The sequence below is a fragment of the Yoonia sp. D2-7 genome, assembly GCF_055809435.1.
The window spans coordinates 3,275,001-3,331,382 of record NZ_CM147912.1; the positions used below are offsets into that span (position 1 = coordinate 3,275,001).

The window sequence follows — 56,382 nt, forward strand, 5'->3', positions numbered from 1 at the left end:
GCGCTTATCCTTGACGTTCGAACCTCTGCACATCACATCAAATGACCCGGCTAAGGTATCATCTGACGTTTTCTCTGTTTGATATGCTTTGGTAACCAAAGTTACCGAAAGCCGTACAAACAGTGAAGCTGACACTCAATCATCGAAACCAATCATAAGATTGATAACTATGAGCGCGATATACAGACGTTTGATCCATCGAACGAGGCCAAACCGCCCACATATCTCTTCAGTTCTATTCTATTGTCAAAAAGCGTTGAAGACAAAAATAACAGTGTGCGCCCAATCTCTTCGGCGCGCCCCGCCATCAGTACCTTCGGAATTTTCCCAACTTCAGTAGCTCCGCGTCTCCGCCTCGCTCCGTCCGCCGCCCCGTGTCTGCATCTCTGCGTCTCCGGTAAGGGGGCTTTTAGTGTTACCTCCCGAGAGCCGCAAGCAGTTTTTTGACCTTTTGCAAAGTTTTTGTGAATTTCTGAATTTTACCGTGTTTTTAGACCTTTAGCGCAATTTCCGTTCGCGGACCTTGGGTCGCAATGCAATTTCATTAGCCTGCACCAGACCATTAACCCTGATATGTTGATCGGCTGGCCTTATGCCCATGCCCCAACAAACAAAAAGGCCGTGAATCGCATTGATCCACGGCCTCTTTTGTACGCATGAAATCTGAATTCAGGCTGGAACCGTGCGTTTGGCCCATTGGATTCGCGCCGCGAGCAGTCCGAGGATCACCATAAGGTAGATGATCGGTTCGATTTGAAAGCCTTTCACAAGCCATAGATAGTGGACCGCACCCAATAGGGCGATTGGATAGGTCAGCTTGTGCAACTTACGCCATGCCGCCCCACCCATTTTGCGTAGCGACATGTTGTTTGATGTCACGGCCAGCGGGATCATCATCACGAAGGACAACATGCCAACTGTCACATAGGGCCGCTTCACGATCTCTTCCCACACACGGGCGAAAGACTGCACGTCCAAGAAAGCCCAAACGCTGAAGTGTGCGACGATATAGAAGAAGGTGGTTACACCCAGCGCACGGCGGAACTTCAGCAGATTAAGCCCTGCGTATTTGCGCAGTGGCGTCACGGCCAGTCCCGCAATCAACAACTTCAGGCCAACTTCACCGTATTCACGTTCCAACGCATTGATCGGTTCCGGCCCTAGCCCACCCGTCAAACCCAGATAGAACAGCCACGCAGCCCACGCAGCACCGACTATGTATATAGTCCATGCAGGAATGCGGCGGAGTGTGGTGTTCAAAGTATCGATCATCTGGGTCGCTTTCGGGTCTTTAGAAATTCTCGGACAGGTCCATGCCTTCGTAAAGGCTGGCGACTTCTTCTTCGTAGCCGTTGAACATTAAGGTGTCCTGACGCGCTGCGAATAAGCCGCCGCCGATCTTACGTTCGGATGCCTGTGACCAGCGCGGGTGGCTGACCTCTGGGTTCACGTTGGAATAGAAACCATATTCGCGCGCATTGGCCTTGTTCCAGCTGGTTGGCGGTTCCTGATCGGTCAGGGTCATGCGGACGATGGATTTGATTGATTTAAAGCCATACTTCCACGGCACGACCAAACGGATCGGCGCGCCGTTCTGGTTTGCAATTGGTTCACCGTAGATGCCAGTCGCCATCAAGGTCAGCGGATGCATCGCCTCGTCCAGACGCAAACCTTCGACATAAGGGAAGTCGAGCACACCGCGCTGCACGCCGATCATATTCTCGGGCTGCACCACCGTCTCAAAGGCCACGTATTTCGCAGACGACTGCACGCCCGCCTTGTTCAAGATGTCCGCAAGTTCGACACCATTCCAAGGCACGACCATGGACCATGCTTCAACGCAGCGGAAACGGTAGATGCGTTCTTCAACATCCAAACCATCCATCAGATCGGCCAACGCATATTCGCCCGGGTTATCGACCATACCGTCGATGGTGATCTTCCAGTCTGCTGTATCAAGTTGATGGGCGTTCTGCGCTGGGTCTTCTTTGCCAGTGCCGAATTCATAGTAGTTGTTGTAGCTCGTGATTTCTTCGAGCGTGTTTGGCGTCAGGTCTTCACCAGCGGCTTGGGCAGATGTGCCGACCAAACCAATCGCGCCCAGCCCGACTGTGCCTGCCAGAATTTGACGGCGGTTAAGGAATGCCGCCTTTGGCGTCACATCCGTGTGGGTCAGGTCGTTGGTCCAGCGATAAGCCATGCGTGTCTCCGATGATCATGCGTGTTGCATCTTAATTGGGGGTATATACGACGATTGTTAGGCAACATGTCTCACATTGCCGCCAATTCCTGAAACATATGGATATTTCAGCCGGATCTATCGCGCCCAGATCACGAAAATTCACACAAGTGTGACTGGAAAACGCAGACGGCACTGGCTTAGCCGCGCCGCATCCGAAGTCAAACCCATCGGCAGTATTCCCCGCATGATCCAACCGGACTTTGCCCCGTAAAAGTTTGTATTGCCAACAACGGCAGCAACCTGAATGGGAGAAATCAAATGCTTCGTAGAACATTTATTGCAACAGCAACCGCAGCCACATTGTCCACAGCAGCCTTCGCTGATGGTCATTCCATGGATATCGTTGATACAGCCGTCGCCAACGGTTCCTTCACAACACTCGTCGCAGCTGTTGAGGCCGCAGGTCTGGTTGATACGCTGAAAGGCGAAGGTCCATTCACCGTATTCGCCCCAACAGATGAAGCCTTCGCCGCACTGCCAGAAGGCACAGTCGAAGCACTGCTCGCCGATCCAGAAGCACTGGCAGGCATTCTGACGTACCACGTCGTTGCAGGTAAAGTGATGTCGACTGATCTGTCCGACGGCATGACGGCCGCAACCGTGAACGGCGCAGAGATCACAATCGGCACCGAAGGCGGCGTGACAGTCAACGATGCCAACGTTGTGGCGGCAGACGTCGAAGCATCCAACGGCGTGATCCACGTGTTGGACGCGGTGATCCTGCCACCAAGCTAAATCCAGCGGCACCTATATATGCATCGGACCTCGCGGACACGCGGGGTCCACTCCTACAGGACCGCCTGCCGCATTAGGGTCGCTTATCGTCGGACCGGAGTCGACTGAACGTGACAGGCGTCATCCCTAGAAAGGATGCGATCAGCGTGTGCGTGAAAGTATTCTCGAATCCCGGATATGTTTCGCGAAACCAATGCAATCTGTCTGCACCACCAAGTGCCGCAAGGCACCATTCCCGATCTGCTTTCTGACTAAGCGCCGCGCGCAACACACCATTGGCCCAGTTGCGTATCGGTTCTGATGAAATCATCAACTCCGTCAGCCGATCACTGTTGATCTGTGCAATGACCGCCTCCGACGTCGCTGAGATCGAAACCAGCGACATTCCGTTTCTTGTCCGTGCGATGTTCGGCGTGACGACCGTTGGCCCAACGTAAAACCCGACACAGACCTCTTTCCCGTCAGGATCGCAAATCCGGCTGACAAGACAGCCGTCCAGCAAGATGTATTCGTCGGTTGCCGGATCTTCTTGGCGGGTGATGTGCCCGCCGATGCCTAGACGTGTGGTCGTCCAACTTGCAGCAAAGCGATCCGCGATGGCCACATCGCCCAAAGCATCGGACTGCAGCAGAAACGTCCGTAAATCCATCTTTGCAAACCTTATCAAATGATAATGCGACCTGTCGTGTCCGCAGCCATATCTGGCACAAATAAAGGAGTTTACCAAATGACGACACGCAATAGCACAACACATATCGGCACCGCAGCAATAGGTTTCGGCCTGATCGGCGCGTTCATTTATCTTGTGATGATAAATGTGACGCTGGCCCACATCGAAGCGGTTTCGGGGTACATCCCGTTCGACATGCGCCCTTTTGGCTACGACCACACTGACGCCGCGCATCTATTAGACGGGCTTGGTCCCGATGGGCGGCACTATTATCTCACGCGGCAAATCCCGCTCGACACAGTTTACCCAGCCGTGCTCGCCGCGACATTGATAGCCACGATCATCTGGCTGGGACGCCGTATCGCCAATGATGGGCTGATCCGTTTCGGTATCATTCTGTCCGTCGCATGCGCCCTGTTCGATTATGCTGAAAACCTTGGCATCGTCGCGATGATTTGGGGATGGCCCAACGTTCCCACCTCGTTGGTTTTTGCGACAAGCACCGCCACGGTGCTGAAATCCATCGCCACGACAATGGCGGTGTGCGTGGTCCTAACTATCGGCGGAATTGCGGGCCTCAGCAGAAAACCGAAATTTCTTTAACCCGCAAAATGAAAACGGCCCCACGTGGGGGCCGTTTTTTATCTTAGTGAACGACAGCGTCATCCGGTTTGGGTCGTCCTGTCGGCGACACACGGTCCCCCACAATCAACCCATCCGCACCGGCACTGACCGATACATCCGATCCATCCAGCACATCACCAGCCAAGATCATCTCGGCCAGTTGGTCCTGTAAGGCGCGTTGGATCACACGCTTCAAAGGACGCGCACCGAACACCGGATCGTAACCTTCGTCGGCAAGCCACTTCAGCGCACCTTCATCCATCGAAAGCGTGATGTTCCGCGATGCAAGACGCTTGTGCAAACGACGCATCTGGATCTCGACGATGCCCGCCATGTCTTCACGTGCAAGCCGATCAAAGATGATCGTCTCGTCCAGACGGTTCAAGAACTCAGGCCGGAAGTGCGCACGCACCGCGTCCATCACGTTCCGTTTCGCATCCGCCGCGTCTGCCCCATCCGGCAACTGCGACAACGCCTGCGCCCCAAGGTTCGACGTCAGAATGATCAGCGTCTGCTTAAAGTCCACGGTCCGGCCCTGACCATCGGTCAGCATCCCGTCATCAAGCACCTGCAACAACACGTTGAACACATCCGGATGCGCCTTTTCGACCTCGTCGAACAGGACAACCTGATACGGGCGACGCCGCACAGCTTCGGTCAGAACACCGCCTTCGTCATAACCAACATATCCCGGAGGCGCACCAATCAGGCGGGCCACCGCATGCTTTTCCATGAACTCGGACATATCGATCCGCACCATAGCGCTGTCGTCGTCGAACAGATATTCGGCAACAGCTTTGGTCAGTTCGGTTTTACCGACACCCGTTGGCCCAAGGAATAGGAACGACCCAAGCGGGCGATCCTCGTCGTTCAGCCCAGCACGCGACCGACGCACGGCATTGGCAACAGCCGTCACAGCCTGACGTTGACCAATCACGCGACGGCCAAGTTCGTCTTCCATGCGCAACAGCTTGTCACGTTCACCTTCCAGCATCTTCGACGTTGGAATGCCGGTCCAGCGTTCGACAACCTGCGCGATTTGCTCAGGGCGCACGGCCTCTTCGACCATCATGTCTTCAGCCGCTTCGGTTTCCGACAACTTGCGTTCCAGATCAGGGATCACGCCATATGAAAGCTCTCCGGCCTTGGCCAAATTACCTTCACGTTTCGCGATATCCAGTTCGGCCCGTGCACGATCAAGCTGTTCCTTGACCTCACGGGTGCCTTCCAGCTTGTCCCGTTCAGCCTGCCATTTCGCCGTCATCTCTGACGCGCGATCCTGCAGATCAGCCAGTTCTTTTTGCAGCTTTTCAAGACGGTCCACAGACGCGGCGTCGTCTTCTTTTTCCAACGCCATCGCTTCGATCTGTAGCTGCATGATCTGACGATCAAGCGCGTCCAGCTCTTCCGGCTTGGAATCGACTTCCATCCGCAACCGCGACGCGGCTTCATCGACCAAATCAATGGCCTTGTCCGGCAAGAACCGATCCGTGATATACCGATGCGACAGCGTTGCGGCAGCAACCAAAGAGCTGTCGGAAATCCGTACACCGTGGTGCAGTTCGTACTTCTCTTTAATACCGCGCAAGATCGATACCGTATCTTCGACAGTTGGTTCTTCCACGATCAAGGGCTGGAACCGACGCGCAAGGGCCGCGTCTTTTTCCACGTACTTGCGATATTCATCGAGGGTCGTCGCACCGATACAGTGCAGTTCGCCACGTGCCAGCGCAGGTTTGATCAGATTGGCAGCATCCATCGCGCCGTCCGCCTTACCAGCGCCGACAAGCGTGTGCATTTCGTCGATGAACAGAATGATCTCGCCGGCGGCTGTTTCGATCTCTTTCAAAACCGCCTTAAGACGTTCTTCAAATTCACCACGATACTTTGCACCAGCAATCAACGCACCCATGTCCAAAGACATCAGGCGTTTATTCCGCAGACTTTCGGGCACGTCGCCATTGACGATGCGCAGCGCAAGCCCCTCGGCAATCGCTGTTTTACCAACGCCGGGTTCACCGATCAGAACAGGGTTATTCTTGGTCCGGCGCGACAGAACCTGCATCGACCGACGGATTTCTTCGTCGCGACCGATGATCGGGTCAATCTTACCTTCGCTCGCAGCCTCAGTCAGATCGCGGGCATATTTATTGAGCGCATCAAACCCATCTTCGGCAGACGCACTATCGGCGGTACGGCCCTTACGGATGTCATTGATCGTCGCGTTCAACGCTTTCGCATCAACGCCGCCCGCATCAAGCGCATCCTTTGCCTTCGATTTGATCATCACCAGCGCCATCAACAGCCGTTCGACAGTCACAAAACTATCGCCCGCCTTTTCGGCCAGCTTTTCAGCCTCTGCCAGAATTTTGCCGGTAGTAGTGTCTATATATACTTGTCCGGTGTCGCCACTGACGGCGGCAATCTTGGACACAGCCGTATCAACAGACTGACGCACCACAGCCGCATCCGCACCCGATTTGTTGATCAGGTTCGCAGCAAGACCTTCGCCGTCGTCCATCAAGGCTTTGAGTAGGTGTTCAGGTGTCAGCCGCTGATGGCTTTCACGCATTGCAATAGTCTGTGCAGCCTGAACAAAGCCGCGCGACCGCTCTGTGAACTTGTCAAGGTTCATGGGGTAATCTCCTCTAATAAGCGCCCTGACATTTGAAGTGCCCGACATCGCGGCACACCCCTGTTTGGGCCTCACAACTAAGATGGGGAGGACACGCGCCGCTTACAAGATTTCACGGCGAAAAATGGGGCTGTTTTGAAACAAGGGGGAATGCGTCGTGACCTTTCCCATGACATCCGCCGGTCGTTTTACCCATATTGGATGCAGGAGAACGAGATCATGTCTAACACCTGCCAACATAAAGACGCGTCGACCCCGCGACGCATTTTCCCTCTCACGCCAGAAATGGTGCGGCAGTTGTTTGCAGATCAAGCCTCTGAGCTGCGAAAGGCCGATCAAAACGGTCAAAGCAGAGCGGCGTAGATTAATAGTTTGGCCTGTTCCCATGTTGGGTGGCCATTAGTAACGATTACGGCGGTTAATGTACGAAAGGTGCGGTCCTTCCCAAGGGACTGCACCTTTTTCGTTTGGAACCCACTAATTCAGGCCAAAACGTTGACCATTCGGGCCTTTTGCTTCAATCGCTGGAAAACCAGATGAAGGATAGCCCGATGACCCTGCCCGCTGATGACCGCCTGATTGTTGCAATGGATGTGCCAAACGTGGTTGCGGGCCTGCAGTTGGCGGATCAACTGGGCGACAGCGTCAGCTTCTACAAAATTGGTCTGGGCATGTTGACCGGCGGCGGTCTGGCCCTTGCAAACGAACTGAAACAGGAACGCGGCAAACGCATCTTTCTGGACATGAAATTCTTCGACATCGGCGCAACAGTCGAAGCGGCTGTGCGGGGAATCGCGCAATATGATCTCGATTTTCTGACCGTGCATGGCGATCCTTACGTGGTCAAAGCAGCCAAAGAAGGCGCTGCCGGCACCGATCTTAAGATCCTCGCTGTAACAATTCTGACCTCTTTGGACCGTGATGACCTGAATGGCGCCATGGTCAAAGACGGGTTGATCCCTGATTTGGTGCAAGAACGTGCCGGTCGCGCGATGGAAGCTGGCGCTGATGGCGTTATTTCATCGCCACAAGAGGCAGGGCTGATCCGCGCCCTTCCGCAAGCTGATGGCAAACTGATCGTGACACCCGGTGTACGCCCTGTTGGCGCGGACCTTGGCGATCAAAAACGGGTCACAACCCCAGCACAGGCTATCGCAAACGGCGCAGACCACGTGGTTGTTGGTCGCCCGGTATGGCGCGCCGAAAACCCGTTGGAAGCGACACAATCGATTCTATCCGAGATGGCGTCACCGCAGGCTGAATCGCCAAACCACTAAGATACAGCGCGTCACACGCCAACTTGGCGCACAATAAAATCCATATATTTCAATGCGATTTCGAAAAATCACGCCGATTCACGTCGGCGTGACGCCCCTTTCGGAACCTTTTTGCGATTCCTAAGTTGTTAGCACAAGCAATGACAAGGAAGAGTCAAATGCAGATCAGAGACCTACGGTATAATGAGCGGCTTCGTGCCTTTGAAGCATCAGTTGATGTTGTTCAGAACGATCGCCGCCTTCGGTTTCCACTGACCGTCTTCGGGCCAACCTCCCTAAGCCCCAAGATCATCAATGCGAACCTATATCGCCAAGCAGCCCACAAAGCCGCGACACACTGATCCACAGTTCTTCCCACCACTCACGATCGCCGCACCTTGCGGCCCCCACGAAGGAAAAAGACTATGAACATCAGCCTCGGAGACGTACGTTACAACGCAACAGCAGGTGCCTTTGAGGCCCGCGTAGATATCGCGCGCGGCACATCGACATTCCGCTACCCGTGTTCTGTTGCTGGCCCGGTGACGATGGACATGGACCAAGTGCGTGACGGCCTGAAACGCCGTGCGATGCGGATGTCTGACACAAGCCCCGACCTGATGTCCCACATCTAAAAGTTTACCCTGCCGGTCGACCGATAGCTTTTGCCCTGTCCCCCTCGCAAAGCTGCCTCCCACGGTACGACCATCCCCTGCCCGGCGCTTTACGCGTCGGGCTTTTTTTGGGGGAAACGGCGTCGGGATTAGTTGTCGTTGATATCCGTGTCGAAAAACGTGGCCTGTCCAGTTTTCAAACCAAACACCCAGCGCAAGCCAAGATAGGCGGCCAGCGACAACACAGCAAAAACGACCAGCGTAATAGGCAAGCTAAGCCCAGCCAACCCGACCAACAGCAGCCCACCGACGACAAATGCGCCCATCGCGAAGCCCAAGAAGATGTAACCGGGAATGATCACTTCGGCAGTTGCCAACAACAGCGCTGCCGACATCCAAACCCACCATTGTTCATGCAACATGTTACTTCCCTTTCAACATACTAAACGCGTTACCGAATGCTTCTAGCGCGTTGGCTGGCAGTACGATTGTCTGCTTGCCCTCACCAGCACCCAACGCGTTCAACGCTTCGACCTGTTTCAGTGCGACTTGATACTGGGCCGCTTCCAAACCATTTTCGGCAATCGCCACAGCAACGACTTGGGTTGCATATGCTTCGGCATCCGCGCTCAAGCGGCGTGCTTTTGCGGCCTGATCAGCGGCATAAAGATCCGCATCCGCCTGCAATTCGACTGCACGTTTCAGGCCTTCAGCTTCGGTCACCTGCGCACGACGTGCACGTTCAGCGTTCAACTGCTGCAACATCGCCGCACGGGTCGCCGCATCAAGGTTCACGTCCAAAATTTCGGCACGCGTCACTTCGATACCCCAATCATCAACCTGCTGCGCGACCTGCGCACGCACCGCATCGATCAATGTCGCACGGTTTGCCTGCACCTGATCCAGCTCCATCCGGCCAATTTCTGACCGCACGATGCCTGCAACAGTCGTGGAAATCGCGGCATCGACGTCGCGAATACGGTAAACTGTCTTTTCTGGCTCGATGATCCGGTAAAACACGGATGTTTCGACCTGCACCAACACGTTGTCAGACGTGATCGCGTCTTGTGTCATCGCGGGCAACTGGCGTTCTAGAACGCTGACTTTGTGACGCACACGGTCCAGAAAAGGCACGATAAAGTTGATGCCTGGCCCAAGCACGGACCGCAGACGTCCCAGCCGCTCTACAACAAACTTTTCAGACTGCGGCACGATCCGCACGCCAGCAAGAATGCAGACGACGATAAAGATCGCCAGCAAGACAAAAACAATATTTTCGCCCAATAAACCAAGAACAACGTCTTCAAATGACATGTGGATACCCTTTTGTAATTGGTATCCACATAGGCATTCGTCAGCCCATTTTCAATTCACCACTAAGGGTTGTGCCGATCTGTGGCTTCTGAAACGCATCCGCAACAGTCCCACCAATCAGGTCCGCGGTTGCGGCACTTAACGTCCAACCAAGGTGACCGTGACCCGTGTTGTAAAACACGCGTTCAGACCGCCCACGCCCCACACGCGGCATCATGTTTGGCATCATCGGACGCAGCCCCGCCCACGGCACAACGCTTTCGGTGCTCACATCGGGGAAGTGCGTTTCGACCCATTCGGTCAACGGCTTCACCCGATCCGCCCGAATATCGCGGTTTTCACCGTTGAACTCAGCCGTACCCGCCACACGGAACCGATCAACACCAAGCCGCGATGTCACGATCTTGGCCTTATCATCCAGCAGCGACACATTTGGCGCACCTGCTTGCGATACCGCATCCGGCAGGTTCACCGTGATCGAATAGCCCTTCACAGGATAGACATTCACACGGTCGCCAAGTTTTTTCGCAATCGCACGTGATCCGACACCAGCAGTTACGACAACACCGTCATAACGGTCTTCGCCCTGCGCGCGAATCGTTACCGCGTCGGCGTCAGACCGCACATCCGTAACCGCATGGCCCAGCTTGAACGTCACGCCTTGCCGCTTCAACCAATCCGCCAAACCAACCGTGAATTTGTGGATATCGCCAGTGCTATCGCTTTCGGTCCAGAACCCACCAAGGATATCACCGCGCAGCGTAGGTTCTTTCGCCAGCACCTCGTCCGGTGTCAGTTCCGTTCGTGTCAAACCACCCTGCACCAGCAATCCATTCACGCGCCGCGCGTGATCTAGGTCTTTCTGAGTCTTATAAAAATGCAGGATACCCGCAGGCCTGAAATCGAAATCAACACCAGTGTGATCCGCCATCTCGGTCAGCCCAGCGCGTGCGGCGACGGCCAGCTTGGTGGTCGCAATCGTGTTCGTCTTGTAGCGCGGGATATTGCCCAGAAATTCCGCCATCCAAGAGATTTTGTGCCACTGCGGACGCGGGTTCACAGACAGCGGCGCGTCGGCCTGCAACATCCATCTGATGCCCTTCAGGACGGTCGACCACTGGTTCCAAACTTCGGCGTTCGACGCAGATAACTGACCGCCATTGGCAAAACTGGTTTCCATCGCAGCATATCGCTGGCGGTCATAGACGGTGACGTCGAAGCCACGTTTGTGAAGGGAATAAGCAGTGGTAACACCAGTAATACCGGCACCTAGGATCGCAATATGAGGCATGGCAAAATCTCCGCCATTGTACGCTGTCGCGTCGTGCCCCCGCCGTCTTTGGACCTGAGAGATTCACCCAATCTGGGCTTGCTCCTTCGGCGGACCATCTAAGGTCTCTCTTCGGCGTGTTATGCCCTGCACCGGTCCATTTGCCTGAGAGTGACCGGGGCGGTTGCTCCTTCGGCGACGGACCCAACCGGCTCTCCCGGTGCGGACGTCATGCGGGTTTCGTATCGGAAACTTACGTTCCGATCAAATGAATTCAACTCATAATCTTGTGAAAATGCGCGATAGCCTATGCAGCCCCCCAGCCGCCGCCGCCCGGTGATTTCAAAATAAACGTCGCCCCCGCTGGCAGCTCAATCTCGTCGTTCCCTTTCAACGCAACCACAGTCCCGTCCGGCATCCGTGCGCTGTTTTCGCCCGGCAAGGAGTCGCCGCCTCCGTTCGCCCCGAACGGAGGCACCACCCGGTGCGAACATAGCGTCGTCACGGTCACATCCGTCAGGAACGTCAATTCGCGCAATGCGCCATGCCCGCCGCGATATTGCCCCACTCCACCAGACCCAGCCCTGATCCCAAAGGTATCAAGCCGCACGGGGAACCGTTTCTCTAAAATCTCGGGATCAGTCATCAGCGTGTTCGTCATATGCGTCTGCACCGCATCACAACCAGCAAACCCCGGACCAGCGCCCGTGCCACCCGCAATCGTCTCATAGTTCTGGAAATCGTCGTTGCCCCAGATGAAGTTGTTCATCGTCGCCTGCGAACAGGCCATCGCGCCCAGCGCGCCGTAAAGCGCGTTGCACGCGGCTTGCGATACTTCAGTATTGCCCGCGATCACCGCCGCTGGGTAGCTCGGGTTCAGCATCGTGCCCTCGGGCGTGATGATCGTGATCGGCTCTAAACACCCTTCGTTCAATGGGATATTACTACCTACCAACGTGCGGAACACATACAGCACCACAGCACGACAGACCGCGAACGGCGCGTTGTAATTGCCGCTATGCTGGGCGCTGGTGCTTGTGAAATCGACAGTAGCTTGACGGTTTTCGCGATCCACGGTCACGTTGACCTTGATGTGCTGGCCTTCATCCATCGCGTAGTCAAATGAGCCGCCTTCAAGCGTATCAATCACGCGCCGCACGGATTCGGCGGCATTGTCCTGCACGTGGCCCATGTAGGCGGTCACCACGTCCGGCCCATAGGTTTCGCAGACTTTCAGCAGCGCCTGACGGCCTGTCTCGTTCGCTGCAACTTGGGCTTTCAGATCAGCCATGTTTTGCGGGATGTTACGGCACGGGTATTTCCCCGATGCAAGCACGGCCTCTGCCTCATCCGCCAACAACCGCCCGCCGCGCACAAGCTGCACGTTATCAATCAGCACGCCTTCATCATCGATATGTGTGCTGTCAGGCGGTCCCGACCCCGGCGTGCGCCCGCCGATATCCGCATGGTGGCCACGCGACCCGAGCCAGAACGCGGCTTTCCCATCGACAAACACAGGCGTCACAACAGTCACATCCGGCAAATGCGTCCCGCCGTTGTAGGGCGAATTCAGCATATATGCGTCGCCCTCTGCCGCGTCAGGGTTCAGGCGCATAACGGTTTTGATACTGTCGGACATTGACCCAAGATGCACAGGCACATGCGGTGCGTTCGCCACCAGATCACCATTCGCATCGAAAATCGCGCAAGAGAAATCGAGCCGTTCCTTGATGTTCACCGACCAAGACGTATTCGCAAGCGTGGCACCCATCTGATCCGCAACGGACATGAACAGGTTCGACATGACCTCTAGCACGATCGGGTCGGCCTTCGTGCCAGCGGCGGACGGGCGATGTGCGGCCCCTTCACGGGTCAGGATCAGGTTGCCAGTATCGTCAATTCCACCGGACCAGCCGGGTTCGATGATATTGGTCCCAGTCGGTTCTAACACAATCGCGGGGCCTTGGATTTTTGCGCCGACACCAAGCGTCGTACGATCATAAAGCGGCACATCAATCCGCGTATCAAACGCCACAGGCGTATGGGCAATCGGGGCCGCTTTCGTGCTGCCAGACACAACCGGCGCAGGCGGCGTGACAGCCCCACCAATTGCCTCTGCACTGATCATATCAAAGACAATGGCGCGTTCAGGCGATGTGAAACCGAAACGTTGTTGGTGCGCGGCCTCGAACGCGGCTTGCATCGCGGCGGGGGTGCCAAACGGCACCTCAAGCGGTTGGTGCGAACCGTCGTAGCGCAGATGCGCACGGGCTTCGGTCGTAATGTCGGACACACCTTGCTTGCGGACTTCAGCCTCTGCTTCGTCACGTAGCGCGGTCAAAGCAGTCTTTGCGGCGGCAGTATCCTCAAGCGGCACATCCAATTGCACCTCACGCAACGCCCTGATTTCAGCCAATCCCATCCCGAAGGCGGACAAAACGCCTGCGTGGGGGTGGACAAAAACGCGGCTCATGCCCAGCGCATCAGCGACCAGACACGCATGTTGACCACCCGCACCGCCGAAACATTGCAGCGTATAGCCCGTCACATCATGTCCGCGCTGCACCGAGATTTTCTTGATCGCGTTGGCCATGTTATCAACGGCAATCCGCAGGAAACCACGTGCGATTTCCTCGGCTGTGCCGGGGTTCTCTCCGGTCTCTTGCGTGACCGTTTCGATGAGGTCAGCGAACTTTGCCACCACAGCATCGCGATCCAGCGGCTGATCACCCTTGGGGCCAAACACGGCAGGGAAATGATCTGGCGACAGTTTGCCGAGCATCACGTTGCAATCGGTCACGGTCAGTGGACCACCACGGCGGTAACAGGCTGGTCCCGGATCGGCGCCCGCGCTTTCCGGTCCGACCTGAAAACGACCATCGCGGAAGGTACAGATCGACCCGCCGCCCGCAGCTACCGTATGAATATCCATCATCGGGGCGCGCATGCGCACACCTGCGACTTCGGTCTCGAAACTACGTTCATAGTTGCCAGCATAGTGACTGACGTCGGTGGACGTGCCGCCCATGTCGAAGCCGATCAGCTTTTCATGGCCAGCAAGTTCAGCCGTTTTCACCATACCGACGATCCCGCCAGCAGGCCCCGACAGAATCGCATCCTTGCCTTGGAACAGCGACGCATCGGTCAAACCGCCCGAGGATTGCATGAACAACAACCGCCCGCAGACGCGGCCAACATCAAGCGCACCTGCGACCTGATCCACGTAGCGACGCAAGATCGGGGATAGGTAAGCATCGACAACTGTCGTATCGCCGCGGGACACAAGTTTGGCGAGCCGCGATGTGGCATAACTGGTCGAGATTTGGGTGAACCCGATTTCACGGGCAATATCCGCCGCCGCATCTTCATGCACAGGGTTCAGGTAACCGTGCAGAAACGCAATCGCGACAGCCCGCAGCCCATCGTCGAACGCCGCTTGCAACGCACCACGCACAGCACCCAGATCAATCGGCATAACAACACCGCCATCTGCATCCAACCGCTCAGGGATTTCAGCGACAGTCTGGTACAGCAGTTCAGGGCGTTTAATTTCCAGATCGAACAGCTTGGGTCGGTTTTGATAACCAATCTGCAAAAGATCACCGAATCCTTTGGTGATCAGCAGCAACACATCTTCGCCTTTGCGCTCCAACAGCGCATTCGTCGCAACTGTCGTCCCCATCTTCACCGCACGAATCGATTCAGCTGCAGGCGTATCGGTGCCCATCAGGTCTTTGATGCCTTGCACAGCGGCATCGACATAGCGTTCAGGGTTTTCGGACAGCAATTTATGGGTCTTGATCTGACCATCAGGGGCTTGCGCCACGACATCCGTAAAGGTGCCACCACGATCAATCCAGAATTCCCATTGTTTGGCTGTCATACTGGCCCCCATTTGCTTTGAAATTGTTGTAGGGGGCGGTGCGTCGTAAGGAAAGCGCAGAACAATGTCAGAATCGGTTTGACACCCTCGGGCGCATTGCGTAATCGGTCCCTCGTTGGCGCGGTAGCTCAGTTGGTTAGAGCGATCGACTCATAATCGATAGGTCGGGAGTTCAAGTCTCCCCCACGCCACCACACTTTCTCTTAGCGATAACCGAGATCATGCGCTTGGGCCGATAGCCCGACTTGACGCGTTCGCATAAGCGAGCCACGCTGAGTACGGGAGTTCAAGTCTCCCCCACGCCACCACAACACCACCCCACATCATTACCCCAATAGACGAGACAGATTTGAGTTCGTCCGGTGACGATGTGTCGATTGGGGGCCAGCCCCCAAACCCCCGAGATATTTATGACCAAAAGAATTGCGCAGGGCTTTCCACGGTTCGGCTCCGTCGCTAGCGTCGTGCCGAGATACTGCTGGGGGGAACGTCATGGCAATTTTGAACGATCTGAAGGATGCAATCGGTGCAGATTATGTCCTAACCGGCGATGACACCGAAAAATGGCAAAGCGACTGGACAGGTGATTACGAACTGAAACCCGCTGTCGTCGTCCGCCCTGCTTCAACAGCCGAGGTTGCGGCAATTCTACGGATCGCCAATGCCGCTGATTTTTCAGTTGTTCCGGTGTCCGGCAACACTGGCCTGACAGGGGCCACGTCGAACAACGGCGCGATCATGTTGTCGGTTGATCGGCTGAACGCTGTCCGCAAGGTTGACCCTGATGCGCGGTCCATGACGGTCGAGGCTGGTGTGATCCTGTCAGCGATGCATGACGCCGCAGACGCCCACGATCTGATCTTTCCGCTGACGTTTGGCGCCCGCGGCAGTGCGATGATTGGCGGGGCCTTGTCCACCAACGCAGGTGGTTCGAATGTTTTGCGCTACGGGAACACCCGCGATTTATGTCTGGGCGTCGAAGTTGTGTTGGCCGACGGGCGCATCATGAACCTGATGAGCGAACTGCATAAAGATAACTCCGGTCTGAACCTGCGCAATCTTGTCATTGGCGCGGAAGGAACATTGGGTGTCATCACAGCCGCCGTCATGAAGCTGTTTCCAAAACCCAAAGCCTACGCAACTGCCATGGTCGCGGTTCCGACGATTGAAGACGGCCTTGCCCTGCTTAATCACGTCCAAGACGCAACTGGTGGCGCTGTCGAGGCGTTTGAATATATGCCGCGCCCTTACATCGAACGCCATCTCGAAAGGGGCAAGAACCCGCGCGAACCTTTCGACGATCAATACGACGTCAATGTCATGATCGAAGTTGGCGCCACATCCCCCAAAGATGCGACACCTGCAGACGACGGCACGGTTCCTGTCGTCGCCCTTTTAGAAAATACATTGGGTGCGATGTTCGAAGACGGTCGCGTCCTTGATGCCGTTGTCGCGCAGAACGAAGCCCAACGCCGCGAGATGTGGGAGCGCCGCGAAGCCGCTGGCGAAATCCTGTTCGATCCGGGCCTTTGCGTGAACACCGATATCGCGGTCCCCCTTAGCGCCGTTGGCCCCGCATTGCGGTCCATCACCAAACGGTTGCAAGCGCTTGATCCAGACGTCCATGAAATCATCGTGTCCCATTTGGGCGACGGCAACATCCACCACACGGCCTATCCGCGCCGCAATGATCCTGATGTCATGCTGGCGATGGTTGAAGCCGTTGAAGATGCCGTGCAGGAATTTGGTGGGTCGTTCAGTGCCGAACATGGCGTCGGCAAATCGAAACTGGACACGATGCGTAGGCGCAAAGACCCTGTCGCGCTTGACGTTATGCGGTCCATCAAGACCGCCCTCGACCCGAAAGGCATCATGAACCCCGGCAAGGTGATCCCGACCTGATATGTCGCAAATCTTTATCATCTGGCGCGATCCGGTATTGCGGATGATCGGGGCGGCAACGATGCTGTTCGGCGTTTTGGCAGCGTCGTTCGAACCGTACAAATCACTATTGGGCATAACGATCTTTGGCTTATCGGACACCGCTTTTGCGGTTGTGCTTGCTACGACATTTACGGTGACCGTGACAGCATCCGTGTGGGTGGGCATCGTTACTGACCAAAAACCGAGCCGCAAACCCATGGCATTGCTCGCTATCATGGGTGCGATTGGTGGCACCGCTGTCGGGTGGCTGGGTAACAACGCAACGGCCTTTGTCATTGCCCATGCGATTTTATTACCGATATCCGCAACGATCCTCGGGCAACTCTTTGCGATTACCCGTCTCTACACTGCCGGTTGGGCCGCCGCTGACCGGGATGGCGTGACATCCGTCATTCGCGCGCTCTTTGCCGTCCCGTTTGTTGTTGTTTTGCCGACATGGGGCTTCGTTTTTGACGCGGGCATACCGTTGACCGCGCTCTATCCGGCCATGTGCGCCGTGTGTCTCATTTTTGCGACTCTGATCTGGGCGCGCTGGCCCACCGACGCAACAGCACCTTGGATGGAACAGAAATCAGGTCTCGGTTTTTTTGCGTCCGTAAAGGAATTGCTTGCGGGTCGCATTGTCTGGCGCATTTTCTGGATGGGTGCGGTGCATTCGGGATCGACCCTGATGGGGGTCATCCTCGCGCTTGTGTTTGTGCAGGCCGAAGGACGGACGACGGGCGACGTTGGCGTGTTCTTCGGGCTCTTTGTTGCGCTCGAAATCCTTGTGATGTTGTCGGTCGGCACATTGGCCAAATATTTTCGACGCTTGCATATCATCGCTGTCGGAGCCGTCTTTTATGCCCTTTTTATGGCGCTCTTGCCCATCCTTGCCCCATACAGAACAGTTTGGCTGTTGATCCTGCCCGTCGCCATCGGGGGCGGCCTGCTTTACGGACTGTCGATTAGTTACTTACAGGATTTGCTTGATGATCGCGCGGGCGCCGGCGCATCGTTAATGACGTTACAACGGACAGTTTCGCACGCTCTTGCAACGCTCATCTTTGCGGTCGGGGCGGCCATCGGCGGCTATCACCTTGCCGCATTTGCGGGCGCTTTCACAATCCTGACCGGTGCCGCGATGTTGTTGTATTTGGATCGATCAACGCGGTCCTAGTGACCCATAAATCCCGGACCGGCCTTCGCAAGCAACTTTGCAGCCATTTCATGACCAAGGGCAGCACCATCCTCGATAGGCGCAGTCGCGTCGTCGTTCAGAACCTCTGATCCATCGGGACGCAGGATTTCACCGCGCAACCGCAATGTGCCCCCATCCAGATCGGCCAAAGCACCAATAGGCGTTTCACACGATCCATCCAGCGCCTCAAGAAACGCACGTTCGGCCGCTAACCGTTGACCGGTTGGCGTGTCATGCAACGCGGCCAGCATTTCAGCCGCGCGGTTGTCGTCGCCACGCCGTTCAATCCCGATTGCACCTTGGGCGACAGCGGGCAGCATATCTTCAGGCGCAATGGCTGTCTTCGGCACATCATCCATGTGCAAACGGTTCAGACCAGCCATCGCCAGAAACGTCGCTTCTGCCACGCCATCGCCCAGCTTTTTCAAACGCGTTTGAACGTTGCCACGGAATTCAACGACATTCAGGTCAGGACGGCGGGCCAGCAACTGCGCACGACGGCGCAATGACGACGTGCCGACAGTGGCACCCTGCGCCAAACCCGCCAAACCAGTGCAGCTGTTCGAAATAAACGCATCGCGGACATCTTCGCGCGGCAGATATGTGTCCAGAAGCAACCCGTCAGGCTGCAAAACAGGCATGTCTTTCATCGAATGCACGGCGATATCAATCGACCCGTCAAGCAGGGCCTCTTCGATCTCTTTGGTGAACAGACCTTTGCCGCCGATCTCCTTCAAAGCCCGATCCTGGATGATGTCACCCGTCACTTTGATCACGCAAATTTCAAATGCAGCTTCCGGCAAATCAAATGCCGTCATCAAGCGCTTGCGCGTCTCGTACGCTTGCGCCAAAGCAAGCGGTGAACCACGGGTTCCGATGTTGAAAGGCTGGGCGGGGGTCGGCAAATTCAATGTCATAAACGTTGTGTAGACCTGTCAACTTAGCCTGACAACTCCCTTGACATCAGCGGCCCGAGTTGGGACCAAAAAGAAGATCAAAAGGACGCCTTTTATGACCAAACAAAAAACCATCCTGCGTGCATTGGCAGGCGAAACACTTGAGACGCCGCCGATCTGGATGATGCGCCAAGCAGGACGGTATTTGCCGGAATATCGGGCGACACGGGCGCAGGCCGGTGATTTCCTATCGCTATGTTATAATTCAGAGTTGGCGGCAGAGGTCACATTGCAGCCGATCCGGCGTTACGGCTTTGATGCGTCCATCCTGTTTGCTGACATTTTACTTTTACCTCAAGCACTTGGCGCTGATCTGTGGTTTGTCACGGGCGAAGGGCCACGCCTGTCCACAATCACCGATCCATCCGGTTTGGCAAAGCTGAAACCAGCAGATGCGATCCACGAACATCTGGCGCCGATCTACGAAACTGTGCGCATCCTGTCGCGCGAATTGCCGTCTGAGACGACCCTGATCGGTTTCGCCGGCGCACCGTGGACCGTTGCGACCTACATGATCGCGGGCAAAGGCACGCCAGATCAAGGACCGGCACATGCACTGAAAGACAGTGACAAAGCGACGTTCGAAGGCATCATTGACCTGCTGACCGCGTCCACTATCGAATACCTTTCGATGCAAATCGACGCAGGTGCCGAAGTTGTGAAGCTATTTGATAGCTGGGCCGGATCGCTGCAGGGAGATGATTTCGTCAATTACGCGATCAAACCGACGCAAAAGATCATCGCAGCGCTCAAGGCACGCCACCCAGATGTTCCGATTATCGCGTTCCCACGCGGCGCAGGCGAACGTTACGTTGGTCTGCACGCAGCGACCGGCGCAGATTGCATTGCGGTGGACGACGGCGTGACGGCGGAATGGGCGGCAGCGAACCTGCAAACAGGCGGCTGTACCCAAGGTAACCTGAAATCGTCGCATATGGTGACGGGCGGTCAGGACCTGATCGACGAAGTCAAACGGATCAAAAAGGCTTTCGCGAACGGGCCGCACATCTTCAACCTCGGACACGGGATCACGCCAGATGCGGATCCCGAGAACGTGCAGTTGATGATTGATACCCTACGGGCGTCATAGAACCGCCGTATTGAAACGCAAAATCGGGACCACAGAAATGAGGTCCCGATATGCTTGCCGCACTCCGCCGTATCTTTTTGCGCATTCGCCTGATCATCGGCGGTATCAGATCCGCACTCTACGGTCTCGTCGTTGTCGCGGTCACATGGATCATCGTGTTGCCGCCGTCCCAGTCCGAAATTGCGCGCCTCGATTTGCCTGCAAATGCAACGGTCGAGGCAGAAGGCCTGCGGCACTACCGGATGGCAAAGCTTTTGCTATTGGTCGCGTCCGAAAAAACCTTTGAACGGATCGCGGCGCGGTCAGGCTCTGGCGTTTCAGGCAGTGAATTCCAACTCGCCGTGCAAATCGCAGCCAATGGGGCGCCAATCCAAAACACGTCGCAGCCCGAACACACGGGCGCCAAACGGATCAGCGCACGCGTGAACTAACTTTTTTTGGTCCAAATATCTCGGGGGTTTGGGGGCTGGCCCCCAATCCGATCATCCGCAAAAGTTGCACCCCGTGGATTAGACCCACTTAGCCAATGGCGGCAGGCTCATCAAAACGGCATCCGCGTCATGCCCTGTCGCCAGGCCGAACTTTGTCCCGCGATCATAGACGAGGTTGTATTCGGCGTAGAGCCCACGATGCACCAATTGCGCATCCTTATCGGCCTCTGACCACACCGTGTCGCGCCGCTTTTCAACCAACGGCACATAAGCAGGCAGGAAAGCCCGTCCGATATCTTGGGTCAGCGCAAAATCCTTTGCCCAGTCGCCTGTGTTACGATCATCCATAAAGATGCCGCCCACGCCCCGCGCACGTTTCCGGTGCGGAATGTAGAAATATTCGTCTGCCCATTCTTTCAATGACGGGTACAAATCAGTGCCGTGCGGATCAAGGTGATCCTTTTGGGTGGCATGAAAATGCGCCGTGTCTTCGTCGTATTCCAAGCAAGGGTTCAAATCAGAACCGCCACCAAACCACCACGCATGTGGGGTCCAGAACATCCGCGTGTTCATGTGCACCGCAGGGGCATGCGGGTTTTGCATATGCGCGACCAACGAAATGCCGGATGCCCAAAACCGCGGATCAGTGTCCATGCCGGGCACACCACGGGCGGCCATCGCTTTTTGCGCAGCTTCACCCAATGTACCGTAGACGGTGGATACGTTCACGCCGACTTTTTCAAACACGCGTCCACCGCGCATTACGGACATCAGGCCACCGCCTGCGTCGTCACCATCATCGGCAGTCCGCTTTGTTTCCTTCACCTCGAATCGGCCCGCAGGCATATCCGCCGTTGGCCCGGACGCCAGTGTGTCTTCCAAATTCTCAAAGGATGCGACGATATCGTCGCGCAATGTCCGAAACCATGCCGCAGCGGTTTCTTTTTCGGTAATCATCTCGTCTGACATGCATCTTCCTTTGGTCTGATATTGCATAACATTCTGTGCTATACCATGTCATGAAGCGGACCACAGACCCTTGATACAGATCAACCCCTGTGGACGGAAAACGAAGGAAATACTAATGCGTGCCGCCCTTTTTATTGTTCCGCTGTTGCTGACCGCTTGCGCGACCCCGCGCGAAGCCTGTCTGGACGAAGTGAACCGCGAAGTCCGTGTTCTTGATGCGCTAATCGCCGAAACGCGCGCCAATCTGTCGCGTGGGTTTGCAGTTGAAGAACGGCAAAACGTGCGCACCCGCCGTGCCAATTGCGTCGGCAAGAATGAAGATGGCACGAAGTTCAGTTTCCGTTGTGACAAGACAGAAACGCGGACGCGGACGGTGCCGATCGCGATTGATCTGAATGCGGAAAGGGCCAAGCTGACATCCCTTGAACAGCGCCAGATGCAGAACATCTCAAACGCGCAAGCAGGGATCGCGCAGTGTATCGCGCGTTTCCCTGAATAAATCGCTTAGTGTGCAGACACCGCTGCCGGATCAATCAGGGTCCGGCCACCGTCAACGGTGATGACCTGACCGGTCACGAAACCGGCCGCATCTGACGCCAGATACTGCACCGCATCCGCGACCTCATTCGGGCTGGCGATCCGGTGCAATGGTGTGTTGTCCACAATCGCGTCGCGCATTTCGTCATGTTCGCGCAACGTGCCTTTCAGGCTCGCGCTCATCACCGACCCGAACGCTACCGCGTTCACACGAATACGTTTCGACGCAAGCGCCACGGCCATTGACCGCGTCATCTGATCAAGTGCAGCTGAACTCACCGAATACGCCAACAGATCAGGATGTGTTCGCCGCGCGGCAATCGAGCTGAGGTTCACGATAGACCCGACATAAGCATCATCGTCGCCGTCTTTCGCCTGTTTGATCATCCGGCGGGCGACAGCTTGGGTCAAACGCAGGGCCGTCATCAGGTTCTGATCAATCAGGTCTTCAACCGACGTGTCATCCACACTTAGCGGATCAGACAACAACACCTGCCGGGACGCGTTCACAAGAATATCGACACGTTCGAACGAATCGATTGTCGCTGACAAAAGGTTCGCAATCGTCAGTTTCTGGCGCAGGTCGCCCGCAAAGATGCGCGCATTGCTATCATCATCGGCATAATCGCTGATTTCAGCTTTCAGACGTTCTTCGTCCATATCGGCAAAGACGACATTTGCGCCTTTCATCAGGAAATGTTTCCCAATTGCGAGGCCAACACCATTTGCGGCCCCCGTCACAATCGCGGTTTTGCCTTCAATCGAAAAGGACATGTGTCGAAACTCCGGTCAGGCTATTTCGCCGTCATTCAGCGCAAAGGGCGCGTGGCATGGAAAACTTTGAACGCGTTATTCTGCGCGATCTTCTCAACATTACGAAACGCATCACTCAACGCCTGTTCATAGGGCAAATGACGATTCGCGACCATCCAAAGTTTACCGTGGCCTGCCAACATCTTGGCAGCCGACGCGATAAAGGCACGGCCCAGCGATGGATCGGCATTGCGACCGATGTGAAACGGCGGGTTCATGATGATGCCGGCATAGGCCTTTACCGGACGATAGGTGGTCGCATCTTCCCACAGGAAATTCACACGGTCATCGCTGACATTTTGGCGGGCGCAATCAAGCGACAGCGCCTCTGCTTCAATTAAATCAAGCGTTTGCACACCATCGCGCTGCAACACAGGCCCAGCAAGGTAACCCCAACCGGCACCCAAATCGGCCATGTGTGCAGGCAGTTTAGACGGTAGGTTCGCGACCAACAGTTCCGACCCCGCATCCACAGCGCCGTCCGAAAACACACCAGCGGTGGTCACATAACCATGGTCACCTTTTGCTGGTGCAAGTGCGGCCCAATCGGCGAAAGCATCGGTGGCTTCGAACCAAAAGATGCGACCGTGGTTCTTGGTGATCGACGGCAAATCGCCCAGAATTTTGCGGCATGCCTTAAACAGGCTGTCGATTCCGTCTGTCTTGTTACCATCAACAACGATCAACTTCGCACGGCCTACGGCCTCTGCGATCATGGATTTCGCCAATGCTTTGGACCGCGGCACAACAACAATAGCGGTTTCAGCTTCGGAAAACGCGGCCGTCACCGGATAGCCCGCGTTAGACCACCCCGCCGCATCCGGCTTAAACGTATGTTGGATCGTCACGCGGTCCTGCGGTAGATCGTTGACGTCATAGTCCAGCGGCGGACGCATCAGACAAACAGGACCGTCAGGCAGCGACAGCGCCCCTTCGGTAAGGGCGGTGGACAGGCGGGAATATGCGGACATGTGCGGGTGGACTAACGGTGGACCGCTATTCCTTCTCCATTGTGCATTGCAGCGGATGTTGGTGGCGTTGGGCGAAATCCATCACCTGCGCGACCTTCGTTTCTGCAATCTCGTGACTATAAACACCCACAACGGCGAGGCCCTTCTTATGGACCGTCAACATCAATTCAAATGATTGGGCGTGCGACATCCCAAAGAACCGTTCCAGTACCATCACAACAAATTCCATCGGTGTGAAATCGTCGTTTAGGATCATCACCTTATAAAGCGGCGGGCGCTTTGTCTTTGGTTTCACGTCCAAAGCGACGCCGACATCACTGTCGTCGTTGTCTTTGCGATCGGCCATCATTGTGATGTTGCTCAGCATGCTGGGGGTAATTCCTACGGGCGTTGCGATTGACCTTCTATATAAGACAGGTGGCTAGCAAGAAAACCCCACACATCGGCAAAAATCCGACAAGCCTGACGCAGCGTAGCCGAAGCATGATCTAGCTTGTTGAGGACGATCTAGATGTTTTGCAGCCAAACCCCACTAAATATGGCGGTGTGGCAGGATTCACACCACGGAAGTCTTTGAAAACAGAATGTTTACCGTTTCAGATTCGCTGTGTTAGCTTCGCTGTAATCAATAAGGTCACCGCGTCAAAAAGTGGGGCCACGAGGCAGTTTTAATAGTGAGGCAAACGACGTGGCAAGTCGTCTAAAGCAGTGCGCCTATGGCGTAACACTCTTCTTATTCTCCGTTTTGGTCACCGTAATTGCACCTGTGCAATCGGCAGCGGCCCCTTATGCGGCGATGGTCATGGATGCACGCACAGGCGAGGTTTTGCATTCGCGCAACGCCGACACGCGCCTGCACCCCGCATCCCTGACCAAAATGATGACGCTCTATATTGCGTTCCAAGCAATCCAGCGCGGTGAAATCACGCTGGATACAGAGGTCCGGATCACATCCAACGCTGCATCAGAACCGCCGTCAAAGCTGGGCCTGCGCAGCGGTCAAACGATCAAACTGCGGTATTTGCTCCGCGCTGCCGCTGTGAAATCCGCCAACGATGCGGCCACAGCGATTGGTGAAGCGATCTCTGGTTCCGAATCTGCGTTTGCCACGCGGATGAACCGGACGGCTGCCGCGATGGGTATGACCAACACCACGTTCAAAAACGCACACGGCCTGACGCAAAGCGGGCACATGTCTACTGCACGCGACATGTCCGTCCTTGGTCGTCACGTGATTTATGACTTCCCACAGTATTATAACCTGTTTTCTCGTATTAGCGCCGATGCTGGTGTTGCCCGTGTGGCCCACACCAACCGTCGTTTCCTGAACGCTTACGAAGGTGCCGACGGGATCAAAACAGGCTACACACGTGCGGCTGGTTTCAACCTTGTCGCCTCTGCGCAGCGTGGCCAAGAACGCATCATTGCGACTGTGTTTGGTGGGTCTTCCACGGCAGCACGGAACGCGCGCATCACAGAACTGATGGACATGGGTTTCCAGCGCGCACCATCCAACGTCCGCGTCAATGAACCGACGCCACCTGCCGCGAACACGCTTGTGTCCAGCAATGGGACAGCGGCGACCAACGGCGGTTCCGGCAAAACGATCCGTGTCACGGGTTTGGTCCAAGCCAGCCTGCGTCCGCAATCACGCCCCGCCGCAGATGCGCCGCAGCTTGATGTGAATACCGACCTGATCGCCAGCCTTCTGGCCGAAACAGTCGACACCGATTCCATCGACACCGCATTGTCCGAAGCATTGGGTGACGCGGTCCTGACCGAAAGCGCATTCGAGGCAACGCCAAACGCCGAAGCAGGCGAAGTACTATCCGCCCCTGCCCCGCAGGCCCGCCCAGCAGAATTGATCACCGCATCGGTTCAAGGCCCAGCGCAAGAAGTCCAAGCAGCACCAGAAGTCGTCACACGCATTTCCACATCCGGCGGCCGCCACTGGGGCGTGAACGTCGGGCGGTATCCATCGCGTTATGCAGCAGAACGCGTGTTGCTGAAGGTCGCTTTGAACGAGATGACAACGCTGGACGGATCATTGCGCCGCGTCGTGCAACGCTCCGGCGGGTTCGACGCGAACTTCATGGGTTTGACCCGCGAAGGTGCTGATCTGGCCTGCCGCCGCCTACAGGCACGCGGCACGTCATGCTTCATGATCGGGTCCGACAGCTAATATTGAACACGAATTGAAAAGGGCGTCGCGAATGATCGCGGCGCCCTTTTTCTATGTGAAAGTCGCGTTTCGTGCGGATGAACGGCTGTTAAATCGCACGCCCTTCAAACGCTGCTGCCATCAAGGCACGCGTATAATCCGTCTGCGGCGCATCAAAAATCGCGTCCGCATCACCTGCTTCAACAACATCGCCCTGCTTCATCACCATCACTTTGTGGGACAGCGCGCGAACGACTTTCAGGTCATGCGAAATAAACAGGTAAGCCAGTTGGTATTTCTGTTGCAGATTACGCAGCAATTCCACGATCTGAACCTGCACAGTCATATCAAGCGCAGATGTCGGTTCGTCCAGCACCAGCAGCTTCGGACGCAGAATCATCGCCCGCGCAATTGCGATCCGCTGGCGTTGGCCACCGGAAAATTCGTGCGGGTAACGATCCATTAGCGTCGGATCAAGCCCGACTTCTGTCATGATCTCAGCCACCATTTCGCGACGGTCCCTTGCCGGGTCTATCTCATGAATCGTCAGCCCTTCGGCGATGATCTGGGCGACAGTCATACGCGGCGACAATGATCCGTAGGGGTCTTGGAACACGATCTGCATGTCGGTGCGCAGCGGTCGCATCTGTTTCTGGTTCAGCCCGTCGATGCGTTCGTCTTGGAACGTAATCGCCCCTTCGGACCGGATCAGGCGCATGATCGCAAGCGCCAGCGTCGTTTTGCCAGAACCGGATTCGCCGACGACGCCCACTGTCTCCCCTGCCCTAACGGTCAAGGTCGCGTCGTTCACCGCTTTGATATGTCCCACGGTGCGTTTCAACAGACCGCGATGGATCGGGAACCAGATTTTCGCAGATTCCGTTTCCAGCACCACAGGCGCATCCGCGGGAACCGGCAACGGCGTACCCGTCGATTCCGCGGCGAGCAGCATTTGCGTATAGGGATGCTTCGGATTCGCAAAGATGTCAGCCGTCGGACCCGTTTCGACAATTTCACCATCCTTCATCACACACACCCGATCCGCGATTTTGCGTACAATCGTCAGGTCGTGGGTGATGAACAGCAGCGACATCTGCTTGCGTTCTTTCAGCTCTGCCAGCAGGTCCAAAATCTGGGCTTGGATCGTCACATCAAGCGCAGTTGTCGGTTCATCCGCGATCAGCAGTTCGGGATCATTCGCCAGCGCCATCGCGATCATCACGCGTTGCCGTTGGCCGCCAGACAATTGGTGCGGATACGCGCCAAGCCTGCTTTCTGCGTCGCGAATGCCCACTTGGTTCAACAACTGCACAATCTTGTTCGTAACTGCAGCGCCGCGCAGCCCTTGGTGCAGTTCTATCGATTCCGCCAGCTGCTTTTCCAACGTGTGCAGCGGGTTCAGCGACGTCATCGGTTCTTGGAAAATGAAACTGATGTCATTGCCGCGCACACGGCGCAGATCAGCCTCGGCGGCGTCGACCATTTGGGTGCCATCATAGGCAATCGACCCGTCGACATGTGCACTATCGCCCAGCAATTGTACCGTCGACAACGCTGTTACGGATTTACCGGACCCGGATTCACCGACCAGCGCGACCGTCTCGCCCTTATGCACCTGAAACGACACATCGCGCACAGCATGGGTCGTTTCCCCATCCTGCCGGAACCGGACATTTAGCTTTTTGACATCAAGCAGCAGGCTCATGAAAAGGTCTTTCGCGGATCAAACGCGTCGCGGACGCCTTCAAAGATGAACACCAACAAGGACAGCATCACAGCAAAGGTGATGAATGCGGTGAAGCCAAGCCATGGGGCCTGTAGGTTCTGTTTTGCTTGCAAGGTCAGCTCGCCCAACGACGGTGCCGATGACGGCAAGCCGAAGCCAAGGAAATCGAGCGATGCGAGACCGCCAATCGCCCCCGTCACAAGGAACGGCAGCATCGTGACCGTGGCGACCATCGCGTTTGGCAACATGTGGCGGAACATGATCGTGCGGTCAGATACGCCAAGCGCCTTGGCCGCACGCACATACTCGAAATTGCGCGCACGCAGGAATTCGGCCCTCACCAGCCCCACCAAGGCAGGCCAGCCAAAGAGTATGGTGAGGAACACAAGCAGCCAGAAACTGCGCCCCACAATCGCGAAGACGATGATGATCACATAGAGCGACGGCATGCCCGTCCAAATCTCGATGAACCGCTGGAAAATCAGGTCGGTCCAACCACCGAAGTAACCCTGCACAGCGCCCGCAAGGATACCGATCAACGACGACCCGATAGTCACGATACCCGCAAACAAAATCGATAGGCGGAACCCATAGATAATCCTAGCGGCCACATCGCGTTTGGTATCGTCGGTGCCAAGGATATTCGTATCGGACGGCGGCGCAGGGGCCACGCCGCGCACGTCAACGATGGTGTTGTACGAATAGGGAATAGGCGGCCAAATGGTCCAACCCTTCTGGAACCCTTCGATATCAACGTCACCGCCGCTTTCCACCGTTTCAAGCAACCCTTCGGGATCGTCGAAACAATCCTCCAGCCCGCCCGTCGCGATCAGGCATTTCACCTCGACGTCGCCGTAAACTGCCTCCGTCGGGAAATCCCCGCCGTAGTCACGTTCCGAATAGAACGACACAATCGGCATACGTAGTTCACCGCGATACGACACAAGGATCGGTTTGTCGTTCGCGATCAGTTCAGCGAAAAGCGACAGCACAAACAGTACTGTGAATATCCACAGCGACCAGACGGCACGTCTGTTGCGCTGAAAATTGCGCCAACGACGTTGGTTCAGCGGCGACAACCACATGCGTTTCGGTTTTGGGGTCACTTGCATTTCCATCAGCCGCGCCCCTCGAAATCAATGCGTGGATCGATGAAGACATAGGTGATGTCCGTCAAAATCCCTACGACAAGGCCCATCAACGAAAACGCAAAGAGCGTGCCAAAGACCACAGGATAATCGCGGGCGACAGCAGCCTCGAACCCGAGCCTGCCAAGGCCGTCGAGCGAGAATAGCGTCTCAATAATCAATGATCCGCCAAAGAACACCGAAATGAACAGCGCCGGAAAGCCCGAGATCACAATCAGCATCGCGTTCCGGAACACGTGGCCGTACAGGACCTTCTTCTCGGACAGGCCTTTGGCCTTCGCCGTCGTCACATACTGCTTTTTGATCTCGTCCAAGAAGCTGTTCTTCGTCAGCAACGTCAGGGTCGCGAAGGCAGAGATCGTCGAGGCAAGCACAGGCAACGTGATGTGCCAGAAATAATCCAGCACCTTCCCGATCATCGACAGTTCCTCAAAATTGGCAGAGGTCAAACCGCGCAACGGGAATAACCGATAATAGGACCCGCCCGCGAACAAAACGATCAGCAGGATCGCGAACAAAAAGCCAGGGATCGCATAGGCCACAACGATGGTCGCCGACGTGATCGTGTCGAACCGCGACCCGTCGCGGACAGCCTTTTTAATCCCAAGCGGGATCGACACCGCGTAGGCAATCAAGGTCGACCAAAGGCCAAGTGTGATCGACACCGGCATTTTCTCGAGGATCAAATCAACGACGGAAATCGATCTGAAATAACTCTCGCCGAAATCGAAGCGGATGTAGTTCCACATCATGTTCAGGAACCGTTCCAACGGCGGTTTATCAAACCCAAACTGACGTTCGAGATCTTCAATGAAATCCTTGGAAAGACCGCTCGACCCAGGATAGGCGCTATCTTCTTGTGCGCCCACATCGGCATCCGCATTGCCACCGGCGATGGATTCGAACACGTCACCGCCGCCTTCCATGCGGGCAATAATCGTCTCGATCGGGCCACCGGGCACGAACTGGGTCAAACCGAAATTCAGGATCATGATCCCCAACAAAGTGGGAATCACAAGTAACAGCCTGCGAAGGATATACGCGCCCATGGGGTCTTCCTCTTGGGCTGCTTAACGCAGCGCGCCGGCCGTTTTCAGGGCCTGATATTTTTCGTCGTTGAACCACCAATAGTCGAGATGGCCAAGCCCAAATTCAGGCAGGTTCTCAGGATGCTCAAACATATCGAAATACGCGACCCAGTTTTTGCCCAGATACCAAACAGGCACGATGAAATATTCGTGACGCATAATCCGGTCGGCGGCACGCACAAGAGCAGCCATTTCGTCATAGTCTTCTGCAGCCGCAATCTGTTCGCCCAGTTCATCAATAGCTTCGGAACAGTAACCGGCAGGGTTGAACACGTCTTCTTTGTCTTCACAGCCGTATTTCTGGCTAAAGCCGGTGCCTTCTTGCAGGCCGTTGACCCAGTAGCCAAAGATCATCTCGAAATCGTTGTCTTGGGTGCGGGCCTGATATTGCGCGGGATCAACACGGTTGTAGGTCACGTTCACGCCAAGGCGTTTCAGATTTTCGATATACGGGTTGATGATCCGGTCAAAACTTTGGCGGGTCTCAAGAAATTCCACATCCAACGTATTGCCGTCTGCATCTATTAGCAGACCGTCATCGCCAGTTGTGTACCCGGCTTCTTCCATCAACGCCAAAGCGGCACGCAGATTGCCGCGATCTAGCGGACGATCGCCTGACGTATGCGGCACAACGGCTTCGGTCGTCAGGATTTCAGGATCGATCTTGTCGCCAAGGGATTCCAGAATTTCCAGTTCACGACCTTCGGGCAGACCCGCAGCCTTAAGCCGGTCATTTTCCCAGAAGCTTTCACGTTGTTGGAACAGCCCATACTGCAGATTGTCGTTGGTCCATGTGAAGTTATAGACCAACCCAATCGCTTGCCGCACGCGGCGATCGGCGAATTTTGGATCACGCAAGTTGAACACAAAACCGGTCGCGGCGGGCAAGGTGCCATCTTCCAGTTCTTTACGCGTTACCCATTCGTTTTCAATCGCTGGGAAATCATAGGATGTCGCCCAGTTAATCGAACTGTTTTCACGACGGAAGGTGAATTCACCCGCTTTAAACGCCTCGAACGCGGCGGAGGTATCCGCGAAATATTCGATGCGGATGCTATCAAAATTGCCCCGACCAACATTAATCGGCAGGTCCTTGCCCCAATAATCGGGGTTACGTTCGTAAATGATCTGACGACCCGGATCGATAGACCCGGTCATGTATTCAGACGTGCCCGGTGACACCTCAAGGCTCGATTGGTCCAATCGTGCGCCTGTTTCTTCGAACCACGCCTTTTGCATCACCAAGGCATTCGCCATCTGGCCAATCCGGCCACGTGCAGGGGCATCTTCAGCAAACGTGAATTTCACGGTGTAGTCGTCCAAGGCTTCGTAGGATTCGACCAAAGCCGTAATCCCTTGCTGGAACGACGGTGTCGATTGGGTGCGCATCAGTTCATGTGTGAAGATCACATCGGCTGCCGTCATCGGTTTGCCGTCCGAAAATGTAACGTCCTTGCGCAGATTGAAGATCACGTAGGAATTGTCATCCGGATACTCGAGCGTCTCGCACACCAAACAATAGTACGTGCCAACTTCGTCGGACGTCGTGGTCATCAAACGTTCCCACACAGCCGACGCAAGCGCACCCGGCGTTCCTTCCAGCGTGGCAAACGGGTTCATGCTGTCGAACGTACCGCTGGACGACACCGAAATTTCACCACCCAATGGCGCGTCGGGATTAACGTAATCAAGATGTGCGAAATCAGCCGGATATTTAATGTCGCCGTATTCGTTGTACGCATGGCTTACGGTCACATGCCCGTCAGCAAACGCCTGCCCCGCAAGCAACGACATGCCCACCAATATCGCAGTTCCCGACATCCACATCGCGGTTTTGGCGCGTGTGTCTTGTTTGGTACGGGCTACAGCACGATTTTGGTGGCGATTTTGCATCTTGTTCTCCCAAGGGGTGTCGAAACGTAACTTTGTTATCAAAGCTAACCGGACGGTCCAAACAATCAAGTTGAGAATGCGTGAACTCGGCGTGAACGGACCGTTTCCAATCACTTAGACACAAAAAAGCCGCCCCATGTGACATGGGACGGCTTTGATTAGGTCATAACTGGCGATGATTATTCGCTCAGTGTCGCGAGATATGCGATCAGGTTGGCGCGATCTTCGATCTTGCGCATCCCGTTGTAGTTCATCGCTGTACCTGGCGCGTAGCCTTTCGGGCTTTCCAAGAATGCGTTCAGGTTCTCAGGTGTCCATGTTTCGGCCACAGCAACCAACGCACCGGAATAACCAAACCCGTCAACACCGCCAACAGCACGATCAACAACACCGTTCAGGTGCGGACCAACGCCGTCGGTGCCGTCAACCTTGTGACAGGCAGAACACGGGCGAAACGCGCCTTCACCAGCGGCTGCATCCGCAGCTGCGAAAACTTCTTCAAATGGGGGACCAGCAGGTACGTCTTCCGCTGCTTCGCCGCCTTCAACGGGAATCACATATGCTTGGTCGTGGCCGTCGCCGTGACCGCCCCCACCGCTGTGATAGATCGTCTCAGCAACCCAACCGCCAAGCAAAAAGGCAAGAAATGTGCCACAGATGCCGCCGATGGCTTTTGTCATAGTCATTGTGTCGAACATGTCGCGTTCCAATTCGTTCGCAGTTTTGCGGGTATGTATCCGCTTCCTTACCTCGGTTGCAAGGTATAGTGCCGCGACCAATTGCCCTTTTTGGGTATCATGTGTCGGGAGGTGTTAAGAATGAGTGGCAAAATCGCATTTCAGGGCGAACTTGGCGCATATGGGCATCAGGCCTGTGCCGATACGTGTCCGGACTATGACCCGCTGCCCTGCCCGACATTCACCTCTGCGATTGAAGCTGTGCGCAATGGCGACGCTGAACTGGGCATGATTGCTGTAGAAAATTCGACGTATGGCCGCGTTGCCGACGTTCATTCGCTGCTTCCCGAAAGCGGTTTGCACATCGTGGATGAGGCATTCGTACGCGTTCACATCAACCTTTTGGGGCAAAAGGGTGCGCAAGTGTCTGAAATTACCCACGCCCACGGCCACGTTGTGATTTTGCCGCAATGCGCCGGATTTTTGACAGAACACACGATTCGCGGCGTTGTTAGTTCGGACAACGCCAAGGCCGCGCGCGACGTGGCTGAAGGCGATGATTCTTCGCAAGGCGCGCTTGCCTCTGAAATGGCGGCCCAAATTTATGGTCTCGACGTGCTTGCACGCAATATCGAAGATCAGGACAACAACACGACCCGCTTCATCGTGATGGCCCGCGACATCAATCGCGCGCGCAGGGGCGATCACGGCATGATGACCAGCCTCGTATTTCGTGTGCGCAACATTCCGGCGTCTTTGTTCAAGGCAATGGGCGGGTTCGCGACCAATGGCGTGAACATGACCAAGCTGGAAAGCTACATGGTCGGCGGCACGTTCCAAGCGACGCAGTTCTACGCGGAAATCGAAGGGCATCCAGACGACGAAAACGTCAAACTGGCGTTGGAAGAACTGGATTACTTCACGGATATGGTCCGTCTGATGGGGGTCTACCCCCGCGCATCACAACGTCAGTCGGCGTAAGGCGTCAACACAATCGTTCGGCGATCAGAAATGCAGGGCCGCGCAGCCAAGACGCTCGTTCCCCGTTCCGTCAGTTCAGGGAACAGGTCGTTCACTTCGCGATCTGCAGGTGATTCACCGTCCGGCGTCGGCAGGTAGCTTTCAGTTTGCAGTCCATCGGCCCAGATCACTTCATGGGCATCAAAGAGCACGTGAATGTAAGTGACATCCTGACCATCATCGACCTGACAGATTGTGGAATCGTTGCACAACTTGATCGCTGGTACGAGGATTTCAGTCGCACCAAACATGAGTTCAGCACGCCAACCCGTGATCAAAATGCGGTGCTGCGGCGAAACTGACATCGTTTTGGCCGGGACACCTTCGCCAAGCGCGTCCTTTTGGATGACGACGGGGCGAAATCGTGGTTGTGCTGCCAGAACGGCGGCAGGCAAACGGCGATGCCCGATCCAACGGATCGTTTGCAAACCGTGATCTGATGTCGGGATACGATCACCGACGCGCAAATCAGCAACATCGCTATGCCCTGTGTTAGTGCGAATAATGGTGCCCGGCGTGAAACAATCAGGCACGGCAAGATCAGCATATGGAAACGACGGCCCCTCGGACGTACCTGTCACCGTCAACGGAACCCCGACGGGTGGAAAACCTAGGCCAGTATCGACAAATGCCAAACCTTCAACAGTGCTGTAAGACGTAACACCCGGCTCATTGATGTTGAAGCCAATCAACGTGTAGACAACGCCATCGGGGTCTTCGACTGTAATGCTGTATTCGGCCTCTACCCGACGCCCATCACCAAATGATGTCCCGTTAAACGTCTGAGCGCCATCCAAGGTCTGACTGTTGTCGCTGTCCTGAAAATTCGCTTCTGTATCTTGAATGTTCACGCCGACCCAATCGTTGGTATCCAGCGTGATTACCAAACCGTTGAGATGGCTACCGTCACCCTGCGTGATCCCTGACAGCTGACCGCCACCGGAAATCGAGACATTCGCCTCTTCAAGAGCATAAATTGTTTCAGCAGCCATGACGGTTCAACCATTAAAGACGTTACCGCTTTTTAATGGCCGACTAAGTCAACAATAAGGCCGCAAAACAAGGGTTATTTGCTACGTTTGTAGTCTTCGGCGATACCTGCGACCTGTTCATTTACCCGACGTGAAAAACGTCGGTTCAGGTTAGACTTGGCAAGCTTCAAGGACTGCAAAAGCAGACGGGCTGACAACGACTTAGCGCTCATGTCGACCGTCACCGCCACACGTGTTGTTTTAGGCGACAGGGCAATCAGGTTCACCACTGTCGCACTGTTAAGACCAGTCGCAACGGTATCGATCTCTAGCTCGTTGGGCGCATCGATATTTGTGACGGTCGCACGCAGATTGCGATCCTTGCTTCTGAACGTAAATGCCACATCCCATGCCGATCCGACACGCACGGGCCCCGCGCCATCCACGCGCGTCACCTGAGCCCCACGACGCAATGCCTGCCGTTCGTAACCATCAAAGTTCGTCACTTTGCTGAATACAAAATCAATTGGCGCTTCGATGTCTTTATGCGTCGAAAAGTTCATTATTCATCCCATTGTTAGTCAGATCGATTCCGCACACGACAGTCCCGAATTGCCCGTTCCTAATCCAGCGTATTCGATAGCCAATTGTCCAAAAGGAAATGCGCAATCGCGCCTTTGCGCGCTGGTTTCATAACCGGGTGTTGCCCTGCAAAAACAATATGCATGTCCGCACGGCTGATCCACATCGCATCTTCCAGTTCTTCGACATCGACCGTGATTTCATCGTCCAACGCTTCGCCCATGCACCCGAACATCAAAGATGCAGGGAAAGGCCATGGTTGCGACGCCAAATAGGACACCGCACCGACGGTGATGCCGCTTTCCTCCATCACCTCGCGCCTGACGGCAGCTTCCAACGTTTCACCAGGTTCGACAAAACCAGCAAGCAGCGAATACATCCCTTCGGGCCAACCCGGGGATCGCCCGACCAAGACGCTATCGTCGCGCGTGATCAGCATGATGACAACCGGATCGGTGCGCGGAAAATGGGATCGCGCACACGCTGGGCAATTGCGTTGCCACCCGCCCATCGCAAAATCGCTCAGGTGCCCGCATGTGCTGCAGAACCTATGGGATGCATGCCACCCGAAAATCGCACGGGCCGTTGCTGCCAACTCCGCATCACGGGGCGACAGATGCGTCATGATCGCGCGCAATTCCGCAAAGACAGCCGTGTCTTTCATAGTTGGATGCGCCTGTTCCGACGGGTCCAAAAATGTATCAAGGGTGGTGTCATCAAACGCTTCGGGTTCCCAAGCGCTAATGTCGATCGCGAACACGGGCGTGCCGTTATCGCGCCCCAGATAGACATGCTCTGCGCTTGCGTCAGAGACAACGTCATGGTCAACTTTAACCGCAACGAGTTTTGAATGGTCTATTGTGACCATTGGTTTACCCCGCCACAGCACAATTAAGCGTACTGTTGGATCAAGCCAAAGCGATTGCACATCTTTGCGTTCATGAGCGGCCCGATCCAAACCGGACCCACCGAACGTTACTGTCTCTGCATGTTTCATAGATGTCGCAGTGTCACGTAATGCCAAAAATTTCAATTCTCTGCGGGAACAATTCTGCCCGCCAATTCGTAGGACACCGAATACAACCCAAAGGCGCAGAAAATGACCCTCGCACCCCAGCGGATCGAGATAGATGAGTCGGCAACTGATCAGTTCAGTCCGATCATAAAGCTACGGCTGCTGCAGACAACGGATCTGCACATGCACATTTTACCGTATGATTACAAAACGTTGCGCCCGACACCCCAACGCGGCCTTGCAAACCTTGTGGGCGAAATCGGCGCTTTGCGCCAAGACGGTATTCCGACGCTACTGTTTGACACTGGTGACTTTTTGCAGGGCAGCCCGCTTGCCGATGCCGCAATGCAAGGACCGTCATCGGACATCCATCCCATTGCCGACGCATTCAACACGCTGAAATATGATGCCGTTGTCCTTGGTAACCATGATTTCGACTACGGCGTTGAACCGCTGTCCGACACGATCAAGCAGATCGATTGCCCCGTTTTGTCCGCAAATGTCAGCACAAACGACGATAAGACGACCTATCCCAATTCAACAATCATCAACGTTGAAACAGGGCCTAATCGTCCACCCATTCGTGTCGGTGTCATCGGCCTGACAACGCCAGTCATTTCGCTAACAACAGACGACGGCGCGCCGGCGGTCAGCACCGCAGACCCCGTCAGCACAGCAAGAACCGTTGTGGCCCAGCTCAAGGAACAGAACGCCGATATCATTGTCGCGCTTTGCCACTTCGGGATCGACCCAGATGACCATATCGAAAATGTTGCGGCTGACATCGCCGGCATTGAAGGTGTCGATGTCGTCATGGCGGGGCACACGCACGAAACATTCCCCTTGGGCACAACGCGCGGCGGCCCGACGATTGATGCACGCAATGGCACAATTTGTGGCAAACCCACGGTTATGTCGGGTGCGTTCGGGCGTTACCTTGGCGTCATTGATCTGGCGCTTGAACGCCGCGCAGATCACGTCGCAATCGTTGATCAAAACACACGCCTTTACAGGCCAACAGAACAGGCTGAACCAAAAGCATTCGCAACGGTTCGCCCTTTGCATGACGCGACAATTACGTCCCTACAGCAAGAAATCGCACGGACGACCCTGCCCCTGTCGACGGCTTTTAGCCTGATCCAGCCTGACCTGACCCAGTATTTGCTGTCATGCGCCCGCCAACTGCATATGCAGGACATTCTGAAAGATACGCGCTTTGCCGACTTTCCGTTTCTCACAACGGCCGCGCCCTTTTCGACGGGCAGCAGGTCCAACCCAAATGACTTCATTTGCATCCCCCCCGGTCCGATCAAGCGCAGCGACGTGACGGCCATCTATCCGTTCAACAACACGGCAGTCGCCATTCTACGAAACGGGGCGCAAATCAAGGATTGGCTCGAAGCGTCGGCGCTTCTGTACCGCCCCATCCAAAAGGGCCGAAAAAATCAGGTTTTGATCGACCCACATGTCCCGCCATATTTCTTCGACACGGTGTTTGGTCTGACCTATCGGATCGACGTCAGCGCCCCGCCGGGCGATCGTATCAGCCAGATTCGCAGGTACGGTGAATTGGTGCGTGACACGGACCAATTTGTGCTGGTGTCCGCGACCAACCGCCTTGAACAGGGACACAATATTCCGCCTGACGACATCATCCACGTCGCAAATCAGAACTCACAAGACATGCTCATCGCGTCACTGAAGCGGCAGTCACCCGTGACAGTCCCCTGCCCGTTCGTTTGGGATTTCGCACCCTTACCAGATACAACAGCTGTGTTTCGAACCTGCAAAGAGGCCGATGTATCAAGCACCGACAGGTCATTGGTCGATAACGGTGTTGATGCCGACGGGTTTCGATCCTTCACACTGTCATTCGACGGCTGACCCGCTCTTGCACGATATAAATTACCGCCCTATATAGGCCCTGAGAGGTTGGCGCGGGCAGGTGCCTCGCCAACCTGGTCAGGTCCGGAAGGAAGCAGCCACAACGAGCCCCACTTGGGTCGATGTCCAGCCTCTCACCTACGCGCCCTATTATGCGCGCCAGCGACGAAACCTTTCAGCAAAGGAGGACTTTTATGACTGTTTCATCCTCCGCCCAGACAGGGCAGCGCTGAGCGATCCCGCTTCCCTTGTCGATCCATGTCTACCAATGACGTGTTATGATCTATTGCGAGGGATATCGCTTTGACCACCACAACAACACTGGCCGACCTAGGTTGGACCAACTTCTACCAATCCCAAGTCGACATTGACGAAGTCACAACAACGACGCCCGCACGCGTGCGCGGCGTTCACCGCACCCAGATTTCGGTCATCACCACCGAAGGCAAAACCGACCTCACGTTAGAACCGGGCATGTCGACGTCAGAAATCGCCATTGGCGATTGGGTGCTCTGCGATCCGAAAGCGGCCCTAATGATCCGGCGCTTGGACCGGATATCAACGTTGCAACGCGGGTCGGACTATCAGCACGGCGAACGCCAACTGATCGCGGCAAACATCGACACGCTGTTTATCACCACATCCTGCAACGCGGATTTTAACGTCGCGCGATTGGAACGGTATCTGGCGCTGGCCTACGACGCCGATGTAACGCCCGTGATCCTGTTGACGAAATCGGACCAAACCGACGACGTGCAGCACTACATCGACGAAGCGCAGGCGCTTGGCCCCGACCTTGCCGTTGTGGCCCTAGATGCCCGCGACGTGACAGAGACGACGAAACTGGCACCTTGGTGCGGCAAAGGGCAAACCGTGGCACTCGCCGGATCATCCGGCGTTGGCAAAACCACGCTGACCAATGCGCTGACGGGCGAAGACGGGGCCACCCAAGGCATCCGTGAAGACGACGCACGCGGGCGACACACAACCACGGGCCGCAGTCTGCACAAATTGCCTTCGGGTGGTTGGCTGATCGACACGCCCGGCATGCGCGGGCTTGGTGTTGCTGACGTGGTCGCGGGCATTAACGAAGTGTTTTCCGAGATTTCCGTTCTCGAAAACCAATGTCGTTTCAGGGATTGCAAACACGAAGGCGAACCGGGGTGTGCAGTAGCGGCAGCGATTGAAGCAGGTGATGTGACGCCAGACCGGCTCAAACGGTTCCAGAAACTGCGCCGCGAAGATGCGATCGCCACTGAAACAACAGCCCAAGCCCGCCTGCGGAGCAAGAAGTTCACCAAAGGCGTCAAAAAAGCTGTGAAGAAGAAAAAGCGCTAAACGCGATCAGACAGGCCGCATCGCCCACGCGGCCTGTTCATCCGTCTCGACAGCGCAAGGACGGACATCACGCAGGACGGACAACGCATCCGGCACACCCATGACATGCATCACCCGCAAAACCGCCATACCGGACCGCCCACATCCGCCCATGCAATGAAACAACACGCGCCCGCCATTGCGAATGATCGTAACACTCTGCGCAACAACGTCATCCAAAGCGCTATCATCAGGCACACCAAAGTCCACGACAGGCACATGGGCCCAACGCGCAAACTGCACAGCAAAAGTTGCGGTCGCCCCTTCATGCCGTTCTGTCAGTGATACGACTAAATCTGGCTGCCACGCCTTCACCAACCCGACGTCCTGTTCGGACATTGGCATCGGGCAAAGCGCCACAACTCCGCCACCGACAGCAATCTCGTAAATTTCAAATCCCATCTTCGCCCCGCTAGCGGTAGACGTCGCCCGCCCTAACGCATAGTTTGACGCAAACACCAGAACCCCGAAAGCCCGCTTATGTCTGACGCCCCCGCTTATCAGGTCCTCGCCCGCAAATACCGACCAGAGACCTTCGTCGATCTTGTCGGCCAAGACGCTATGGTCCGCACGCTGAAAAACGCGTTTGCAGCGGACCGGATTGCGCAGGCCTTCATCATGACAGGGATCAGGGGGACAGGTAAAACCACCACTGCGCGGATCATCGCAAAGGGCATGAACTGCATCGGGCCGGACGGCAACGGCGGGCCAACGACGGAACCATGCGGCGAATGCGAACATTGCACCGCGATCATGGAAGGGCGGCACGTCGACGTCATGGAAATGGACGCTGCATCGCGGACAGGCGTCGGTGACATCCGTGAGATTATCGATTCTGTGCATTATCGCGCGGCCTCTGCCCGCTATAAGATCTACATCATCGATGAGGTTCACATGCTGTCCAAGAACGCGTTTAACGCGCTTCTGAAGACGCTCGAAGAACCTCCCGCACACGTCAAATTCATCTTCGCGACCACCGAAATCCGGCAGGTCCCCGTGACGGTCCTGTCACGTTGCCAGCGCTTTGATCTGCGGCGGATCGAACCCGAAGTCATGATCGCGCTGATGCAAAAGATCGCAAAGGCGGAAGGCGCTGAAATTCACGACGACGCGCTTGCGTTGATCACCCGTGCCGCCGAAGGATCAGCCCGCGATGCGACGTCTTTGCTCGACCAAGCCATTTCCCACGGCGCTGGCGAAACAACCGCCGATCAGGTCCGCGCGATGCTGGGCCTTGCCGACCGTGGGCGTGTGCTTGACCTATTCGACATGATCCTGCGCGGCGAAGCAGCAGAAGCCCTAACCGAACTATCAGCGCAATACGCCGACGGTGCCGACCCGCTCGCGATCCTGCGCGATCTGGCCGAGATCACCCATTGGATCAGCGTCATCAAGATCACGCCGGACGCGGCAGACGACCCAACAATCAGCCCCGATGAACGGACCCGCGGCCAAGCAATGGCAGGCCAACTGCCAATGCGCGTGATGACGCGGATGTGGCAAATGCTGCTGAAAGCCTTGGAAGAAGTCGCAGCCGCCCCCAACGCAATGATGGCGTCCGAAATGGCGGTGATCCGACTGACGCACGTGGCCGACCTGCCAACGCCCGACGAACTGGTGCGCAAACTCAAAGACGCGACACCGCCAACGGGCGGGCCCACAGGCGGTGGACGCCCTGCCCCGCAAGGCGGCGGAACCACAAACGCGATGGGCAGCACGCCCGTACCAACGCACAGCGGACCGTCCGGTCCATCGGCATCTGGCGCGCAAACTGCCGTGGCCTTGGCCGAAGACGCGCTGCAGCACTACGCACGCTTCGAAGATGTCGTGGACCTGATCCGGCGGCATCGCGACGTGAAACTACTGGTGGAAGTCGAAACAGGCATCCGTCTGGTAGCCTACCAACCCGGCCGGATTGAAGTGCAGCCAACAGCAGATGCATCCACCGATTTGGTCGGCAGGTTGGGGTCACGATTGCAGGCATGGACAGGCAATCGCTGGGTGATCACTGTCCGCGACGAAGGCGGGGCAGAAACCATCGCGGAAATCCGCGACGCGGCTGAAAACGCGATCAAGGCGGAAGCAGCGGCACACCCGCTTGTGCAGGCGGTCATCGCGGCATTCCCGAAGGCCAAAATCACCGACATCCGGACCGAAGCGGAAAAAACGCAAGACGCATTTACAGATGCGTTGCCAGAAGTCGATGATGAATGGGACCCATTCGACGACGAATGAGCCCCGTCAGGTCAGCTTAGTTTGTTGGCCAAGCATCCGGATCAATGTGACCAAGCACAGTGAAACTGTCGCCTTCTGGACGCACAACATATGCGACACCCTGCGGTTCGGGATAGATACCAGTCGCAGCTTCAAACGGGTCGTCGTGGCCAACCACAACGCGATTTCCCTCTGCCACGACTTCGGTCAGAAACGGCAATACATTCTCACGCATCTGCGCGATGTCCGCTTCTGAGTAATCCTCTGCCTTTGCGAAATGCAGCGCTTCATCCGTGTGATAATGACCAAATGCCAGATCAGCGGTCTGCCAAGCACGGCAATACCCACTGCTGACAACGCCACCGACCGGAACCTCTAACGCGTGCACTGCGGCGCCAATGCCTTTGGCTTCTGACCAGCCTTCTGCGCTCAGCACACGTTGGGTCGCACAATCACCCATCACAGCATGAACCTGATCCGCATAATCGCTTTCCGTCGTGGCGTGCCGAACGTAGATCACCAATCCGCCTTCCTGAAGTGCCGCGACGAGGTCTTGTGGTGATGCATCTTGGGCGGTTGCCCCCGACGATACACATAACAGCGCCACGACTGATGCGGCGCGCGGCAGATGGCTAAAAAGAGTAAGTGACATGGGATTTCCTTTTCCTGAGTGATTCCGTCAGAATAAGGGTTAACCGACTCTTTTAGTCGGATACAAGCCCCGACTTGTTACCACCCCGCAAAAGACCTATTTAAAAACGAACACGCACAAAGGGATGATAAAATGCTCAAAGGGCTTGGTGGCCTTGGTGATATGGCCAAGATGATGAAATCCGCGCAGGAAATGCAGGGCAAAATGGCCCAGATGCAAGAAGACCTCGAAAACATGATGGTCACGGGCGAAAGCGGTGCAGGTCTTGTGAAAGCAACGGCAACAGCCAAAGGCGAGCTGAAGGCGCTCGACATTGATCCGTCGATTTTTGATCCGAACGAAAAAGAAGTCGTCGAAGACCTGATCCTTGCAGCGATCAAAGACGCGCAACAAAAGGCTGGCGAACGGGCACAGTCTGAAATGCAGAAAATGACCGAAAGCCTTGGCTTGCCGCCGGGCATGAATTTGCCGTTCTAAGTGCCGATTTTTCGCCCAAAATTCGGGGGCCGCACGTGACCAGTGGCACCGATGATCTTGAAAACCTGATCACGCTGCTCGCCAAGCTGCCCGGTCTTGGACCGCGGTCTGCGCGGCGAGCCGTGTTGCATCTGGTCAAAAAGCGTAGCCTGCAATTGATCCCGCTAGCCGAGGCCATGCACCGCGTGGGTGCTACCGCCCGCGAATGCCTGAACTGCGGGAACATTGGCACGACCGACGTGTGCGATATTTGCGAAAGCGAAAAACGGGCGATCGGTCAGATTTGCGTCGTCGAAGACGTTGCTGATCTGTGGGCCATGGAACGCAGCCAAACCTTCAAAGGCCGCTATCACGTGCTCGGCGGGACTCTGTCGGCGCTTGATGCTGTGGGGCCGGAAGAACTGCGCATCCCCAAACTGATCGACCGGATCAAGTCCGAAAACGTGACCGAGGTGATCCTCGCGCTTGGTGCCACCATCGACGGGCAGACCACCGCGCATTACATCGCGGACCAACTGCCCGGCATCACTGTCACGTCGCTGGCGCAGGGCGTGCCCGTGGGCGGTGAACTCGACTACCTCGACGACGGTACAATTACCGCCGCCTTAAATGCGCGCCGCAGCATTTAGCCCGCCATGCCACCCGCGCAGACTTTTGGCGAGAACAACAGACCGCCAACCCATCCCATGCGGCCATCGCCCATATCGATGAACTCCATCCCATCCACGGTGATGTAACCAAAATCAATATTATCACCCGGCATGATTTCTCCAAAAAACGCCGTATCCGGATGCCGCCCCGCTGTCATCAACAGCGCAGGCCCGTCGTATCCCAAACACGCGCTTTCATAACCAGTCCGCACCGGCAAATCAGCCAATGCACGGCGTTGATCCACATAATCAACATCAAGCGACTGGCGGGACGTATCCACTGCGCAACTGAATTCTTCTTCGACTTCCCGCACTTGCGCGACGATCAATTCGTCTTCCGCGCTCAGTTTCGGCGAAGACGTGGTGCAATCGCTGTTATCAAAAACAGACTTGCCCAATTCAGACCCGAAACAATACCCAGCACGATCAAAGACCGTGTTGCGGGTCAGCCAAAGTTCGTCGCAAAGCGCATCAGCGACCGCTGTCGCCGGGGTCAAAGTCAAAAATATAGCCGTCAAAAAACGCATCAAAATCTCCTAAATTATCCAATCCAGATTAGGCGATGAACGGATGCAGGCTCAAACAAAAAATCCCGGCGCAAAGGCCGGGATTTCCATACTTTTTACGAAAGTGACGCGGACCTTAGTCTTCGTCTTTCTCATCCGCATCATCTGGCAGGTTAAAGAAGCTATCAGCATCGGACACGTCCATATCTGCAGACTTCGTCTCCAGATCGTCTGCATCGTCTTCAGCCAGAGAAAACGTCTCAAGACCGGCAATCGCGCTAGGCATCTTCGGCTCGGCAGGCATGCCAAGGGATTGTTCGGTGCTGACCAACTTGCGGCGCTCGTCATCAGACATCGCGCTGCCTTCTTTGGCGGCTTTGGCGTTGGCTTTCTGAACAGCCATGTCCAACTCGCCCTGCTTACACATACCCAACGCAACCGGATCAATCGGATCAATGTTGGAGATGTTCCAGTGGGTGCGTTCGCGGATCGCCTGAATGGTTGGCTTTGTTGTGCCGACCAGTTTGGAAATCTGACCATCGGAAAGCTCTGGGTGGAACTTCACCAACCACAGGATCGACGCAGGACGATCCTGACGCTTGGACAGCGGCGTATAACGTGGACCGCGGCGCTTTTCTTCGCCTTGGGCGGCCTTGTAGAACTTCAACTTCAGCTTATGCAGCGGGTTCGCTTCGGCCTTGTCGATTTCTTCTTGGGTCAGCTGGTTGTTCGCAATCGGGTCAAACCCCTTCACGCCAGTTGCCACGTCACCATCCGCGATTCCCTGTACTTCCAGCTCGTGGAAGCCACAGAAATCAGCGATCTGCTTGAACGTCATTGTGGTGTTGTCACACAGCCAAACTGCTGTGGCTTTTGCCATAATCGGTTTATCGGACATCAAATGTCTCCTCATCAAAATGACAAGCCTTTCCCGCGCCCTTGAAGGGGCTGACCGCTTGGGCCGGGTTCGCATTGTCGGGGAACTTGAAGCCTATATAAGGATGCCAAGCAATTTAGGGAAGATCAAAATGTGGCGGATGGTTTTAGGGCTTTTGACGTGGGCTGGTATGGCATCGGCACAGGACACTGCTGGCGAATTTGATTACTACGTTTTGTCCCTGTCTTGGTCCGCAAACTGGTGCGCATACGAAGGCGACGACCGCGATTCCCCGCAATGTGATCCGGCGCGCGATCACGGCTGGGTCCTGCACGGTCTTTGGCCGCAATACGAACGCGGCTACCCTGCCGATTGCCGGACATCATTCCGCCCGCCGTCGCGTGGGCAAACTGGCGACATGGCCGACATCATGGGAACATCGGGGCTGGCTTGGCACCAGTGGAACAAACACGGGGTCTGCACAGGTCTCGATTCCGAAGATTACTATGCCCTGTCCCGCGTCGCCTACGACAAAGTCACGCGGCCCGACGTCCTACGCAAACTCACCGATCCCGTGACCTTGCCCGCGTCCCTGATCGAAGAGGCATTCATCCAGTCGAACCAGACGCTCGAACCCGACCAGATCACAATCACCTGCCGCCAAGGTTACATCCAAGAAGCACGCATCTGCCTCACCCGAGACCTAGAATTCCGCGACTGCGGAACCGACGTAATCCGCGACTGTACCATGCAAAGCGCGCAATTTGAACCAATGCGGTAATTGCCGCCCACGTTCATCAACGGCACTTTCAGTCACACAGCTCCGTCAGAACCTCTGCCGCGATCTGGAATGACTTCACCCGTTCTGCGTTATCATGGATCATCCCTGTCACCATGATTTCATCGGGTTGGTAGGTATCAATCAGGCCAGCCAACTGCGTTTTCACGGGCGCAGCCGATCCTGTAGCAGAACAGGACAACGCATGTTTCACCCCCGCCAGTATTTGACCGGGCACCTGCGCTGCCACGTCACGCACCGGATACGGCAGCTTTCCGGGTTTCCCCATATGCAGGTTCGCAAAGGCCAAATACTGCGACGACCGCAGATATTCCGCCTCTGCATCCGTTTGTGCGGCACAAACACCCGCCGCCATCATCGCATAGGGTTTCTCCAAATACGCCGATGGCTTGAATGACTCACGGTAAACTTGCAATGCCTGCCCCAACAGATCCGGGGCAAAGTGCGACGCAAAGGCGTATGGCAACCCCAGATGTGCGGCCAATTGCGCACCATACAGACTAGACCCCAACACCCAGACAGGCACATCTGTCCCGGCTCCCGGAACAGCGCGAACCGATGCATGATCAGGCACGTCACCAAAGTAGCCGATCAATTCCTGCACATCCTGTGGAAAGGTATCATCAGGTGCCATGTGACGGCGCAAAGCACGGGCCGTCGCCATGTCCGTTCCTGGCGCACGACCGACACCCAAATCAATCCTGTCGGGATACAACGTGGCCAACGTGCCGAATTGTTCGGCAATCACCAAAGGCGCATGATTTGGCAGCATGATACCGCCTGCGCCGACACGTATCGTCTTAGTCGCGCCCGCCACGTGGCCAATCACGACCGACGTTGCAGCGCTTGCGATACCTTGCATGTTGTGATGTTCCGCCAGCCAATAGCGATGATATCCCGCAGCTTCTGCCGCTTGGGCAAGCGCGACCGTATTGGCAAGCGCATCTGCGGCCGTTTTGCCTTCGGGGACTGGCGAAAGATCAAGTAACGAAAATGTCTGCATAAGTGTGCTCCTTGACCGAACACCTAAGCAGCCATCGCGCCCAAACCAAGATCACCAAAGGTCAGGCAGAGACGTTTTTCTAGCTTGGCCCGTGACACCAGTTTGACGGGATCAGTTTCGCGCGACGCTGGCGCCTTATAGGCCCGTCACCAATCCCGCCCATCCGGATATTCCGCTGGTCCTTTAATCTCTAGCTTGTTCCCAAAGGGGTCGAAAATATAGAATGAAAGGCCGACACCTCTGGCACCGCCATGGGTCGCTTCACGGTCGATTTCCACACCATGCGCTGCTAAATGCGCCCGCATGGCGTCAGGCTGAAACGGCGATGTCGCGATGCACAGGTGATCCACATTCCGACCGCCTTTCACTGGCGGTACAGCGCTCGCCGCACCCGGATGCGTGGTGTCCCACAGCACGATCAACGCGGACCCTGCCCAAACCTGTTCCATCCCCAACGTCGGATAGGAATACCCCGGAACGCAGCCCAAAACGTCCTGATAAAACGCAAGCGCCTTGGGCATGTCATCCACGATGAACACCACATGATCGATCCCGACAAGGCTGAACGGCGGGGGTGTCATGCGACGTCCCATGTCGGGCACCACGGCCCGTCGACCAACCGCATATCTTTATTCAGACCTGCAATCTCGGCACGTTCCGCATCGGTCAAAACGATATCACCAGCGGCAAGGTTTTCCGCAATCCGGTCACGGCTGCCCGCCGATGGAATAATGATATGACCCTCTGATAGCAGCCACGCCAACGCAATCTGCGAAGCCGTGGCACCGTGTGCCGCACCAATGCGTTGCAGCACAGGATCATCCAGCACAGCACCGCGCGCCAACGGCGAATAGGCGGTCATCGGGATGCCCTTTGACCGACAATCCGACACGATTGGCGTATTATGCAGGTAAACATGCAGCTCCACCTGATTAGTGAAAATCGGGCGATCCCCCAGCAAATCCATTGCTTTCGCGATGTAGGGCTTCGTGAAGTTCGACACCCCAATATTGCGGCACAGACCGGCGTCATAAACGGCAGCCAGCTGCGCCATGTAATCTTCGATATCGTATTCATCTTTGATCGACGGATAGTGCAGCAACAACAGATCAACAGGACCAACGCCCAACTTTTCAAGCGACGCATCAACATGCGGCCTGATCTGACCGGGACCAAAGCTTTCCGGTGCGACCTTCGTTGTCACCCACAGATCATCACGGGCAACGCCGTGATCGGCAATCGCACGGCCAACGTGTTCTTCGTTCTCGTAGCCTTCAGCACAATCCAGATGACGATACCCGACATCAAGCGCTGTCAGCGTCCCGTCATAGGCCGCATCGCCCAAGCGATTCCATGTCCCGTATCCAATGCGCGGTATCGTATTAAGCATCCGGCTCTCCTCATCATTTGGAGAAAAGCTAACCCAACTAAAACGATTACGCTAGGGCAAAGATCGCCTAACTCAGACGATCCCCAAGATCCAAACCACGCAACACATCCGCCGCATCCATTGGTTTTTTGCTGGGGCGTTGGGCGCGAGTGATGCGCACCGCACCTGTCGCACATGCAACGTCGAAACCTTGCAATACAGTGCCCGGTGCTGCAACGCCGTCGATGACCTCTGCGACAAGCAGCTTCACGCGTTCACCGTCCACATCGCACCACGCCCCCGGAAACGGGGACAGCCCGCAAATGTGGTTCGCAACCTCGGCGGCAGGGCGATCCCAATCGACGCGCGCCTCGGACTTGTCGATCTTGGCGGCATAGGTCACGCCGTCCTCCGGTTGCGTTTCGGGCGTCAATTCGGGCAACCGATCCAATGCTTCAACCACCAACGCAGCCCCCATTGCCGACAACCGATCATGCAGTTGACCCGTTGTTTCAGCTGGCGCAATCGGCGTGGCTTGGCGCAGTAGGACAGGACCGGTATCCAGCCCTGCTTCCATCTGCATAATGCACACGCCAGTCGCGGCATCCCCGGCCATAATCGCACGGTGGATCGGCGCCGCACCCCGCCAACGCGGCAACAACGACGCATGGATATTCAGACAGCCATGCGTCGGCGTATCCAAAATCACCTGCGGCAGGATCAAACCATAGGCCACGACAACAGCGATATCGGCGTTGTGACTGGCGAAAACCGCTTGGGCGTCTTCATTGCGCACAGACACCGGATGATGGACCGGCAATCCCAGCGCCTCGGCCCGCGCTTGCACGGGCGGCGGGCGATCCTTCTTTCCGCGCCCAGCAGGCCGCGGCGGTTGTGAATAGACGGCAACCACATCGTGGCCAGCATCAACCAAAGCATCCAGAACAGGCACCGAAAAATCGGGCGTCCCCATAAAGATCACTCGCATTGGTATCCCTTTCATCTATTCGGACAACGCGTCACCGGCCCGCTTTACGTGCCTTCCGCAGCAACATATCGCGCTTTGTCTTGCTCAGACGGTCGAAATACATCTTGCCGGCCAAGTGGTCGATTTGATGCTGCACCGACGTGGCCCACAGGCCAACAAAGTCGCGATCTTCCATCTCGCCATCACGGTTCATGAACCGAACAGTCACGGCACGCGGGCGATTGATCAACGCAGATTGACCCGGCAGGTTGGGCGACGCTTCGGCATGGGGGCGCAATTCCACCGATGCATGCAGCACCTCTGGGTTCGCCATGCACACGGCTTGGCCGCGTTTTTCGGACGCATCCACGACCGCGAGCCGCTGCATAACCCCCAACTGCACCGCAGCCAGACCAACACCGGGCATCGCTTCCATCGCGTCGATCATTTCGTCCCAGATCGCACGGGTTTCATCCGTGATTTCTGTCACATCATCAGCAACCGTGCGGAGCGCCTTGTGCGGCCACATTACAAAAGGTCGGGTCATTGGCGTTTATCCGTAATCAAAATACCGTTCAGATGATCGATCTCGTGCTGCACACAAGCCGCTGAGAAACCGTCAAAGCTGGCCTCAAGAAACCCACCATCCACATCACGCCAACGCACAACAACCGACGCGGGGCGCGTCACATTGATCAGATCGCCTGCAATCGACAGACACCCTTCGGCCAAGGTCGACATTTCTTCGGAGGCCGACACAATCTCGGGGTTCACGAAAATCACCGGCTGCGGATCGGCGTCTTTCCACGTGGCGTCCATCACAAACAGACGTTGCAGCACACCCACCTGAGGTGCTGCAATCCCACGGCCATTTGCGGCATACATTGTCGCCAACATATCCTCGGCCAAGCTGATCAGCGCGTCATCAAACACCACAACGTCGGCGGCCACCTGCGACAGCACCGGATCGGGCGCCTGCACAATCGGCATCACCGCCATCAGCCGCGCGCCATTTCGCGTTTCAGTTTTTGCATCTTGCGGGTGATCATCTGGCGCTTGAGCGGCTTCAGATAATCAATAAACAACTTGCCATCGAGATGATCGATCTCGTGCTGGACACATGTCGCCCACAGTTCATCGAACTTCTCATTGCGTTCTTTGCCGTCAACGTCCTGCCATTTCACTTCGACCGCAGCGGGGCGTTCCACTTCGGCGTATTGATCAGGGATCGACAGACATCCTTCGTCGTAGACGCTGCGTTCGTCGCTTTGCCAGACCACTTCTGGGTTGATCAGGACCATCGGTTCGGGCGTGCCGCCTTCTTCCTTCACGCAATCCATCACGATCATCCGCTCGGTGATCCCGATCTGCGGGGCAGCCAGACCAATACCCGGTGCGTGATACATCGTTTCCAGCATATCATCGGCCAGCTTCGCCCGGTCCGTGGAAAAGTCCACAACAGGGGTGCATTTGGCTTTCAGCCGCGGGTCGGGGTGGATCAGGATTTTGCGCAATGTCATGCGCGTCCATCTAGCGTCTCGCCTACCATCCCGCAAGTGTGACCGTTTTCGACTTGCACCCCCTCGCGCGTCAAAGCACGTTACAAAAAAGTCAGTTGCGGAGAGACCAATGAATTTTGACCAGAAAATCGACCGGCGCGGCACCCATTCGGTAAAATGGGATAGCATGGAAGCGATTTACGGCGTCTCCCCTGACGATGGCATCTCAATGTGGGTGGCAGATATGGAATTCCAACCGCCGCAATGCGTGCAGGATGCCATCAAGAAAATGCACGACCACGGCGTTTACGGATACTACGGCGACGAAGGCCCGTACAAAGACGCGATCTGTTGGTGGATGAAAACACGCCACAACTGGCAGATCGATCCGTCATGGATTTTCACGACGCACGGCTTAGTCAACGGAACGGGGATGTGCGTCGACGCCTACACGAACCCCGGCGATGGTGTGGTTCTGTTCACACCAGTCTACCACGCCTTTGCCCGCGTCATCGCAGCGGCAGGGCGTGAAGTCGTGGAATGTGAACTGGTCAATAACGATGGCCGCTACGAGATGGATTTTGACGCCTACGACGCACAGATGACCGGCAACGAACGGATGCTGATCCTCTGTTCGCCCCATAACCCCGGTGGGCGCGTTTGGACGCGCGCAGAATTGGCGGGCGTCGCAGCGTTCGCGAAACGGCACCAGTTGATCCTCGTGTCCGACGAAATCCACCACGATCTGACGATGCCCGGCCACACCCACATTCCGACGGCGCATATCGACGGGATCGCAGACCGGCTTGTGACAATGACGGCCACGACCAAGACCTTCAACATCGCAGGCAGCCATTCAGGCAACGTCATCATCGAAGACCCTGATCTGCGGGCGCAATTCGGGAAACGCATGGCGGCCCTTGGCCTGTCACCGAACAGCTTTGGCCTGTTCATGGCAACGGCAGCCTATTCACCCGAAGGGGCCGAATGGGTGGACGCGTTGAAAGCATATCTCGACGGCAACCGGCAGGTGTTCGACGCCGGGATCAACGCCATTCCGGGGCTCAAATCGATGCCGCTCGATGCGACTTATCTGGCGTGGGTCGACTTTTCGGGCACGGGCATGACGCGCGAAGAATTCACAGCACGGGTGCAAAACGAAGCCAAAATCGCAGCCAACCACGGCCCCACCTTTGGATCAGGGGGCGACGATTTCTTACGGTTCAACCTCGGCGCACCACGCGCGCAAATCGAAGAGGCAATCGCCCGCCTTCAAGCCGCGTTCAGCGATCTTCAGTAACTAGCGCGGCAGCAACGCAATCGGCGCATCCTGCTCGCGGACAAAATCCGCGGGCGGACGGTCGGGGATTGTGTTGACCCATTTGAAATCGAACACACGTTCTTGACCGTCCAATTCGGAATCTATCACAAGACATTGGTACAGATGACGCGATCCGTCGTAAATTTCGACACGTCCCCGCAAACGCGGCGACGTTTTCGCATCCAAAGCAAAGCCATTGTCCCACAAACGCAGGATACGATAGACGTCGTCGCCGTCGTGAACGCAAAGCCGATCGTTGCGCTTCAGCGATTGTTTACGGGCTTGTTCTAGGCCCTCGCGGACCTCTTGCGGAAACATTTGAAACATCGTGCCGATTCCTTGTCTGGAACCCTAGGATGTACTTCTAATTGTAAATATCAAGTGACGACGTCCGCCGCGCCGCAGCGTAAACCTGCCAAATTGTTCAAGATTTTTCTTTTACCTTTGGGCGCAAGACATGGGGTTTCGCGGCATCATACAACGCAGAATCAGGGAAACCGTGGTTATCCGACAGCGCAGGACCGACCATAATCAACGCAGTACGCGTGATTTTTGCGGCCCGTACTTTTTCGCGAATATCGGCAAAGGTGCCACGAATTATCAACTGATCCGGCCATGAGGCGCGGTAAATCACGATCACAGGACAGTCTTCGCCGTAATAAGGAATCAGCTGACGTTCGATTTCACGCAGCGCCCTGATCCCCAAATGGATCGCTAATGTTGCCCCCGTACGGGCGAAATTTTCTAGCGTTTCACCCTCGGGCATCCCTGTCGATTTCATCGACATACGGGTCAAGACGATAGACTGCGCAACCTCTGGCACAGTCAGCTCAGTACCCAACGCCGCCGCCGCCGCCGCATAGGCCGGAACCCCTGGAATAATCTGATAATCGATTCCCGCTTCTTTCAATCGGCGGATCTGTTCCGCAATCGCGCCGTACAAAGACGGATCACCCGAATGGACACGCGCAACGTCTTCACCACGCGCATGTGCCGCCAAAATCTCCGCGTGGGTATCATCCAACGTCATCGGGGCGGTGTCCAAAACACGCGCACCTTCCGGCGCACAGGCGACGACCTCTGCCGGCACCAACGACCCCGCATAAAGACACACAGGACAGGCCCCGATCACGCGCGCAGCTTTCAACGTCAGCAATTCCGGATCGCCCGGACCTGCGCCAATAAAATAAACAGTCATCTCAAAACTCCATACGGGATGGCGGGAGGGGCGTCGTCCAAAGGACGCGCGACTCTACGCCAAATCCCCATCAATCTTGCGGGCATACCCCCGCGGCGTGAACATGCGCGGTCCCGTCCCCAATTGTGCCAGACGCGAATGCGACGACCCAACCAGCACAACGGTCAACATATCCACCTCATCAACTTCCAACTCATCCAAGCGGCGATACCGGACATGCTCCTCAGGCCGCCCAAGCGACGACGCCAACATGACAGGCGTCTCAGGTGGGCGATGCTCGAGCAAAATATCACGCGCTTCAGCCAACAACGTACGTCTGCGCATCGACACCGGATTATAGAACGCGATCACAAAATCGCCCTCGGCCGCGGCTTTCAACCGCTTCACAATATCCTCGCGTGGGGTCAGCAAATCGCTCAACGAAATCGCACAGAAATCATGTCCCAACGGGGCACCAGCCCGCGCAGCAGCCCCCTGCAACGCAGAAACCCCCGGCGAACAGACAACCTCGACACGGTGCGCTGCATCAGAAACACCCATCTGATCCACCGACCGATCCAGCAATTCAAACACCAACGCGCCCATCGCATAAATGCCAGCATCACCCGAACATACCAGCGCCACGTTCTTGCCCTTTGCAGCCTGTTCAAGCGCAAACCGGCAGCGATCTTCTTCACCACCCAGCGGAAAATCAGACCGTTCCTTGCCCACAGCCAACGGCCCCAGCAAATCAATATAAAGCCCGTATCCGACCAATTCCTCAGCCTCAGACACCAATCGCGACACCTCAGGAGTGCGCCACGACGCCTGCCCCGGTCCAATACCCACAATCGACAACCGCCCACGCGACCTTCCCTTCAGATCAACCAAGGGGGCAGGTGCCATCGCAATCGCGCAGGTCGCATTCGCCGTCTTGCGCTTCGGATGGGTCAGCACGGCGTCCGCGCCACCTTGCGCCAAGGCCGCAGCCTCAGACACACCATGCGTACCCACTTCGGCGAAAACCACATCAGATGGATTCGCAAGACGCGGGGTCTCAGCATCCAATACATCCGCCTCAAACAACCGCATCGGCGCACCAAGCGATGCGGCGAGATCAATAATCGCAGGCTCATCGCCTTTCAACGTGATCGTATTCACCGAATGGATCGCCTCAGGCGCTAACCCTGCTTCATCCAAAACCGACTGCACCAATGCAGACAGCTCTTCTGGCGGACAATTCCGTGCACAACCAACACCCAACGTCAAAACCTGCGGCGCAAACTGCAAATGATCGCCGCCCAAATCCGGCAAAGCAGCCGACGTGCAGGACAACCGCGTGCCATCCTCGGCAAACGGCGCCGCATCCAACCAGTCAGCACGCACCGACGCATCCTCAGCCAGCAAAGCACCTCCCGCCGACAACATCCCCGCCATCGCGTCCTTTGCGTCATCAGGGTTCACCAAACGCCAACCCGCAGGCGGACTATCCAACGCCACGCCCATCGCCACATCACCCGCCGTCGTCACAGCAGCGACAGCGCCCAGCGCGTCAGAAATCTCAGCCGCCAAGCGGTTCGCGCCGCGATGACCACCCAACAACGGCACCACAACGGCCCCATCATCAGACACCGAAATCACCGGCGGCTCAGTCGTCTTGTCGGCCAACAGCGGCGCAACACCGCGGATCAAAATCCCCGACGCACAGACGCCCACAATCGGAACCCCAGCCGCGAACAATTCTCGCGTATGATCCAACGCATGTGCAAAAAACGCATCCGCCTGATCCACACGACCTTCGCGGCCATGCACCTGCGCATCCAAAACTTTCGCCACGCGATGGGCCACAGCCTCTCCCGAACGGGAAAGCGCCAAAACAACAGGTTTCACAGCCATGGATCGGCCCCTTTAGTCAGTAATATCATCGAAAAGTACGGTGCCTTTTCAGGGGCATCCGCCAGCGACAGCACGACCTGCGCAGGCAAAGTCGCACGTTCAACGTAGACGGCACCATCCATCAGACCCAGCGCGTCAATCACACCACGGATCTTCGCCAAATGACGGCCGACCTTCATAATCACAACGCTCTCAGCGCCCGCAATCCGGTCACGCAGCTCGTCCTCGGGCAGCGGCCCGGGCAACACAGTCAGCCGTTCATTTCGCGCAGCCAACGGCATCCGCGCAGACGCGGCACAGGCCGTGACAGAGGTCACCCCCGGCACAACCTGCACGTCAAACCGGTCAGCAAGACGCGCGAAAATATACATGAACGACCCGTAGAAAAACGGGTCCCCTTCGCACAGGCAAACCACATCCCGGCCCGCCTCCAGCGCCTCCGCAATCGCAGCAGCGCCCGCGTCATAAGCATCTTGAGCAGGCTGGCGTTCCACAGACATCGGAACATCCATCACGATCTCAACGGCATCCGGCTTGATCAAATCCACCGCAATCGACCGTGCAAAACTCTCGCCCCCTGCCAACGTCGGATAAGCGACAACATCCGCTCCCTCAATCAAGCGGGCTGCGCGCAACGTCATCAAATCCGGCGCACCTGGCCCCAAGCCAACACCATACAAGGTTCCACGGGATGGCGGGAGGGGCGTCGTGCTCGCACGCGCGTCTCCAGTCATCGTTTCACCAAACTCAACTGGGTCACAGGCATCCCCGGACGCCACCCCGTCAACCGACCCACAGGTTCGGCACGGTGCACCATCAGCTTCACCAGATCACCGCCAAAATCACGGTGCAGCGCGATCAACTCCGCCTCGCTCTCCAAGGTCACAGCATTCGCCACCAGACGCCCCAAAGGACGCAAAGCCGCCCAAGCAGCGTCAAACGTTTCACGGCTCAACCCGCCACCAATAAAAATCGCATCAGGTGCCGCAAGCCCGTCCAACGCGGCAGGCACGGACCCGTCCACCAATTCCAACTTCGGGGTGCCCAGCGCCAGCGCATTCGCTCCCGCCATCGCCCGCCGATCAGCACGCGGTTCAATCCCGACAGCACGCGCATACCGCGCCGCCCGCATCCATTCGATCGCAACGGACCCGCAGCCGCAGCCGATATCCCACAACAGCGCCCCGCGCATCGGCATCAGCTTAGCAACAGTCGCTGCACGAATTTCCTGTTTCGTCATCGTCCCATCGGACTGAAACAAACTATCCGCCAATCCCGGCACACGCGGCAGTAAAGCCG

55 protein-coding genes, 1 tRNA gene, 1 other RNA gene and 1 riboswitch (1 of these 58 cut by a window edge) are annotated in these 56,382 nt (G+C 56.3%); of the genes, 20 read left to right on the forward strand and 37 right to left on the reverse strand.

Annotated features, from left to right (window positions below; translation table 11 throughout):
• Positions 1-669: 669 nt before the first annotated feature.
• Complete coding sequence (gene msrQ / locus AC0L7R_RS16205; RefSeq protein ID WP_473657884.1) at positions 670-1,272, reverse strand: protein-methionine-sulfoxide reductase heme-binding subunit MsrQ; 603 nt, start codon at positions 1,270-1,272, stop codon at positions 670-672.
• Positions 1,273-1,291: 19 nt separating this feature from the next.
• Positions 1,292-2,200: a protein-methionine-sulfoxide reductase catalytic subunit MsrP gene (gene msrP / locus AC0L7R_RS16210; protein ID WP_473657886.1), complete on the reverse strand. Its 909-nt coding sequence runs from the start codon at positions 2,198-2,200 to the stop codon at positions 1,292-1,294.
• Between the two features lie 300 nt (positions 2,201-2,500).
• Here msrP and AC0L7R_RS16215 point away from each other — a divergent pair, with 300 nt between their 5' ends.
• Positions 2,501-2,977: a fasciclin domain-containing protein gene (locus tag AC0L7R_RS16215; protein WP_247128429.1), complete on the forward strand. Its 477-nt coding sequence runs from the start codon at positions 2,501-2,503 to the stop codon at positions 2,975-2,977.
• Between the two features lie 73 nt (positions 2,978-3,050).
• On the opposite strand, the gene AC0L7R_RS16220 is transcribed toward AC0L7R_RS16215, so the two are convergent.
• The gene (locus tag AC0L7R_RS16220; RefSeq protein ID WP_473657887.1) at positions 3,051-3,626 is read right to left on the reverse strand and encodes a Crp/Fnr family transcriptional regulator; all 576 of its coding nucleotides are present in this window, start codon (positions 3,624-3,626) and stop codon (positions 3,051-3,053) included.
• Positions 3,627-3,704: 78 nt separating this feature from the next.
• On the opposite strand from AC0L7R_RS16220, the gene AC0L7R_RS16225 reads away from it, so the two are divergent.
• The gene (locus tag AC0L7R_RS16225) at positions 3,705-4,250 is read left to right on the forward strand and encodes a hypothetical protein (protein ID WP_473657888.1); all 546 of its coding nucleotides are present in this window, start codon (positions 3,705-3,707) and stop codon (positions 4,248-4,250) included.
• A gap of 43 nt (positions 4,251-4,293) precedes the next feature.
• Here the strand turns inward: AC0L7R_RS16225 and clpB are convergent, their stop codons facing one another.
• Positions 4,294-6,906, reverse strand: a complete 2,613-nt coding sequence (clpB, locus tag AC0L7R_RS16230; RefSeq protein WP_473657890.1) for an ATP-dependent chaperone ClpB — start codon at positions 6,904-6,906, stop codon at positions 4,294-4,296.
• A gap of 551 nt (positions 6,907-7,457) precedes the next feature.
• Here clpB and pyrF point away from each other — a divergent pair.
• Positions 7,458-8,183, forward strand: a complete 726-nt coding sequence (gene pyrF / locus AC0L7R_RS16235) for an orotidine-5'-phosphate decarboxylase (protein ID WP_473657891.1) — start codon at positions 7,458-7,460, stop codon at positions 8,181-8,183.
• 404 nt (positions 8,184-8,587) lie between these two features.
• Positions 8,588-8,797: an orotidine 5'-phosphate decarboxylase gene (locus tag AC0L7R_RS16240; RefSeq protein WP_247128434.1), complete on the forward strand. Its 210-nt coding sequence runs from the start codon at positions 8,588-8,590 to the stop codon at positions 8,795-8,797.
• Between the two features lie 128 nt (positions 8,798-8,925).
• Here AC0L7R_RS16240 and AC0L7R_RS16245 read toward each other — a convergent pair whose 3' ends face one another.
• The 4 genes from AC0L7R_RS16245 to AC0L7R_RS16260 all read right to left on the reverse strand — a co-directional run bounded on the left by AC0L7R_RS16245 (position 8,926) and on the right by AC0L7R_RS16260 (position 15,243).
• Positions 8,926-9,198 carry an NfeD family protein gene (locus AC0L7R_RS16245; RefSeq protein ID WP_473657892.1) on the reverse strand — a complete coding sequence of 91 codons (273 nt, stop codon included), beginning with the start codon at positions 9,196-9,198 and terminating at the stop codon, positions 8,926-8,928.
• 1 nt (position 9,199) lies between these two features.
• Positions 9,200-10,090, reverse strand: coding sequence for an SPFH domain-containing protein (locus AC0L7R_RS16250; protein ID WP_247128436.1), 891 nt, complete (start codon positions 10,088-10,090; stop codon positions 9,200-9,202).
• Positions 10,091-10,130: 40 nt separating this feature from the next.
• Positions 10,131-11,381, reverse strand: coding sequence for a D-amino acid dehydrogenase (locus AC0L7R_RS16255; RefSeq protein ID WP_473657894.1), 1,251 nt, complete (start codon positions 11,379-11,381; stop codon positions 10,131-10,133).
• 32 nt (positions 11,382-11,413) lie between these two features.
• Positions 11,414-11,506, reverse strand: a riboswitch (glycine riboswitch).
• 161 nt (positions 11,507-11,667) lie between these two features.
• A complete protein-coding gene (locus AC0L7R_RS16260) occupies positions 11,668-15,243 on the reverse strand; it encodes a hydantoinase B/oxoprolinase family protein (RefSeq protein WP_473657895.1) in 3,576 nt (1,191 codons plus the stop codon).
• Between the two features lie 117 nt (positions 15,244-15,360).
• Between AC0L7R_RS16260 and AC0L7R_RS16265 the strand changes: the two genes are divergently transcribed.
• From AC0L7R_RS16265 to AC0L7R_RS16275, 3 genes are all read left to right on the forward strand, one after another.
• Positions 15,361-15,437 (forward strand) — tRNA-Met (locus AC0L7R_RS16265).
• Between the two features lie 298 nt (positions 15,438-15,735).
• Positions 15,736-17,145 carry an FAD-linked oxidase C-terminal domain-containing protein gene (locus AC0L7R_RS16270; protein ID WP_473657896.1) on the forward strand — a complete coding sequence of 470 codons (1,410 nt, stop codon included), beginning with the start codon at positions 15,736-15,738 and terminating at the stop codon, positions 17,143-17,145.
• A gap of 1 nt (position 17,146) precedes the next feature.
• Positions 17,147-18,346 (forward strand): MFS transporter, encoded by a 1,200-nt coding sequence (locus tag AC0L7R_RS16275; RefSeq protein WP_473657898.1) that lies wholly within the window; start codon positions 17,147-17,149, stop codon positions 18,344-18,346.
• Here the strand turns inward: AC0L7R_RS16275 and hemC are convergent.
• Positions 18,343-19,284 carry a hydroxymethylbilane synthase gene (gene hemC / locus AC0L7R_RS16280; protein WP_473657899.1) on the reverse strand — a complete coding sequence of 314 codons (942 nt, stop codon included), beginning with the start codon at positions 19,282-19,284 and terminating at the stop codon, positions 18,343-18,345. The two genes, AC0L7R_RS16275 and hemC, sit on opposite strands and share 4 nt — an antisense overlap.
• 94 nt (positions 19,285-19,378) lie before the next feature.
• On the opposite strand from hemC, the gene hemE reads away from it, so the two are divergent.
• Both hemE and AC0L7R_RS16290 read left to right on the forward strand, forming a co-directional pair.
• Positions 19,379-20,413, forward strand: coding sequence for a uroporphyrinogen decarboxylase (gene hemE, locus AC0L7R_RS16285; RefSeq protein ID WP_473657900.1), 1,035 nt, complete (start codon positions 19,379-19,381; stop codon positions 20,411-20,413).
• 50 nt (positions 20,414-20,463) lie between these two features.
• Entirely contained in the window at positions 20,464-20,844 is a 381-nt protein-coding gene (locus tag AC0L7R_RS16290; protein WP_473657901.1) for a hypothetical protein, read from the forward strand.
• A 78-nt stretch (positions 20,845-20,922) separates the two neighbouring features.
• Here AC0L7R_RS16290 and hemF read toward each other — a convergent pair whose 3' ends face one another.
• A complete protein-coding gene (hemF, locus tag AC0L7R_RS16295) occupies positions 20,923-21,813 on the reverse strand; it encodes an oxygen-dependent coproporphyrinogen oxidase (RefSeq protein WP_473657902.1) in 891 nt (296 codons plus the stop codon).
• Between the two features lie 115 nt (positions 21,814-21,928).
• Here hemF and AC0L7R_RS16300 point away from each other — a divergent pair, with 115 nt between their 5' ends.
• Complete coding sequence (locus AC0L7R_RS16300) at positions 21,929-22,312, forward strand: hypothetical protein (RefSeq protein WP_473657903.1); 384 nt, start codon at positions 21,929-21,931, stop codon at positions 22,310-22,312.
• 5 nt (positions 22,313-22,317) lie between these two features.
• Here the strand turns inward: AC0L7R_RS16300 and AC0L7R_RS16305 are convergent, their stop codons facing one another.
• From AC0L7R_RS16305 to clpS, 3 genes are read right to left on the reverse strand one after another with little or no spacing between them, the layout of a single operon-like run.
• Entirely contained in the window at positions 22,318-23,124 is an 807-nt protein-coding gene (locus AC0L7R_RS16305; RefSeq protein ID WP_247128446.1) for an SDR family NAD(P)-dependent oxidoreductase, read from the reverse strand.
• 35 nt (positions 23,125-23,159) lie between these two features.
• Positions 23,160-24,134, reverse strand: a complete 975-nt coding sequence (locus AC0L7R_RS16310; protein ID WP_473657904.1) for a methyltransferase — start codon at positions 24,132-24,134, stop codon at positions 23,160-23,162.
• 25 nt (positions 24,135-24,159) lie between these two features.
• Entirely contained in the window at positions 24,160-24,501 is a 342-nt protein-coding gene (gene clpS, locus AC0L7R_RS16315) for an ATP-dependent Clp protease adapter ClpS (protein ID WP_247128448.1), read from the reverse strand.
• 321 nt (positions 24,502-24,822) lie between these two features.
• On the opposite strand from clpS, the gene AC0L7R_RS16320 reads away from it, so the two are divergent.
• Positions 24,823-26,316 (forward strand): D-alanyl-D-alanine carboxypeptidase family protein, encoded by a 1,494-nt coding sequence (locus AC0L7R_RS16320; RefSeq protein WP_348107926.1) that lies wholly within the window; start codon positions 24,823-24,825, stop codon positions 26,314-26,316.
• A gap of 88 nt (positions 26,317-26,404) precedes the next feature.
• On the opposite strand, the gene AC0L7R_RS16325 is transcribed toward AC0L7R_RS16320, so the two are convergent.
• The 5 genes from AC0L7R_RS16325 to AC0L7R_RS16345 form a co-directional block, all read right to left on the reverse strand.
• Positions 26,405-28,000 (reverse strand): dipeptide ABC transporter ATP-binding protein, encoded by a 1,596-nt coding sequence (locus AC0L7R_RS16325; RefSeq protein WP_473657905.1) that lies wholly within the window; start codon positions 27,998-28,000, stop codon positions 26,405-26,407.
• Complete coding sequence (locus tag AC0L7R_RS16330; protein ID WP_348107928.1) at positions 27,997-29,139, reverse strand: ABC transporter permease; 1,143 nt, start codon at positions 29,137-29,139, stop codon at positions 27,997-27,999. The genes AC0L7R_RS16325 and AC0L7R_RS16330 overlap by 4 nt, the downstream gene beginning before the upstream one ends.
• Positions 29,139-30,218, reverse strand: a complete 1,080-nt coding sequence (locus tag AC0L7R_RS16335; RefSeq protein WP_247128451.1) for a microcin C ABC transporter permease YejB — start codon at positions 30,216-30,218, stop codon at positions 29,139-29,141. The genes AC0L7R_RS16330 and AC0L7R_RS16335 overlap by 1 nt, the downstream gene beginning before the upstream one ends.
• Positions 30,219-30,239: 21 nt before the next feature.
• The gene (locus tag AC0L7R_RS16340; protein WP_473657906.1) at positions 30,240-32,150 is read right to left on the reverse strand and encodes an ABC transporter substrate-binding protein; all 1,911 of its coding nucleotides are present in this window, start codon (positions 32,148-32,150) and stop codon (positions 30,240-30,242) included.
• Positions 32,151-32,329: 179 nt separating this feature from the next.
• Positions 32,330-32,848: a c-type cytochrome gene (locus AC0L7R_RS16345; RefSeq protein WP_348107930.1), complete on the reverse strand. Its 519-nt coding sequence runs from the start codon at positions 32,846-32,848 to the stop codon at positions 32,330-32,332.
• Positions 32,849-32,968: 120 nt separating this feature from the next.
• On the opposite strand from AC0L7R_RS16345, the gene AC0L7R_RS16350 reads away from it, so the two are divergent.
• A complete protein-coding gene (locus AC0L7R_RS16350; RefSeq protein ID WP_473657908.1) occupies positions 32,969-33,808 on the forward strand; it encodes a prephenate dehydratase in 840 nt (279 codons plus the stop codon).
• Here AC0L7R_RS16350 and AC0L7R_RS16355 read toward each other — a convergent pair.
• From AC0L7R_RS16355 to nudC, 3 genes are all read right to left on the reverse strand, one after another.
• A complete protein-coding gene (locus AC0L7R_RS16355) occupies positions 33,796-34,839 on the reverse strand; it encodes a Hint domain-containing protein (RefSeq protein ID WP_473657909.1) in 1,044 nt (347 codons plus the stop codon). The genes AC0L7R_RS16350 and AC0L7R_RS16355 overlap by 13 nt on opposite strands.
• Before the next feature lie 74 nt (positions 34,840-34,913).
• Positions 34,914-35,381: an SRPBCC family protein gene (locus AC0L7R_RS16360; RefSeq protein ID WP_247128455.1), complete on the reverse strand. Its 468-nt coding sequence runs from the start codon at positions 35,379-35,381 to the stop codon at positions 34,914-34,916.
• Positions 35,382-35,440: 59 nt separating this feature from the next.
• Complete coding sequence (gene nudC, locus AC0L7R_RS16365) at positions 35,441-36,397, reverse strand: NAD(+) diphosphatase (protein ID WP_473657910.1); 957 nt, start codon at positions 36,395-36,397, stop codon at positions 35,441-35,443.
• 102 nt (positions 36,398-36,499) lie between these two features.
• On the opposite strand from nudC, the gene AC0L7R_RS16370 reads away from it, so the two are divergent.
• From AC0L7R_RS16370 to rsgA, 3 genes are all read left to right on the forward strand, one after another.
• Positions 36,500-38,299, forward strand: a complete 1,800-nt coding sequence (locus AC0L7R_RS16370; protein ID WP_473657911.1) for a 5'-nucleotidase C-terminal domain-containing protein — start codon at positions 36,500-36,502, stop codon at positions 38,297-38,299.
• Between the two features lie 41 nt (positions 38,300-38,340).
• Positions 38,341-38,439, forward strand: an RNA gene (gene ffs, locus AC0L7R_RS16375) — signal recognition particle sRNA small type.
• Between the two features lie 163 nt (positions 38,440-38,602).
• Positions 38,603-39,637 (forward strand): ribosome small subunit-dependent GTPase A, encoded by a 1,035-nt coding sequence (gene rsgA, locus AC0L7R_RS16380; RefSeq protein ID WP_473657912.1) that lies wholly within the window; start codon positions 38,603-38,605, stop codon positions 39,635-39,637.
• Between the two features lie 6 nt (positions 39,638-39,643).
• On the opposite strand, the gene AC0L7R_RS16385 is transcribed toward rsgA, so the two are convergent.
• On the reverse strand, positions 39,644-40,078 hold the full coding sequence (locus AC0L7R_RS16385) for a phosphatase domain-containing protein (protein ID WP_473657913.1): 435 nt from the start codon (positions 40,076-40,078) through the stop codon (positions 39,644-39,646).
• Positions 40,079-40,156: 78 nt separating this feature from the next.
• Here AC0L7R_RS16385 and AC0L7R_RS16390 point away from each other — a divergent pair, with 78 nt between their 5' ends.
• Entirely contained in the window at positions 40,157-41,911 is a 1,755-nt protein-coding gene (locus AC0L7R_RS16390; protein ID WP_473657914.1) for a DNA polymerase III subunit gamma/tau, read from the forward strand.
• Positions 41,912-41,927: 16 nt separating this feature from the next.
• On the opposite strand, the gene AC0L7R_RS16395 is transcribed toward AC0L7R_RS16390, so the two are convergent.
• A complete protein-coding gene (locus AC0L7R_RS16395) occupies positions 41,928-42,542 on the reverse strand; it encodes a histidine phosphatase family protein (protein ID WP_473657915.1) in 615 nt (204 codons plus the stop codon).
• Between the two features lie 132 nt (positions 42,543-42,674).
• Here AC0L7R_RS16395 and AC0L7R_RS16400 point away from each other — a divergent pair, with 132 nt between their 5' ends.
• Both AC0L7R_RS16400 and recR read left to right on the forward strand, forming a co-directional pair.
• A complete protein-coding gene (locus AC0L7R_RS16400; protein ID WP_348109152.1) occupies positions 42,675-43,019 on the forward strand; it encodes a YbaB/EbfC family nucleoid-associated protein in 345 nt (114 codons plus the stop codon).
• A 35-nt stretch (positions 43,020-43,054) separates the two neighbouring features.
• Positions 43,055-43,648, forward strand: coding sequence for a recombination mediator RecR (recR, locus tag AC0L7R_RS16405; protein ID WP_247128462.1), 594 nt, complete (start codon positions 43,055-43,057; stop codon positions 43,646-43,648).
• On the opposite strand, the gene AC0L7R_RS16410 is transcribed toward recR, so the two are convergent.
• Both AC0L7R_RS16410 and AC0L7R_RS16415 read right to left on the reverse strand, forming a co-directional pair.
• On the reverse strand, positions 43,645-44,196 hold the full coding sequence (locus AC0L7R_RS16410) for a DUF4453 domain-containing protein (protein ID WP_473657916.1): 552 nt from the start codon (positions 44,194-44,196) through the stop codon (positions 43,645-43,647). The two genes, recR and AC0L7R_RS16410, sit on opposite strands and share 4 nt — an antisense overlap.
• A 115-nt stretch (positions 44,197-44,311) precedes the next feature.
• A complete protein-coding gene (locus AC0L7R_RS16415) occupies positions 44,312-45,073 on the reverse strand; it encodes a DUF1013 domain-containing protein (RefSeq protein WP_247128464.1) in 762 nt (253 codons plus the stop codon).
• Positions 45,074-45,203: 130 nt separating this feature from the next.
• On the opposite strand from AC0L7R_RS16415, the gene AC0L7R_RS16420 reads away from it, so the two are divergent.
• Positions 45,204-45,833 (forward strand): ribonuclease T2 family protein, encoded by a 630-nt coding sequence (locus AC0L7R_RS16420; protein ID WP_473657917.1) that lies wholly within the window; start codon positions 45,204-45,206, stop codon positions 45,831-45,833.
• 28 nt (positions 45,834-45,861) lie between these two features.
• Here the strand turns inward: AC0L7R_RS16420 and AC0L7R_RS16425 are convergent, their stop codons facing one another.
• The 7 genes from AC0L7R_RS16425 to def (AC0L7R_RS16455) form a co-directional block, all read right to left on the reverse strand.
• Positions 45,862-46,854, reverse strand: a complete 993-nt coding sequence (locus tag AC0L7R_RS16425; protein WP_473657918.1) for an MsnO8 family LLM class oxidoreductase — start codon at positions 46,852-46,854, stop codon at positions 45,862-45,864.
• 146 nt (positions 46,855-47,000) lie between these two features.
• Positions 47,001-47,435: a VOC family protein gene (locus AC0L7R_RS16430; RefSeq protein WP_473657920.1), complete on the reverse strand. Its 435-nt coding sequence runs from the start codon at positions 47,433-47,435 to the stop codon at positions 47,001-47,003.
• The gene (locus AC0L7R_RS16435) at positions 47,432-48,244 is read right to left on the reverse strand and encodes an aldo/keto reductase (protein ID WP_348109158.1); all 813 of its coding nucleotides are present in this window, start codon (positions 48,242-48,244) and stop codon (positions 47,432-47,434) included. The genes AC0L7R_RS16430 and AC0L7R_RS16435 overlap by 4 nt, the downstream gene beginning before the upstream one ends.
• A gap of 67 nt (positions 48,245-48,311) precedes the next feature.
• Positions 48,312-49,211 carry a methionyl-tRNA formyltransferase gene (gene fmt, locus AC0L7R_RS16440; protein WP_473657921.1) on the reverse strand — a complete coding sequence of 300 codons (900 nt, stop codon included), beginning with the start codon at positions 49,209-49,211 and terminating at the stop codon, positions 48,312-48,314.
• 31 nt (positions 49,212-49,242) lie between these two features.
• Positions 49,243-49,737 carry a peptide deformylase gene (def, locus tag AC0L7R_RS16445; protein WP_473657922.1) on the reverse strand — a complete coding sequence of 165 codons (495 nt, stop codon included), beginning with the start codon at positions 49,735-49,737 and terminating at the stop codon, positions 49,243-49,245.
• A complete protein-coding gene (gene def / locus AC0L7R_RS16450; protein WP_473657923.1) occupies positions 49,734-50,189 on the reverse strand; it encodes a peptide deformylase in 456 nt (151 codons plus the stop codon). Before def (AC0L7R_RS16450) ends, def (AC0L7R_RS16445) begins: the two co-directional genes overlap by 4 nt.
• Positions 50,189-50,710 (reverse strand): peptide deformylase, encoded by a 522-nt coding sequence (gene def / locus AC0L7R_RS16455; RefSeq protein WP_348107244.1) that lies wholly within the window; start codon positions 50,708-50,710, stop codon positions 50,189-50,191. The genes def (AC0L7R_RS16450) and def (AC0L7R_RS16455) overlap by 1 nt, the downstream gene beginning before the upstream one ends.
• A 109-nt stretch (positions 50,711-50,819) precedes the next feature.
• Here def (AC0L7R_RS16455) and AC0L7R_RS16460 point away from each other — a divergent pair, with 109 nt between their 5' ends.
• The gene (locus AC0L7R_RS16460; RefSeq protein ID WP_473657925.1) at positions 50,820-51,989 is read left to right on the forward strand and encodes a PatB family C-S lyase; all 1,170 of its coding nucleotides are present in this window, start codon (positions 50,820-50,822) and stop codon (positions 51,987-51,989) included.
• Here AC0L7R_RS16460 and AC0L7R_RS16465 read toward each other — a convergent pair whose 3' ends face one another.
• From AC0L7R_RS16465 to cbiE, 5 genes are all read right to left on the reverse strand, one after another.
• The gene (locus AC0L7R_RS16465) at positions 51,990-52,337 is read right to left on the reverse strand and encodes a hypothetical protein (protein WP_473657926.1); all 348 of its coding nucleotides are present in this window, start codon (positions 52,335-52,337) and stop codon (positions 51,990-51,992) included. It lies immediately after the preceding gene.
• A gap of 97 nt (positions 52,338-52,434) precedes the next feature.
• Positions 52,435-53,208 carry a precorrin-4 C(11)-methyltransferase gene (cobM, locus tag AC0L7R_RS16470; protein WP_473657927.1) on the reverse strand — a complete coding sequence of 258 codons (774 nt, stop codon included), beginning with the start codon at positions 53,206-53,208 and terminating at the stop codon, positions 52,435-52,437.
• A 54-nt stretch (positions 53,209-53,262) separates the two neighbouring features.
• Positions 53,263-55,083: a precorrin-3B C(17)-methyltransferase gene (gene cobJ / locus AC0L7R_RS16475; RefSeq protein ID WP_473657928.1), complete on the reverse strand. Its 1,821-nt coding sequence runs from the start codon at positions 55,081-55,083 to the stop codon at positions 53,263-53,265.
• Positions 55,074-55,817 carry a precorrin-2 C(20)-methyltransferase gene (gene cobI, locus AC0L7R_RS16480; protein ID WP_473657929.1) on the reverse strand — a complete coding sequence of 248 codons (744 nt, stop codon included), beginning with the start codon at positions 55,815-55,817 and terminating at the stop codon, positions 55,074-55,076. The genes cobJ and cobI overlap by 10 nt, the downstream gene beginning before the upstream one ends.
• On the reverse strand, positions 55,814-56,382 hold the 3' portion of the coding sequence (gene cbiE, locus AC0L7R_RS16485; RefSeq protein ID WP_473657930.1) for a precorrin-6y C5,15-methyltransferase (decarboxylating) subunit CbiE. Its footprint extends 637 nt past the window's final position; only the last 569 of its 1,206 coding nucleotides appear in the window; its start codon lies off the right edge, out of view — the gene reads right to left on this strand; it ends in the stop codon at positions 55,814-55,816. The genes cobI and cbiE overlap by 4 nt, the downstream gene beginning before the upstream one ends.

What these genes read in the sequence shown, in the direction of transcription:
- msrQ (WP_473657884.1), bottom strand. Translation starts at nt 1,272, where the DNA reads ATGATCGATACTTTGAACACCACACTCCGCCGCATTCCTGCATGGACT.
- msrP (WP_473657886.1), bottom strand. Translation starts at nt 2,200, where the DNA reads ATGGCTTATCGCTGGACCAACGACCTGACCCACACGGATGTGACGCCA.
- AC0L7R_RS16215 (WP_247128429.1), top strand. Translation starts at nt 2,501, where the DNA reads ATGCTTCGTAGAACATTTATTGCAACAGCAACCGCAGCCACATTGTCC.
- AC0L7R_RS16220 (WP_473657887.1), bottom strand. Translation starts at nt 3,626, where the DNA reads ATGGATTTACGGACGTTTCTGCTGCAGTCCGATGCTTTGGGCGATGTG.
- AC0L7R_RS16225 (WP_473657888.1), top strand. Translation starts at nt 3,705, where the DNA reads ATGACGACACGCAATAGCACAACACATATCGGCACCGCAGCAATAGGT.
- clpB (WP_473657890.1), bottom strand. Translation starts at nt 6,906, where the DNA reads ATGAACCTTGACAAGTTCACAGAGCGGTCGCGCGGCTTTGTTCAGGCT.
- pyrF (WP_473657891.1), top strand. Translation starts at nt 7,458, where the DNA reads ATGACCCTGCCCGCTGATGACCGCCTGATTGTTGCAATGGATGTGCCA.
- AC0L7R_RS16240 (WP_247128434.1), top strand. Translation starts at nt 8,588, where the DNA reads ATGAACATCAGCCTCGGAGACGTACGTTACAACGCAACAGCAGGTGCC.
- AC0L7R_RS16245 (WP_473657892.1), bottom strand. Translation starts at nt 9,198, where the DNA reads ATGTTGCATGAACAATGGTGGGTTTGGATGTCGGCAGCGCTGTTGTTG.
- AC0L7R_RS16250 (WP_247128436.1), bottom strand. Translation starts at nt 10,090, where the DNA reads ATGTCATTTGAAGACGTTGTTCTTGGTTTATTGGGCGAAAATATTGTT.
- AC0L7R_RS16255 (WP_473657894.1), bottom strand. Translation starts at nt 11,381, where the DNA reads ATGCCTCATATTGCGATCCTAGGTGCCGGTATTACTGGTGTTACCACT.
- AC0L7R_RS16260 (WP_473657895.1), bottom strand. Translation starts at nt 15,243, where the DNA reads ATGACAGCCAAACAATGGGAATTCTGGATTGATCGTGGTGGCACCTTT.
- AC0L7R_RS16270 (WP_473657896.1), top strand. Translation starts at nt 15,736, where the DNA reads ATGGCAATTTTGAACGATCTGAAGGATGCAATCGGTGCAGATTATGTC.
- AC0L7R_RS16275 (WP_473657898.1), top strand. Translation starts at nt 17,147, where the DNA reads ATGTCGCAAATCTTTATCATCTGGCGCGATCCGGTATTGCGGATGATC.
- hemC (WP_473657899.1), bottom strand. Translation starts at nt 19,284, where the DNA reads ATGACATTGAATTTGCCGACCCCCGCCCAGCCTTTCAACATCGGAACC.
- hemE (WP_473657900.1), top strand. Translation starts at nt 19,379, where the DNA reads ATGACCAAACAAAAAACCATCCTGCGTGCATTGGCAGGCGAAACACTT.
- AC0L7R_RS16290 (WP_473657901.1), top strand. Translation starts at nt 20,464, where the DNA reads ATGCTTGCCGCACTCCGCCGTATCTTTTTGCGCATTCGCCTGATCATC.
- hemF (WP_473657902.1), bottom strand. Translation starts at nt 21,813, where the DNA reads ATGTCAGACGAGATGATTACCGAAAAAGAAACCGCTGCGGCATGGTTT.
- AC0L7R_RS16300 (WP_473657903.1), top strand. Translation starts at nt 21,929, where the DNA reads ATGCGTGCCGCCCTTTTTATTGTTCCGCTGTTGCTGACCGCTTGCGCG.
- AC0L7R_RS16305 (WP_247128446.1), bottom strand. Translation starts at nt 23,124, where the DNA reads ATGTCCTTTTCGATTGAAGGCAAAACCGCGATTGTGACGGGGGCCGCA.
- AC0L7R_RS16310 (WP_473657904.1), bottom strand. Translation starts at nt 24,134, where the DNA reads ATGTCCGCATATTCCCGCCTGTCCACCGCCCTTACCGAAGGGGCGCTG.
- clpS (WP_247128448.1), bottom strand. Translation starts at nt 24,501, where the DNA reads ATGCTGAGCAACATCACAATGATGGCCGATCGCAAAGACAACGACGAC.
- AC0L7R_RS16325 (WP_473657905.1), bottom strand. Translation starts at nt 28,000, where the DNA reads ATGAGCCTGCTGCTTGATGTCAAAAAGCTAAATGTCCGGTTCCGGCAG.
- AC0L7R_RS16330 (WP_348107928.1), bottom strand. Translation starts at nt 29,139, where the DNA reads ATGGAAATGCAAGTGACCCCAAAACCGAAACGCATGTGGTTGTCGCCG.
- AC0L7R_RS16335 (WP_247128451.1), bottom strand. Translation starts at nt 30,218, where the DNA reads ATGGGCGCGTATATCCTTCGCAGGCTGTTACTTGTGATTCCCACTTTG.
- AC0L7R_RS16340 (WP_473657906.1), bottom strand. Translation starts at nt 32,150, where the DNA reads ATGCAAAATCGCCACCAAAATCGTGCTGTAGCCCGTACCAAACAAGAC.
- AC0L7R_RS16345 (WP_348107930.1), bottom strand. Translation starts at nt 32,848, where the DNA reads ATGTTCGACACAATGACTATGACAAAAGCCATCGGCGGCATCTGTGGC.
- AC0L7R_RS16350 (WP_473657908.1), top strand. Translation starts at nt 32,969, where the DNA reads ATGAGTGGCAAAATCGCATTTCAGGGCGAACTTGGCGCATATGGGCAT.
- AC0L7R_RS16355 (WP_473657909.1), bottom strand. Translation starts at nt 34,839, where the DNA reads ATGGCTGCTGAAACAATTTATGCTCTTGAAGAGGCGAATGTCTCGATT.
- AC0L7R_RS16360 (WP_247128455.1), bottom strand. Translation starts at nt 35,381, where the DNA reads ATGAACTTTTCGACGCATAAAGACATCGAAGCGCCAATTGATTTTGTA.
- nudC (WP_473657910.1), bottom strand. Translation starts at nt 36,397, where the DNA reads ATGAAACATGCAGAGACAGTAACGTTCGGTGGGTCCGGTTTGGATCGG.
- AC0L7R_RS16370 (WP_473657911.1), top strand. Translation starts at nt 36,500, where the DNA reads ATGACCCTCGCACCCCAGCGGATCGAGATAGATGAGTCGGCAACTGAT.
- AC0L7R_RS16385 (WP_473657913.1), bottom strand. Translation starts at nt 40,078, where the DNA reads ATGGGATTTGAAATTTACGAGATTGCTGTCGGTGGCGGAGTTGTGGCG.
- AC0L7R_RS16390 (WP_473657914.1), top strand. Translation starts at nt 40,157, where the DNA reads ATGTCTGACGCCCCCGCTTATCAGGTCCTCGCCCGCAAATACCGACCA.
- AC0L7R_RS16395 (WP_473657915.1), bottom strand. Translation starts at nt 42,542, where the DNA reads ATGTCACTTACTCTTTTTAGCCATCTGCCGCGCGCCGCATCAGTCGTG.
- AC0L7R_RS16400 (WP_348109152.1), top strand. Translation starts at nt 42,675, where the DNA reads ATGCTCAAAGGGCTTGGTGGCCTTGGTGATATGGCCAAGATGATGAAA.
- AC0L7R_RS16410 (WP_473657916.1), bottom strand. Translation starts at nt 44,196, where the DNA reads ATGCGTTTTTTGACGGCTATATTTTTGACTTTGACCCCGGCGACAGCG.
- AC0L7R_RS16415 (WP_247128464.1), bottom strand. Translation starts at nt 45,073, where the DNA reads ATGTCCGATAAACCGATTATGGCAAAAGCCACAGCAGTTTGGCTGTGT.
- AC0L7R_RS16420 (WP_473657917.1), top strand. Translation starts at nt 45,204, where the DNA reads ATGTGGCGGATGGTTTTAGGGCTTTTGACGTGGGCTGGTATGGCATCG.
- AC0L7R_RS16425 (WP_473657918.1), bottom strand. Translation starts at nt 46,854, where the DNA reads ATGCAGACATTTTCGTTACTTGATCTTTCGCCAGTCCCCGAAGGCAAA.
- AC0L7R_RS16430 (WP_473657920.1), bottom strand. Translation starts at nt 47,435, where the DNA reads ATGACACCCCCGCCGTTCAGCCTTGTCGGGATCGATCATGTGGTGTTC.
- AC0L7R_RS16435 (WP_348109158.1), bottom strand. Translation starts at nt 48,244, where the DNA reads ATGCTTAATACGATACCGCGCATTGGATACGGGACATGGAATCGCTTG.
- fmt (WP_473657921.1), bottom strand. Translation starts at nt 49,211, where the DNA reads ATGCGAGTGATCTTTATGGGGACGCCCGATTTTTCGGTGCCTGTTCTG.
- def (WP_473657922.1), bottom strand. Translation starts at nt 49,737, where the DNA reads ATGACCCGACCTTTTGTAATGTGGCCGCACAAGGCGCTCCGCACGGTT.
- def (WP_473657923.1), bottom strand. Translation starts at nt 50,189, where the DNA reads ATGGCGGTGATGCCGATTGTGCAGGCGCCCGATCCGGTGCTGTCGCAG.
- def (WP_348107244.1), bottom strand. Translation starts at nt 50,710, where the DNA reads ATGACATTGCGCAAAATCCTGATCCACCCCGACCCGCGGCTGAAAGCC.
- AC0L7R_RS16460 (WP_473657925.1), top strand. Translation starts at nt 50,820, where the DNA reads ATGAATTTTGACCAGAAAATCGACCGGCGCGGCACCCATTCGGTAAAA.
- AC0L7R_RS16465 (WP_473657926.1), bottom strand. Translation starts at nt 52,337, where the DNA reads ATGTTTCAAATGTTTCCGCAAGAGGTCCGCGAGGGCCTAGAACAAGCC.
- cobM (WP_473657927.1), bottom strand. Translation starts at nt 53,208, where the DNA reads ATGACTGTTTATTTTATTGGCGCAGGTCCGGGCGATCCGGAATTGCTG.
- cobJ (WP_473657928.1), bottom strand. Translation starts at nt 55,083, where the DNA reads ATGGCTGTGAAACCTGTTGTTTTGGCGCTTTCCCGTTCGGGAGAGGCT.
- cobI (WP_473657929.1), bottom strand. Translation starts at nt 55,817, where the DNA reads ATGACTGGAGACGCGCGTGCGAGCACGACGCCCCTCCCGCCATCCCGT.